Annotated in this window: 44 protein-coding genes, 1 pseudogene and 1 riboswitch (1 of these 46 only partly in view); of the genes and pseudogenes, 27 read left to right on the top strand and 18 right to left on the bottom strand. The window is 68.5% G+C overall.

Annotated features, from left to right (window positions below; genetic code table 11):
• Positions 1-540, bottom strand: partial view of a winged helix DNA-binding domain-containing protein gene (locus MED01_RS09435; protein WP_238668132.1) — the 5' portion only. 564 nt of this gene lie to the left of the window's left edge; the window shows 540 of its 1,104 coding nt (coding positions 1-540); its start codon is at positions 538-540; its stop codon lies off the left edge, out of view.
• A 565-nt stretch (positions 541-1,105) separates the two neighbouring features.
• Between MED01_RS09435 and MED01_RS09430 the strand changes: the two genes are divergently transcribed.
• Together MED01_RS09430 and MED01_RS09425 are read left to right on the top strand one after the other, a co-directional pair.
• Positions 1,106-1,564 (top strand): nuclear transport factor 2 family protein, encoded by a 459-nt coding sequence (locus MED01_RS09430; protein ID WP_238668130.1) that lies wholly within the window; start codon positions 1,106-1,108, stop codon positions 1,562-1,564.
• A gap of 24 nt (positions 1,565-1,588) precedes the next feature.
• Complete coding sequence (locus MED01_RS09425; protein ID WP_238668128.1) at positions 1,589-2,806, top strand: epoxide hydrolase family protein; 1,218 nt, start codon at positions 1,589-1,591, stop codon at positions 2,804-2,806.
• 651 nt (positions 2,807-3,457) lie between these two features.
• Here MED01_RS09425 and MED01_RS09420 read toward each other — a convergent pair.
• From MED01_RS09420 to MED01_RS09395, 6 genes and pseudogenes are all read right to left on the bottom strand, one after another.
• On the bottom strand, positions 3,458-4,372 hold the full coding sequence (locus MED01_RS09420; RefSeq protein WP_238668127.1) for a protease inhibitor I9 family protein: 915 nt from the start codon (positions 4,370-4,372) through the stop codon (positions 3,458-3,460).
• A gap of 233 nt (positions 4,373-4,605) precedes the next feature.
• The gene (locus MED01_RS09415) at positions 4,606-5,124 is read right to left on the bottom strand and encodes a GNAT family N-acetyltransferase (RefSeq protein WP_238668126.1); all 519 of its coding nucleotides are present in this window, start codon (positions 5,122-5,124) and stop codon (positions 4,606-4,608) included.
• A gap of 234 nt (positions 5,125-5,358) precedes the next feature.
• A pseudogene (locus MED01_RS09410) lies at positions 5,359-5,457 on the bottom strand (IS5/IS1182 family transposase); the annotation flags it as partial.
• A gap of 144 nt (positions 5,458-5,601) precedes the next feature.
• On the bottom strand, positions 5,602-6,255 hold the full coding sequence (locus MED01_RS09405) for a hypothetical protein (RefSeq protein ID WP_238668125.1): 654 nt from the start codon (positions 6,253-6,255) through the stop codon (positions 5,602-5,604).
• 118 nt (positions 6,256-6,373) lie between these two features.
• Positions 6,374-7,747, bottom strand: a complete 1,374-nt coding sequence (locus MED01_RS09400; protein ID WP_238668124.1) for a serine hydrolase domain-containing protein — start codon at positions 7,745-7,747, stop codon at positions 6,374-6,376.
• A 182-nt stretch (positions 7,748-7,929) separates the two neighbouring features.
• A complete protein-coding gene (locus MED01_RS09395) occupies positions 7,930-8,568 on the bottom strand; it encodes a class I SAM-dependent methyltransferase family protein (protein ID WP_238668123.1) in 639 nt (212 codons plus the stop codon).
• 159 nt (positions 8,569-8,727) lie between these two features.
• Here MED01_RS09395 and MED01_RS09390 point away from each other — a divergent pair, with 159 nt between their 5' ends.
• A complete protein-coding gene (locus MED01_RS09390) occupies positions 8,728-9,051 on the top strand; it encodes a PadR family transcriptional regulator (RefSeq protein ID WP_238668122.1) in 324 nt (107 codons plus the stop codon).
• Positions 9,052-9,054: 3 nt separating this feature from the next.
• The gene (locus MED01_RS09385; RefSeq protein ID WP_238668121.1) at positions 9,055-9,582 is read left to right on the top strand and encodes a PspC domain-containing protein; all 528 of its coding nucleotides are present in this window, start codon (positions 9,055-9,057) and stop codon (positions 9,580-9,582) included.
• Between the two features lie 308 nt (positions 9,583-9,890).
• Here the strand turns inward: MED01_RS09385 and bluB are convergent, their stop codons facing one another.
• Entirely contained in the window at positions 9,891-10,520 is a 630-nt protein-coding gene (gene bluB / locus MED01_RS09380) for a 5,6-dimethylbenzimidazole synthase (RefSeq protein WP_238668120.1), read from the bottom strand.
• Between the two features lie 29 nt (positions 10,521-10,549).
• A riboswitch (cobalamin riboswitch) is annotated at positions 10,550-10,749 on the bottom strand.
• 264 nt (positions 10,750-11,013) lie between these two features.
• Here bluB and metH point away from each other — a divergent pair.
• Positions 11,014-14,628 (top strand): methionine synthase, encoded by a 3,615-nt coding sequence (gene metH, locus MED01_RS09375; RefSeq protein WP_308193442.1) that lies wholly within the window; start codon positions 11,014-11,016, stop codon positions 14,626-14,628.
• A gap of 465 nt (positions 14,629-15,093) precedes the next feature.
• Complete coding sequence (locus MED01_RS09370; RefSeq protein ID WP_238668119.1) at positions 15,094-15,267, top strand: hypothetical protein; 174 nt, start codon at positions 15,094-15,096, stop codon at positions 15,265-15,267.
• Positions 15,268-15,777: 510 nt separating this feature from the next.
• Here MED01_RS09370 and MED01_RS09365 read toward each other — a convergent pair.
• Complete coding sequence (locus tag MED01_RS09365; protein ID WP_238668118.1) at positions 15,778-18,768, bottom strand: ricin-type beta-trefoil lectin domain protein; 2,991 nt, start codon at positions 18,766-18,768, stop codon at positions 15,778-15,780.
• A gap of 271 nt (positions 18,769-19,039) precedes the next feature.
• Positions 19,040-19,972 (bottom strand): AEC family transporter, encoded by a 933-nt coding sequence (locus tag MED01_RS09360; RefSeq protein ID WP_238668117.1) that lies wholly within the window; start codon positions 19,970-19,972, stop codon positions 19,040-19,042.
• Between the two features lie 336 nt (positions 19,973-20,308).
• Between MED01_RS09360 and MED01_RS09355 the strand changes: the two genes are divergently transcribed.
• The gene (locus tag MED01_RS09355; protein WP_238668116.1) at positions 20,309-20,701 is read left to right on the top strand and encodes a nuclear transport factor 2 family protein; all 393 of its coding nucleotides are present in this window, start codon (positions 20,309-20,311) and stop codon (positions 20,699-20,701) included.
• Between the two features lie 179 nt (positions 20,702-20,880).
• Here MED01_RS09355 and MED01_RS09350 read toward each other — a convergent pair whose 3' ends face one another.
• On the bottom strand, positions 20,881-21,528 hold the full coding sequence (locus MED01_RS09350) for a response regulator transcription factor (protein WP_238668115.1): 648 nt from the start codon (positions 21,526-21,528) through the stop codon (positions 20,881-20,883).
• On the bottom strand, positions 21,525-22,952 hold the full coding sequence (locus MED01_RS09345; RefSeq protein ID WP_238668114.1) for a sensor histidine kinase: 1,428 nt from the start codon (positions 22,950-22,952) through the stop codon (positions 21,525-21,527). Before MED01_RS09345 ends, MED01_RS09350 begins: the two co-directional genes overlap by 4 nt.
• A gap of 279 nt (positions 22,953-23,231) precedes the next feature.
• On the opposite strand from MED01_RS09345, the gene MED01_RS09340 reads away from it, so the two are divergent.
• The 5 genes from MED01_RS09340 (at position 23,232) to MED01_RS09320 (ending at position 29,704) form a co-directional block, all read left to right on the top strand.
• Positions 23,232-24,356: a serine hydrolase domain-containing protein gene (locus MED01_RS09340; RefSeq protein WP_238668113.1), complete on the top strand. Its 1,125-nt coding sequence runs from the start codon at positions 23,232-23,234 to the stop codon at positions 24,354-24,356.
• Positions 24,357-24,509: 153 nt separating this feature from the next.
• Positions 24,510-25,805 carry a low temperature requirement protein A gene (locus tag MED01_RS09335; RefSeq protein WP_238668112.1) on the top strand — a complete coding sequence of 432 codons (1,296 nt, stop codon included), beginning with the start codon at positions 24,510-24,512 and terminating at the stop codon, positions 25,803-25,805.
• Between the two features lie 202 nt (positions 25,806-26,007).
• Positions 26,008-26,172 (top strand): hypothetical protein, encoded by a 165-nt coding sequence (locus MED01_RS09330; protein WP_238668111.1) that lies wholly within the window; start codon positions 26,008-26,010, stop codon positions 26,170-26,172.
• Complete coding sequence (locus MED01_RS09325) at positions 26,169-26,732, top strand: hypothetical protein (protein ID WP_238668110.1); 564 nt, start codon at positions 26,169-26,171, stop codon at positions 26,730-26,732. The genes MED01_RS09330 and MED01_RS09325 overlap by 4 nt, the downstream gene beginning before the upstream one ends.
• A gap of 122 nt (positions 26,733-26,854) precedes the next feature.
• Entirely contained in the window at positions 26,855-29,704 is a 2,850-nt protein-coding gene (locus MED01_RS09320; protein WP_238668109.1) for a M48 family metalloprotease, read from the top strand.
• Between the two features lie 89 nt (positions 29,705-29,793).
• Here MED01_RS09320 and MED01_RS09315 read toward each other — a convergent pair whose 3' ends face one another.
• From MED01_RS09315 to MED01_RS09305, 3 genes are all read right to left on the bottom strand, one after another.
• Positions 29,794-30,330, bottom strand: coding sequence for an ATP-binding protein (locus tag MED01_RS09315; protein WP_238668108.1), 537 nt, complete (start codon positions 30,328-30,330; stop codon positions 29,794-29,796).
• 184 nt (positions 30,331-30,514) lie between these two features.
• Positions 30,515-31,087, bottom strand: coding sequence for a pantetheine-phosphate adenylyltransferase (coaD, locus tag MED01_RS09310; RefSeq protein WP_238668107.1), 573 nt, complete (start codon positions 31,085-31,087; stop codon positions 30,515-30,517).
• A 63-nt stretch (positions 31,088-31,150) separates the two neighbouring features.
• Positions 31,151-31,870 (bottom strand): DUF8817 family protein, encoded by a 720-nt coding sequence (locus MED01_RS09305; RefSeq protein WP_238668106.1) that lies wholly within the window; start codon positions 31,868-31,870, stop codon positions 31,151-31,153.
• Positions 31,871-32,220: 350 nt separating this feature from the next.
• Here MED01_RS09305 and MED01_RS09300 point away from each other — a divergent pair, with 350 nt between their 5' ends.
• From MED01_RS09300 to MED01_RS09280, 5 genes are read left to right on the top strand one after another with little or no spacing between them, the layout of a single operon-like run.
• Positions 32,221-32,670 carry a YbaB/EbfC family nucleoid-associated protein gene (locus tag MED01_RS09300; protein WP_238668105.1) on the top strand — a complete coding sequence of 150 codons (450 nt, stop codon included), beginning with the start codon at positions 32,221-32,223 and terminating at the stop codon, positions 32,668-32,670.
• Positions 32,667-32,993 carry a type VII secretion target gene (locus tag MED01_RS09295; protein ID WP_238668104.1) on the top strand — a complete coding sequence of 109 codons (327 nt, stop codon included), beginning with the start codon at positions 32,667-32,669 and terminating at the stop codon, positions 32,991-32,993. Before MED01_RS09300 ends, MED01_RS09295 begins: the two co-directional genes overlap by 4 nt.
• Positions 32,990-33,691 carry a WXG100 family type VII secretion target gene (locus tag MED01_RS09290; protein ID WP_238668103.1) on the top strand — a complete coding sequence of 234 codons (702 nt, stop codon included), beginning with the start codon at positions 32,990-32,992 and terminating at the stop codon, positions 33,689-33,691. The genes MED01_RS09295 and MED01_RS09290 overlap by 4 nt, the downstream gene beginning before the upstream one ends.
• Positions 33,692-33,701: 10 nt before the next feature.
• A complete protein-coding gene (locus MED01_RS09285) occupies positions 33,702-34,511 on the top strand; it encodes a hypothetical protein (RefSeq protein ID WP_238668102.1) in 810 nt (269 codons plus the stop codon).
• Between the two features lie 33 nt (positions 34,512-34,544).
• Entirely contained in the window at positions 34,545-35,234 is a 690-nt protein-coding gene (locus MED01_RS09280) for a hypothetical protein (protein WP_238668101.1), read from the top strand.
• 61 nt (positions 35,235-35,295) lie between these two features.
• On the opposite strand, the gene MED01_RS09275 is transcribed toward MED01_RS09280, so the two are convergent.
• Complete coding sequence (locus MED01_RS09275; protein WP_238668100.1) at positions 35,296-36,186, bottom strand: hypothetical protein; 891 nt, start codon at positions 36,184-36,186, stop codon at positions 35,296-35,298.
• 431 nt (positions 36,187-36,617) lie between these two features.
• On the opposite strand from MED01_RS09275, the gene MED01_RS09270 reads away from it, so the two are divergent.
• From MED01_RS09270 to MED01_RS09255, 4 genes are all read left to right on the top strand, one after another.
• The gene (locus tag MED01_RS09270) at positions 36,618-37,409 is read left to right on the top strand and encodes an SCO2525 family SAM-dependent methyltransferase (RefSeq protein ID WP_238668099.1); all 792 of its coding nucleotides are present in this window, start codon (positions 36,618-36,620) and stop codon (positions 37,407-37,409) included.
• Positions 37,410-37,640: 231 nt separating this feature from the next.
• Complete coding sequence (locus tag MED01_RS09265; RefSeq protein ID WP_238668098.1) at positions 37,641-39,482, top strand: SCO2524 family protein; 1,842 nt, start codon at positions 37,641-37,643, stop codon at positions 39,480-39,482.
• The gene (locus tag MED01_RS09260) at positions 39,483-40,412 is read left to right on the top strand and encodes an SCO2523 family variant P-loop protein (RefSeq protein WP_203120842.1); all 930 of its coding nucleotides are present in this window, start codon (positions 39,483-39,485) and stop codon (positions 40,410-40,412) included.
• Entirely contained in the window at positions 40,397-41,374 is a 978-nt protein-coding gene (locus MED01_RS09255; protein ID WP_274525405.1) for an SCO2522 family protein, read from the top strand. Before MED01_RS09260 ends, MED01_RS09255 begins: the two co-directional genes overlap by 16 nt.
• Before the next feature lie 6 nt (positions 41,375-41,380).
• Here MED01_RS09255 and MED01_RS09250 read toward each other — a convergent pair whose 3' ends face one another.
• Positions 41,381-42,337: an SCO2521 family protein gene (locus MED01_RS09250; protein WP_238668096.1), complete on the bottom strand. Its 957-nt coding sequence runs from the start codon at positions 42,335-42,337 to the stop codon at positions 41,381-41,383.
• A 298-nt stretch (positions 42,338-42,635) separates the two neighbouring features.
• On the opposite strand from MED01_RS09250, the gene MED01_RS09245 reads away from it, so the two are divergent.
• From MED01_RS09245 to MED01_RS09220, 6 genes are all read left to right on the top strand, one after another.
• On the top strand, positions 42,636-46,847 hold the full coding sequence (locus tag MED01_RS09245; RefSeq protein WP_238668095.1) for a HEAT repeat domain-containing protein: 4,212 nt from the start codon (positions 42,636-42,638) through the stop codon (positions 46,845-46,847).
• A 66-nt stretch (positions 46,848-46,913) separates the two neighbouring features.
• Positions 46,914-48,713: a RyR domain-containing protein gene (locus MED01_RS09240; protein ID WP_238668094.1), complete on the top strand. Its 1,800-nt coding sequence runs from the start codon at positions 46,914-46,916 to the stop codon at positions 48,711-48,713.
• Positions 48,703-49,215, top strand: a complete 513-nt coding sequence (locus MED01_RS09235) for a hypothetical protein (protein WP_238668093.1) — start codon at positions 48,703-48,705, stop codon at positions 49,213-49,215. Before MED01_RS09240 ends, MED01_RS09235 begins: the two co-directional genes overlap by 11 nt.
• A gap of 217 nt (positions 49,216-49,432) precedes the next feature.
• The gene (locus MED01_RS09230) at positions 49,433-49,792 is read left to right on the top strand and encodes a hypothetical protein (protein WP_238668092.1); all 360 of its coding nucleotides are present in this window, start codon (positions 49,433-49,435) and stop codon (positions 49,790-49,792) included.
• 211 nt (positions 49,793-50,003) lie between these two features.
• Positions 50,004-53,447, top strand: a complete 3,444-nt coding sequence (locus tag MED01_RS09225; RefSeq protein WP_238668091.1) for a P-loop NTPase family protein — start codon at positions 50,004-50,006, stop codon at positions 53,445-53,447.
• 71 nt (positions 53,448-53,518) lie between these two features.
• Complete coding sequence (locus MED01_RS09220; RefSeq protein WP_238668090.1) at positions 53,519-57,028, top strand: tetratricopeptide repeat protein; 3,510 nt, start codon at positions 53,519-53,521, stop codon at positions 57,026-57,028.
• A 179-nt stretch (positions 57,029-57,207) separates the two neighbouring features.
• Here MED01_RS09220 and cspE read toward each other — a convergent pair whose 3' ends face one another.
• The gene (gene cspE / locus MED01_RS09215; protein WP_043326981.1) at positions 57,208-57,411 is read right to left on the bottom strand and encodes a transcription antiterminator/RNA stability regulator CspE; all 204 of its coding nucleotides are present in this window, start codon (positions 57,409-57,411) and stop codon (positions 57,208-57,210) included.
• Positions 57,412-57,671 lie beyond the last annotated feature (260 nt).

Genomic DNA, 57,671 nt, shown 5'->3' with positions numbered 1-57,671 from the left:
GGGTTGGCCACTGGCGCCCCACACGCCGCGCGGCGGGGTTTGCACGACCGGCAGCAGGTTGCGAACCGCGTAGGCGAGGCTCGCGGGGTTCCGATCTGGCCACCGCTGGGCCAGCAACCGGCCCAGTTCGCCCGGGGTACGCGGCTGCTCGTCGAGGAGTCCCCGGCCTGCAGCGACGAGCTCCGCAGTGTCCAGGCCGCGCATGGACCGGCCGTGTGTGTGGTTGGTGAACAGGTCGCGGTCCAACGCCGGCTGCACGAGCGGGCGTAGCGCCAGCGCGTCGGACGCGCTGACGAAATGGATCGTCGAGCGCATGAGCGCGATCCGCACTGCCCGTCGTTCGGTGAGCAGCGCCCCGATGTCCTCGGGTCGGCACTCGGTGAGCCGGGTCCACAGCCCCACGTACCAGGTGTGCGGGGTCTGAGCCTGCAGGCCGACGAGGTGCTCGATGGCCTGCAACGGGGTGAGGTCGGCGCGGCGCAGGAGCAACTGCCGCTCAAGGGTGGCGCGGTTGAGGGCGCGGCGGGTCAGGGTTTGCACGGGTGGCCTTCCCGGAGGGTCGAGATCAGGGGTACGCGCGGCGGGCGTACCTGCTGGGGTGTGGGTCAGGGGAGTTGGCGGAAGAAGCGACGGATGCTGCTCACCAGCAGGTCGGGGGGCCTTGTCGTACACGTGCCAGGACACGATGTTCTTGTGGTCGTTTCGACATCCTGCTCCTGGTCACCCGCGTTTCCGGCGTACCCACCAGCAGAATCACGGTCCACGATCGCGTCCCGGTCCGGTACCTGGATCCGATCCTTCCAGAGGCCTACTCCGGCAACTCCTCCGGCCATGGGCCTGAGCTGGGGCGAAAGGCAAGGTGGCCTTGCCCTGACTGCATCACGAGGCGGCCCGCGCGGTCGCTCATGACCGGGCGCGAACGGGCCGTGGTCCTGCGTGACCGGCGTTGGCTTCTACGCCGGTCGTCAGCAGCCAGACCGAGCCGAGATGGCAGGCGAACCTCGCTTTCGCATGTGACATCCGGCACTCAGTTTGGACTGTTCGGTCCATTTTCAGCGACCTGCCGTGGCCCTGCCAGGCAGAACAAGGAAAGAAAGGGAGTCTCATGGACGACATTGAGCGCCTCGGCATCGTCGAGGACATCCGCCGCGTCATGGCCCGGTACGTCCGCTACGCCGACCATCACCGTTGGCTGGACCTCGCCGGGCTCTTCACACCGAACGGCACCTTCACGCCCCAGAAGCCGGACGGCACCGTCTGGCTGCGGCTGGAAGGTCGCGAGCAGATTGCGGCGACCATCGGCGGCAGCAACACCCCTGGCGACACCCTCATCCACCATCTCTTCTCCGACGAGATCGACGTCGACGCGGCCGACGACGCCCGAGGCGTCTTCGCCATGGAGGACATCATCATCCGCCCGGACGACGCCCCGGTCTCCGACGACTTCCCGTTCAAGGGCATGCACGGCTACGGCCACTATCACGCGCGTTTCAGGCGGGTCGACGGCTCCTGGCAGATCTCCGAGCTCGTGCAGACCCGGCTGCGCCTCGACTTCACTTACTGATCCCCGAACTGGAAAGGCACTCACATGGAACTCGAGCGTTTCACCATCAACGTCCCGCAAGAGGCTCTCGACGACCTCAAGCGCCGCCTGAAGGCGACCCGGTTCGCCCAGGATCTCGACAACGAGGACGAGTACTACGGCCTCAGCACCGCGCGCCTCAAGCCGCTGATCGAATACTGGGCCGACGGCTACGACTGGCGCCAGGCCGAGAAAGAGCTGAATACCTACACCCGGCACCGCATCGAGGTCGGCGGCACCCCCATTCAGTTCATCCGCGAACCAGGCAAGGGCCCCAAGCCCATCCCGCTGCTGCTTCTGCACGGCTGGCCATGGCCGTCGACCTCGTACAACAAAATCATCCACCCGCTGACCGACCCGGCCGCGCACGGCGGCGATCCCGGCGACGCCTTCGACGTCATCGTGCCGGACCTGCCGGGCTTCGGCTTCTCCACGCCCCTCGGACGCGGCGACCTCAACTACTGGAAGATGGCCGACATCTTCCACGAGTTGATGACTGGCGTCCTCGGCTACGAGAAATTTGCCGTCGGCGGCTCTGACTACGGTGCCCTCATCCAAGCTCAGCTGGGCCACAAATACGCCAAGGACCTCTACGGTCTGCATACCGGTGTGGAAATGGTGCCGGGCATCTTCAGCGGCGACCGCTTCTGGGACCTGACCGGTGGCACCAACCTTCCGCCGGACGCCCCCGAGTTGCTCCGAGCCGACATGCGCAAGTTCATCGAGACCTACGCCGCACACGTCACGGTTCACATGCTTGACGGCCAGACCGTCACCCACGGCTGGAACGACTCTCCGGCTGGCATGCTCGCATGGCTGCTGCGCAAGTGGCAGACGTGGAGCGACCGCTGGACCGACGACTTCCACCAGGTCTTCCCCCGCGACTTCATCCTCACCGCGGCCACCATCTTCTGGGTCAATCAAGCGATCGGATCATCGTTGCGTGTCTACCGCAACGCGGAACGCTATCCATGGACGCCGTCGCACGACCGCAAACCGCAGATCGAGGCGCCGGCGGGCTTCACACTGCTGCTCGGCGACGTCAACCCGATCGGCGTCCGCACACCAGAGGAACGCATCGCAGCCTTCGAGAACGGTCCTACCCGCGATTGGTACAACCCCGTCAACGTCAAGGCGCACCGTAAGGGCGGCCACTTCGGAGCCCTCGAGAACCCCGAGGCATGGATTGCCGACCTCCGCGACACCTTCCGCGAACTGCGCTGACCATGTCGGCTCCGCCCCGGCCCGGGGCGGAGCCAGGGTCGTTGAAACTCCATGCCTCGCACTGCAACCGTCGCGCCGCTCCGCCCTCTACCGTCACTCCCGATCGTCATCTGGGCGGACGCCCATCACTCAGAGTGGACGGAAGCACCGAGGACGCCTCGATTCCCTTGCGACCGCACCGCGACGGCTGGTCGTGCAGCTCGGCACCGGGGGAGCGGGCGCGTGCAGTGCTCTTGGCTACGAGGACTTCGGTGAGCCGTCGCTCGACGGCGCAAACCTGCGTGGACGACGCAGCGCTTTCCTCTAGCCTTGGCTGGTCACGGGGAAAGGTCAGAACGTGCGCTGGTGGGAACGACGACAGGCTGGGCTGTCGGCCCGTCGGAGTCTGCCGACGAGGATGTCGTGCTGCTTCCGCTGATGCCGCAGCTCCAGCCGACACAGCACGACCGCGTACGCCCTGCGGCTGACGCCGCCTCGCAGACCCGGACGTCCGCAACATCGCACTGACCGGGTGCTACCCGAAGAAGTCGGCCGGTTTGCTCGCGGTCGTCGGTTCAGCGGCGTCCGCTCATGCCGAGAACAGTGCATCGTCGGCTGCAAACGCATTCCGCACATCGTCGTGGCGGAGTCAGACGTCAGCCAGCCGCACGATCAGCAGTCCAGCTCGACAGTCGCATTGTCCTCGATCTGCACCACGTCGGGGTCCCGGCGCAGAGCTTGAACCTGAGCGTCAGTCATGTCAGCGGAGAAGCTGTTGATGAAGTCGAACACTCTGCTCGGGGAGACCCCGGCTCGCGCGGCGACGGTAAGCGGATCACCGCTGCAACGAACGGAGACTATGTACCCACCATCGACACGCCGTTCCTGTGGGGCACGGAAATGCGGTGCAAGCCGATCGGGGTCGGGCTCGATGCGATCGATGTCCGAGTCTCCGGAAAGTGCCGCGACCCCGGCCCTCGGCGACTGTTCCAACTGCAGGCCGGTCAGCCTGGCGCCGAATCCCCAAGAGCCGACGATGCGGTACAAGTCGTTGGGCGAAAGCTGGTGCCGACTGAGTATTTGATAGGGATCGATTCCCGGTTTGACGATGACGAGGTAGTCGTTCTCAGCGGAGCGCCTCGCATACAGCGCCTCCAACGAGTGCGGCTCGGGTTTTGACTCTTTCTCGATGGCGTTCAGCATGGCGGTGGGGTCGTAGCCGCGCTCGCGTGCCTTGATGACGAGGTGCGCCGGTGGGCGGCGGCGCAGCTGCGCGTACGCGGGCGTCCCACTCAACTTGTGCATGTCTTCGAGGCTCAGTTCGTCGAGCGGGTGCCAGGGCTGATAGGCGTTGGGATATTCGGCCCGCAACGAGTCGTGGTCTGCCGGCAGATCCTGCACCGCGACCCTGATTGAACGCACCGAGCGCGTCGGAAGACTCGCCGACCCGCCAGCCGGATCACGGACGAAGACGAAGTCCGGTGTCATCGTCACGAAATGGGCCGGGTACGACCGAACCTCGCCATCTTCCTGCTCGATCTCCACGATGTACGGCAGATACACCGTCGGATCCGGCCACTCCGTCATCAGTGCCTCCCCTGTGAACCCCGTTGCGACCGGTTGGCGGTGGTGGTCACCGACCGCTCCGCTTCACCAGGAAGCCCATCACGGCGGATTTCGAGCGAATTTTTCAGCGGTCTGCCGCACGGACTTACCCGATAACGTGATCATGCCACGCAGGCGCTCTCATGCCGCGGATCGCGCGACTCGCGCCGCGTTCGGCGCGGTCGTTCAGGTAGGCGCCGAAGTGGCGTTTGGGCTCAGACTCGGATCCGGATGCTCAGCTGGGCGCCAAGCTGACGGAAGCCCAGGGCTAGCGCTACTTGGCGCGATGGGTACGGTCGAGCCCGCCACTGCGGCAGCAGACGGTCTGCCAAAGCGTCTGCGACTGCTGCGGAGGCAACGGCAGGCGCCAGCCCGCGTCCACGATGATTCGGCTCAGTGAGTACGCACAGGTGGGCGACAAGCCCCGGCCAGCGTCGGTAGCCAGCTGCGGCGACAACGCGATTCCCGCGGCGCACCACGAACGCGTCGGAGGTGATGTCGGCCAACCCGCATTCGTCGGCGTCGTCCGTTGCGACAGAGGCCAGAAGCCCGGCGAGATCGGCATGTTCGCCAGGGACCACATCCACGGAATCGAGTCCGGCCGGCTGGAAGTCGCACTCATCGAGATAGGCCAGGCTCGCCGGACCCAGCACCTCGGCGATCGGCAGGACGGCACGCAGCCGGTCAGCGTCGGTCAAAACCCCGACGGGTAACTCGTGCAGCACCGTACGCACGATCCCAGCCCACCTACCCGTCGGCACGGTGACGACGGCGGCGTCGCCCAACCCGACGATCCCGACCCAGCCCGGTGGACAGAGCCGGGACCTGGCCGAGACGGCTACCTCAACGCCACCGCCAACGGGGAAGTCCATCGAAACGCCAGCCATCTTGAGCCAAACCCTCCGAGCCCGAGCAAGCAACGGATCATGCGTCATGGACGCATCCTCACGCCTGGTCCATTGCTCACACCACCGAGTTCGCAGCCGTCCGGGTCGGCAACCTCTTCTGAGGCCGGCGAGGTGGTTCAGGGTTCGGGTGGACAGCGGAATCGCGGCAGGGTGAGACAGCGCAGCGAGGCTCCCGGTTGGGGCATCGGATCTTGCTCGACTGCTTTCCTACCGGGAGCCTCGCCCCATGTCCACATCAGGCCGTCAGACCGACCGTACCTGCACGTTCTGCGACCAACCTATCTGTCCCGGCCGGGGCCGGCCTCAGTCACCGGAGATCCAGAGATATCCGCGCGCCCGGGTCGCCTCCTCGATGAGCGCCCCCAGCGCCTGCACGTCGACCCGGAGCTCGGGGTTGCGGCTCGCGATCTCGTCCAGCTCCGCGGTCAGCTGCGGCAGCTGGATCAGGTTGATCATGGTGTCGCCGTAGGAATCGATCCTCGACACCAGGTGGTGCCGCTCCCGGTCGCTCGCCGCCACCAGGCGTTGCAGCGAGGAGCCTGCTTCCACGCCGGCATAGCGTTGCTCGTGCACCTGGTTCTCGATATACACATCGAGCCCCACCGCCGCGCCCCCTTCACGAAATGGCCGGCCAGGGCATTGCACACCCCGGCCGGCCAACCTTAAGGTCGTCAGTCCTTGCAGGGAATCGGGTACCTCGTTCGCACGCCGCCCCACCTGTCCTGAACCAACCATGTAACAACTCGTGATCTGTGCGCCACTGTCCTTCGACGTCCGGCCGACCGGCTTGTCGGCCTTCGCGTCACACTCGTAGTCGCCGTCCTTGTTCGGTCCGTTGCACGGGCACTTGTTGGCCTCGTCGACGAGATCGCCGAGATCCACCGTGTCGTCGAAGACGCCCTTTGCTGTCTTCGATCTTCGACCGTGACCTCCACTGTCACGATGAAAATGGCTCACTGACCAGCCCCTCCAGGTTGGTGAGCTCTTCGGCGAGTCCGAGGGTGTCAGCCAAGGTGCTCCCGGGCATCGGCCGGGCGATGTCCGCTAACTAGCCGCGATCCGATCGTTCGTGAGGTCAGCCGGTCCGCCAACCGGCCGGGTCGGTACCGCCGGGCACTGGCGCCGCGGGGTCGTAGGGCTGCCGGGTGAAGATGAAAGTGCCAAGATCGAGGTGGCTGACGGCGCCAGTCGCGTCGTGTTGCACCCGCAGCCGTTCGCCGGCGAAGTAGCCGTTGATCCCCTCCCAGCCGCCGTCGTCGGTGGGGCGCAGCCGGGTGCCGCGCCCGCCGGACAGCGGGGCCAACTCCACGAAGCCATCAGCCTGCGGGCGCAGCACATAGGGGGCCGGCCCCCAGTACCACGGGCCGGCGAGATCCAGTAGCTGTGGATCAACTGAGGGCAGCGGTCGCCACGGCGCAGGGATCCGCGGCTCCCGCTCGGCGACCGTCTGCAGCAGATCAGCGGCGAGAGCACCGGCGGACAGGCCGGCGGTCACGTTACCCATGACGACCGCGCCCAGAGCGTCATCGGGGTCGACCCACACGGTCGCGACAAAGCCCGGCATCGAGCCGGTGTGCCCGGCCAACAGCCGGCCGTCGCGGCGCAGCAGCTGCATGCCAAGCCCATAGCTCCTGTCCCAGTCCGTCGCCTCCGGCGGGCTCGCCGGGGTGCGCATCTGCGCGACGGTGTCCGGATGCAACACCCGGTCGTCGCCGTCGATGAGGAACGCAGAGAACCTCGCCAGGTCCGTCGCGGTCGACCACAGCTGCCCGGCAGGCGCCATCAGACCGGTGTCCACGGCCGGCTCCGCCAGAAGCACATCGGCCCAGGGGTGCACCGCCCAGCCCGTGGCGTGTGGCGCGACGGGCAGCAGGGTCGTGCGGGTCATCGCGAGCGGCTCCAGCACCTCGCGCCGCAGCACCTCGCCCCAGGCCTGCCCCCGAACTCGCTGCACCAGCGCGCCGAGCAGCGCATAGCCGGGGTTGGAATAGTGGTGGCGCTGTCCGGCGGGATGCACCTGCGGATCGCTGCCCAGCACGTCGGCCAAGTCGGGCCGTAGCGTGCCCGGGGTTCGCTCCCACCACGGGCCGGGCGCCTCAGCGATCAGCCCAGCGGTGTGCGCCAGCAGCGCACCGACCGTGGCCTGGCCCGCCGCCGTGCCCGGCAGGTGCTCGGCCAGTGGATCGGTGAGCGCGAGTCGCCCCTCGTCGCGCAGGCGCAGCACCAGCACCGCCAGGAAAGTCTTGGTGATCGAGCCGATCCGGTATTGGAGGTTGCCATCCGGCACCCTGCCGTCCACAGTTCCCCACCCGTCCACCCACACAGGACGGCCATCACGCACCACGGCAGCGACGACCGAAGGCGCCCGGCCCGCTACCTGACCAGTGGCCAGCCGGTGAACCAGCGCGCGCCGGGTTTCGGGTAGCAGCGGCGTCGGGATCGGTGACATGCGGGCAAACCTACCGGTGGCCCGCACGGCCCGTACCGATCCGACGCGTCCGGATCTGCCGCTGATGAGCGTGGCGTCCGTGACGGCGGACAGTGAGGCCGTGCCCGTGGGAACAGGTCGGGCACGCCGGGCAGGGCACTGTGATCACCTCGCGGCGACATATAGCCATCGCGATCGGCCACTCACGCGGTGAAGGTGAAGATTCTGCCGGTGGGTCGCGCCTGCTGAGGTTGTCCGTGGAACCGATGAGCGCCGACAGAGAACAGCACGTCAGGTGGTGCGTGGAATGCCTCCTCGGCGAAGCCGGCGTCGGTGAACCAGCCGCGTATCGCCGGGGTGAGGTCGGGACTGCGGCGCGTCCTGGTCCAGATCACGGTTGCGTCGGCTGCGCACAGCCGCGGCAAGGCGTTGATCGTTGCTCGCACGTCGCCGTCGCTGATATTGCCCAGCACCCCGGCGAGAACGACCAAATCGGCAGGGGCGGCCCTGCGGTACGCGGCGAAGTCGCCAGCATCGGCTTGGGTGGCGGTGATCCCGTTGAGACCAGCGGCGGCGATGCCCATCCGGGCGGCGGCCACGTTGCGAGGGTCGTACTCGATCAGCTCTGCGCATACCCGGTCGGCGTCCGACCGCGACGCAAGGGCGCCGATGAGGTCATGCCCTTGTCCCGCGCACACGCTGACGATCCGGAGCGAGGAGTCCGGCCGGTGGTCAAGCCATTCGCTGATGTGCTGCTGAACGAGCCGAAGCCTCCGCGACAACGGCGATGTGTCGTCGTCGTAGGGCAGGTGCCAGTCGTGCCAGTCGATAGCGGCAGTCACCGAAGCCATGCTGCCACGACCGGCGGAGGCGGTAGGGCGGCGTCGGCTCCTGCCGAAGAGCCCCTGCCGATCCCGGCCAGAACTCACCCGCACAGCGCGGACCGGAGCCCGCAGGTGCTCCATCTTGCAACAGGTACCTTGCTCTGGCAAGGTAGCATCATGCAGACCGATCCAAAGCTCGTAGCCTTGCGGCGCGGCCTGCTCGAACCACTCGTACTGGCTGCGGTCGAGTCCCAGCAGCGGTACGCGGCGGAAATCCTCGCCGCGCTGCAGGAGGCAGGCTTCCCCGCGCAGGAAGGCACGCTGTACCCGCTGCTGAGCAAACTCCGGCGAGACGGGCTTGTGCACCACGAGTGGCGTGAGTCGCCGTCAGGACCGCCCCGGAAGTACTTCTCCTTGACGGATGCCGGCAGAGGCCAGCTTGCCGCGTTCCGCGAGTACTGGAACGAGCTGACCCGCGTCATTGACTCGATTGGACGATGACCCATGACTGAGCCGATATCCATTCGCCTCACCGGGCATGTCGCGGCCTTCCCGGCCACCAGCGAAGCACGCGACGCCCTGCGGCGGTACCTCGACGATGCGCGGAGCGCGCTGCGCTCCGACCCAGACGCTGACGAGATCGTCCGAGATCTCGAGTGCGCGATCGGCGACCGGTTGAGCGCTTTCACAGGCTTGGGCGACGCTTCGGTGACCGGTGCCCAGATGACAGTGATCCTGGCTGAGCTCGGGCCGGTGAGCCCCGCACGCCCCTCGCCGCCTTCACCCGAGGGGAGGTCGCGTGGCCGGTTCTGGTGCCGGATCGATGAAGGCAAATGGTTTGGCGGCCTCTGCCTCGGGATCGCGGCGTACGGCGGGTTCCGCGTCGACTGGGTACGAACCGTCGTGCTGCTGTTGACCGTGCTTACCGGTGGACTACTGGCAGTGCCGTACCTGGTCCTGCTGCTCGTCCTGCCCGCCGTCCCGACGGTCGCCGACTATGAGCGTCAACGTGACGCACCGCGATACGCCTGAACCGAGCGAACGGAAAAGAGGGAGTCCGAAGCGCGCTGTTGTCGCTCAGCAATCCACCGTGCCACAGCCCGACCAGGCCCCCGCCGGATCCCACCACCTTCCGAACATGCGCGATCAACTGAGCTCTTCTGCCGCCGCTGACAAGGCGCGGCGATCGGGGGCGTGCTCCCCGATCGACCGCTGCCGGTGCCGCGTGGCGAGATGGTGCCGTGCCCCGGGTTATGGCTCACGGGTTGACTGGTGGCGTGGGTCCGCCTCGAACATGCACGCCGGTTGCCTGGCGCGGGAGCGCCGCCACAACCACTCGGTCACTCCGTCGTCCAACGATCGTGGTGGATCACCGATGACACCGGGCTTCGCTGGCGCCAGCCGTGCCGCTCCAGGTCCGGCGTCTGCTCCAGATGGGTGACCGGGCCGAGGCAGAGCCACGCCACCGGGCGGACGGTGGCCGGGATGCCGAGCAGGTCGCGTAGGAACGGCTCCCGGTAGAACGAGACCCAGCCGACCCCGAGTTGCTCGGCGGTTGCGGCCAGCCACAGGTTCTGGATCGCCAGACAGACCGAGTAGAGGCCGGCGTCGGCGATCGCGTGACGGCCGAGCACGGCCGGCCCGCCCCGCTCGGGGTCGTACGTGACGACGACTGACATCGTCGACTCCCGTACGCCATCGATCTTGATCCGGTTGAAGCGTTCCGCCGCCGCACCCTCGAGAGTGGCCGCGAAGGTGTCCCGTTCCCGCTCCACGTGCCGGTGGAACTCCTGCCGCAGCTCGGGATCGCGGACCAGGATGAAGTCCCAGGGCTGGGAGAGGCCGACGCTCGGCGCGGCGTGCGCCGCCGTGAGGACCCGGTTCAACGTCTCGTCGGGGATCGGCGCCCCGGTGAACTGGGCACGTACGTCCCGGCGGCGGTGGATGGTCTCGTAGAGGCCGGTGTCCAAGGCAGGCTCCCGCTGCGCTCGTGCCCCTGAGGGGGCGATGACGCGAGGCCGGTCTTCGGACTCCCGGATCTACGCTGGTCACCCGCCTTCCCAACCCCGCAGGGTCAGTGGCTGCGTCTGGTACGCGTGGGTGGCAGCTCCCCGGTCACCGCGGCGGGCCCGTGCCGGACTCACACCGGCTTCCCGATTCTCCCCACTCGCGCAGGGCACCTCGCAACGTTTGTGCCACCGCACACGATAACGGTCCCGACGAACATGGGAGGCCCCGGCGCCGCATCGCCAGTGATGGGCGTGGGCTCGTCACGATCGGGCATGGCGCGTGACCGTGGCGGCCAGACGCCGACGCCGTACGGGGACCTCCAGGCGGACGGGTCGGGTAGCATCTGCCTGTCGGGTCGAGAGGCGCTGCGACGGGCGGAGCCCGCCACGCTCGGCCCCCATCTCTTCGACAAGGGCGCCTCCGAGCTTCGGAGGCGACCGCTTGAGCGCGTTATTGAGCCAGAAAGACACCGCATCGTCGCTGCGGCAGCTGATGTCCCAGCGCGTTCTGGTGTTGGACGGCGCCTGGGGAACGATGTTGCAGGGCGCGCAGCTCACCGCCGCGGACTATCGGGGCGACCTGATTGTCGACCATCCGCAGGACGTCAGCGGTGATCCCGACCTGCTCAACCTCACCCGACCGGACGTCATTCTGGACGTACACCGGCGGTATCTGGCCGCCGGCGCCGACATCACCACCACCAATACGTTCACGGCGACGAGCATCGGCCAGGCCGACTACGGGCTCCAGTCACTGGTTCGTGAGATGAACGTTCAGGGCGCGCGGCTGGCCCGGCAGGCGGCGGACGAGTTCGGTGGCCGGTTCGTGGCCGGCTCGGTCGGGCCGCTGAACGTGACGCTGTCGCTGTCGCCGCGGGTGGAGGACCCGGCGTATCGTGCCGTCGACTTCGACGCAGTGCGCGCGGCGTACGCGGAGCAGATCTCGGCCCTGGCCGAGGGCGGTGTCGACCTGCTTCTGATCGAGACGATCTTCGACACGTTGAACGCGAAAGCCGCAATCGCCGCGGCCCGTGAGGTCGCGCCGCAGCTGCCGCTGTGGATCTCCGTGACCATCGTCGACCTGAGCGGCCGGACCCTGTCGGGGCAGACCGTGGAGGCTTTCTGGCGCTCGATAGAGCGGGCCGATCCGCTGGTCGTCGGCGTGAACTGCTCGCTGGGCGCGGCCGAGATGCGCCCGCACGTCGAGGAGCTTTCCAAGATCGCCGGCACCTACGTGGCGTGTCACCCCAACGCCGGTCTGCCGAACGCTTTTGGCGGCTACGACCAGACGCCGGAGGAGACCGCCGGCCTGCTCGGCGAGTTTGCCGCGTCCGGCTTGCTCAACATCGCCGGCGGTTGCTGCGGCACCTCACCGGAGCACATCGCCCGGATCGTCGCCGCCGTGGCCGGCACACCGCCACGGACGGTCGCCGCCCTGCCGCAGACCACCCGGTTCAGTGGGTTGGAACCGTTCGCGATCGGACCCGACACCGGGTTCGTGATGATCGGTGAGCGCACCAACGTCACCGGCTCGGCCAAGTTCCGCCGGCTCGTCGAGTCGGACAACTATCAGGGCGCGGTCGACGTGGCCCTGGAGCAGGTCCGCGGTGGCGCCAACCTGCTCGACGTCAACATGGACGCGGACCTGCTCGACAGCGAGCGCGCCATGACGACCTTCCTCAACCTCATCGCCACCGAGCCTGAGGTCGCCCGGATCCCAGTGATGATCGATAGTTCGAAGTGGACGGTCCTCGAGGCCGGCCTCAAGTGCGTGCAGGGCAAGGGCGTGGTCAACTCGATCAGCCTCAAGGAGGGCACTGAGGCATTCCTGGCTCAGGCCCGCCGAATTCACGACTACGGCGCCGGCGTGGTGGTGATGGCCTTCGACGAACAGGGCCAGGCCGACACCACCGAACGCAAGGTGTCCATCTGCGGCCGGGCCTACGATCTGCTCGTCGAGCAGGTCGGGTTCGCGCCGGAGGACATCATCTTCGACCCGAACGTCCTCGCGGTCGCCACCGGGATCGCCGAGCACAACGGATACGCGAAGGCCTTCATCGACGCCCTCCCGCTGATCAAGGCGCGCTGCCCGGGTGCCCGCACCAGCGGAGGCATCTCCAACCTGTCATTCTCCTTCCGCGGCAACGACGTGGTTCGCGAGGCCATGCATTCCGCGTTCCTGTTGCACGCTGTCCGCGCCGGGTTGGACATGGGCATCGTCAACGCCGGCCAGCTCGCCGTGTACGCCGATATCCCCGCCGACCTCGTCGAACTCGTCGAGGACGTGATCTTCGACCGGCGCCCGGACGCCACCGACCGCCTGGTCGCCTTCGCGTCGACCGTTACCGGTTCCGGCACGAAGCGTGCGGTCGACCTGTCCTGGCGCGAGGCGCCGGTGCACGAGCGGCTGTCGTACGCGCTGGTCCACGGCATCGTCGACTTCATCGAACAGGACACGGAGGAGGCCCGACAGGGCCTCGCCCGACCCCTCGATGTCATCGAGGGTCCGCTGATGAACGGAATGAAGATCGTCGGCGACCTGTTCGGCGCCGGCAAGATGTTCCTGCCGCAGGTCGTCAAGAGCGCCCGGGTGATGAAGCGCTCAGTGGCCTACCTCGAACCGTTCATGGAAGCCGAGAAGGAGCAGGCCCGCCTCGAGGGCCGGATCGACCCGGGCCGCGGGCAGGGCAAGGTCGTGCTGGCGACCGTGAAGGGCGATGTGCACGACATCGGCAAGAACATCGTCGGCGTGGTCCTGGGCTGCAACAGCTACGAGGTCATCGACCTGGGCGTGATGGTTCCGGCCGGCCGGATTCTGGACACGGCCGTCGCCGAGGGAGCTGACGCCATCGGCCTGTCCGGCCTGATCACGCCATCGCTCGACGAGATGGTCGCAGTCGGCGCCGAGATGCAGCGCCGCGGCCTCAAGATGCCCCTGCTGATCGGCGGGGCCACGACATCGCGTCAACACACCGCCGTGCGCATCGCCCCCGCGTACGACGGCACAACAGTGCACGTGCTCGACGCGTCCCGGGTCGTCGGCGTGGTGTCCGACCTGCTCGACGATGGCCGGGCCCGCGAACTGGACCGCGCCAACCGCGTCGAGCAGGAGCAGTTGCGCGAGGCGCATGCCAACCGGCGCTCCCAGCCGATGCTCGCCCTGACTGAGGCTCGCGCCAACCGCGAGGAGGTCGACTTCACCGACCTGCCGACCCCGGACTTCACCGGCCGGCGGACGGTCCAGCCCACCCTTCCCGAGCTGCGCGAGATGATCGACTGGCAGTTCCTCTTTCTGGCCTGGGAACTCAAGGGCAAGTTCCCGGCGATCCTGGACCAGCCGGTCGCCCGCGAGCTCTACGACGACGCCAACACACTGTTGGACAAGATCACGAAGGACGACTCCTTCCAGGCCCGAGGCGTCTACGGCTTCTGGCCCGCGCGCTCCGAGGGCGACGACATCGTCCTCGGCAACGGGGTGCGCCTGCCGATGCTACGCCAGCAGACGGTCAAACCGGCCGGCCGCGACAACCGCTGCCTGGCCGACTACGTGGCCCCCGACGGCGACCACCTGGGCGGCTTCGCCGTGACCATCCACGGCGCCGACTCCCTGGCCGCCTACTACGAGGCCCAGCACGACGACTACCGCGCAATCATGGTCAAGGCGCTGGCCGACAGGCTCGCCGAAGCCTTCGCCGAGTACATCCACCTGAAGGCCCGCCGCGACTGGTTCGAACCAGACGCCATGCCGGACCTCGCCGACCTGCACGCCGAACGCTTCCGGGGCATCCGACCGGCGCTCGGCTATCCCGCAAGCCCAGACCACAGCGAGAAGCGGGAACTGTTCGACCTGCTGAAGGCCGACGAGCTCGGGATCAGCCTGACGGAGTCCTTCGCGATGACGCCGGCAGCCAGCGTCAGTGGGCTGATCTTCGCCAACCCGGCGGCGAAATACTTCACTGTGGGCCGCATCGGCAAGGACCAGATCGAAGACTACGCCGCCCGCCGCGCCACCAGCGTCGCCGACGTCGAACGATGGCTGCGACCCAATCTGGCCTATGAACCGTCCTGACTGGTGTGCCGGCTGGGAGGGAGCGCCCTGCCGTGCTGCGTGGCGGCGCCGCCGCGGCCTTACCCCGGCTCCCTCCCGCCGCCGCACACCGGCGGCCCGGACATCGTTCAGGCGGCCAGGCGATGAGGTTGCTACCACGAGACCGGCCGCCACTGTCGACTACCGCGCATTCGAGCAATGCGCAGGTCACCGGAGCCGGGTGCGGCTGGAAGCGTTCAGGTGACGAGTCGGCTGGTAGGTCTCAAGCGCGAGAGCAAGGCATTCATCGCGAATGGCAACCCACTGGGCCCGAAGCTCGGCAGGAAGGGGAACTGCCGCTGGTCCACGAACATGGGCAACCATGATGCACCAACGTCGGATGGTGTGGACCACCAGACGCCGCGCGGTCATGCTCGCCGCCCGGCCAGCGACCGGGTGACGCGGGCCCGACGAGCGGCAGACCCGAAGACGACGGATACTCGCCTGATGACTGGACCGGATCTCGACCCCGAACAGTATCCGCCCATCGACCCGCGTGAGCCGGTGCCCGACGACGCGAGCGTCCTCCTGCCCGGCACGCCGGACGAACTGCCAGAAGCCCCGGCCGAACCAATGCCGGACGATGGAGGCAACGCCGGCGGCGTACGCGAGCCGGCGTAGGCCCTCGACGGACGAGCGCGACCCCCCCGCCGCCGTGCTGACGGCGGTGCCGATGTCCACCGCACTGACCGGGACGGCCCTGCGCGAGCGGGGCCTGCGCGTCGAATCCCTACCCCTGCCTCAGGACGTCGATGAGTGGGCCGACCCGCTGGCGGTAGCCGCGTCGACGCCCGATGATGCATCGGGATGCTCGTCCCGAGGGATTGCCACCGGTTGTTCCGGGGTGGGCCGCGCCGGGCTTGCCCGGCCAGCCCGAGGGCCAGGAACCCGCCCATCTGGAGGCCCGCCCACCCGGGCAGGGGTTGTCCGCCGGGGCCTCCGGGTTCGGATCTTCACCGACCAGAGGATCCGCCGCGGTACCCACAAGTCCGTGCAGTCCCTCGCAGCCGACATCCGGTCGTGGATCGCTGACTGGAACAGCGACCCACGACCGTTCATCTGGACCAGGACCGCCGAAGAGATCCTCAAGTCACTCGCACAATTTTGTGGGCGAGCTTCCCGCACGAGGCACTAGCTCCGCTGACTCCACTGCTGGTTGCTGCCACCATGGCAGGTCCACAGGTGGATGAGGGTGCCGTTGACGGTGCCGGAGGCACTAGCGTCCAGGCACAGCCCCGACTGCACCCCGGTGATGGTGCCGTTGGAGTTCAGGTTCCACTGCTGGTTGGCCTGACCATTGCAGTCCCAGATGATTGCCTTCACGCCGTTGCTGGTACCTCCGCCACTGGCGTCCAGGCACTTGTTGCCGTAGACCATCAACTGCTTGCCCGAGGTGTAGGTCCAGCGCTGGTTGCCGCCCCCGTTGCAGTCCCACAGTCGTACCTGCGTGCCGTTGGTCGTGCTCGTACCAGGCGCGTCGACACATCGACCCGACGGACCGCCGACGATCTGGACGGTCGGCACATTCTGCGATCCGGAGATGCGCAGGTCGCTGACGACGTTGATGGCCCGCTGCGTGCGGTCGTGCGACGTGGTGAAAGTGCCGCCGTCCTGCGTGGCGCTGGCACCGGTCAGCGTTACGGATGAACCGATCTGGATGAAGTTGGCACCGTCGTAGGAGTAGTAGGCAGTGGCCTGGTTCCCACTTCGGGTGAGCTTGACCCAGACCGGGCGGTACGTGTCGACGCTCGCCTTGGATTCGCTGTCGACGTACCCATCGCCGTTGGAATCCCACTCGAAGAGGACCCCGTTCGTCCTCGTGACCGCGACCAGCGCATAGCCGTTGGAGGATCCCGGCCTCGTCATGTCGTTGCGGATCATCACGCCGGTCTTGGCGTAGGCATGGGAATCGTTCAGCGAGTCGACCTTGGCGCTCACGCTCGTGCCCGAGGTGACGGAGTTGTCCTGATAGATCGCCCCGAACTCGTCACCCGCGCCGCTCCAGACATCAGCGCCGGCGGCAGAGAGGGCGAAACGCGAACCTGACTGGGCGAAGAACGAACTGGCAGCGGATGTCGCAGTAGTGAGATAGGGGGCAGCAACGGGCGAACCAGTCTGACCGCAGGTGCCGTTGGGCGCGAACAGGTTCGCGTTGAGCTCCGTTCGGCGCTGCGCCGCGACGCCCGCCTCACAGATCACGGCCTGCGCGCCGGTCGGCCACGCCGTGCCGGAGACCTGAATGTTGCCGGTGACCTGATTGTTGTGCATGGCCGCGTCCGGAATCTGGGCACCACCGGAGTTGTACCAGTTACCGGTAATCATGTTGTCGCTTGTGTTGTGCGCCGTCCCGTAGGAGTTTGTGAACACCCATGGGCTGGAGCCCTGGAGGACGTTGTTCCGATAGTTTGTGTAACGCGTGCCCTCGTCGAGGTAGAGCCCGACGCCGGACACGTTGTAGAGGTAGTTCTCCTCAAGGACCGTGCCGGGACTGGCGGACAGGTTGTACACCGAGCCGCCGTCGTGGAACCTGGCCTTCGTGTTGTGCACCAGGTTGTTCGCTACGTAGTTGTCGCGCAACGTCGTTGGAGTCGTGTAACGCGTGCTGTAGTTGTAGTAACCGCGGTTGGCATACTCGTTCGAGCCACCGGGGTCATGGCTGCCCCATCCATACCCGGTGTCGATCGCGTCGTAGGCAACGTTCGCGACCTCGTTACGGACGATGCGCGCGTTGGTGACGTAGGTACTCAAGATGCCCGAGTTGTCCTTGTAATCGACGGCCACCCGATTGACGGTGTTGTCCTCGATGCGGACGTTCTTGTTGACCATGCGCTGATCGCTGGGGTGGTGAGCGTCGGGCTGGATTCCGCCGACGGCGATACCGTGACCGGAGACCTCCGTGAACTTGTTACCGATCACGTCGATGTCGCTCGCGCCCAGGCCGACCCCCGACACCATCGCGTTCGCGTCCTGACCGATACCGAGCGCCGACTGACCGAGGTTGGCAAAGGTGTTGTCGGTGAAGGCGATGTGGTTGGCCGCCGACACCTGAACGGCGGCGGGCTCCTGAAGCCACGTGTTCCTTGCCCGCTCGAACATCGTGCAGCCGCGTGCGCAGCTGGTGAAGGCGTCGCTCGGCCGATAGCTGTACGTACCCTTGAGGAAGGTGCCGTTCTGCTGGTTGGCGTAACCTTCTACTGAGGAGGGCCCCAGCCAGGACGTCCCCGAGAACTTGATACCCCGGAACGCGAGGTTCGAGACCGGGTTGCTGTAGGTGCCGCCGATGCTCAGCAGGCTCTGCAGGCGGGGCAACTCGATGTCAAGTTGGTCGGGATGGACCCCGGGCGCAGGCTTGTAGTACAGCCTCCCCGCAGCGGGATCGATGTACCACTGCCCGACAGTGGTCAGGAAGCGCAGAGAATTCCCGAGGAAGTAGGTTGGCCCTCCGATCAGGGAACTCTGCACGGTGTCGTAGCCCCAGGTGTTGTTGTTCCATCCCGGCTGGGCCATCGTGATCACGTTTCCGCTGATGCTGGCGACCTGGGCATAGCGATTCGTGAATGCGGCGATGCTCTCGAACTCGATGCGGTTCTGCTGAGGCAGGGTGCTCAGGTAGTTCAGAGCTGAGTTGTTGACCCTCATCCCGGTCGCCGTCAACGTGATGTCGGAGTTGTTGAGCTTGATTGCCGCGCGGGATGCGTTGACGCCGTTCACGTACAGCTGCCGCGTTTCGAGACCCACCGGGACGTTCGCGACGTAGATGTTCGACGCGGCGTCATGCAGCGACCATCCGGAGACGTCGAGCGCGCCGGTGATCAGCGGGTTGGCGCCGGGGGCTGCGGTCCACAGGACCGTCCCGCCGCGACCGCCATCCTCTGCGCGGAACTGGAGTGGGCTGGAGATCCGGTACGTCCCTGCGGCGAGCTGCACCGTGACGTCGCCAGCCGGCGCCGATCGAACCTGGGCCTGCGCTTGCCCGATGCTGCACGGCGCCGACGCCGAGCAGGCCGTTCCGGAGCCCGCTGGCGCCGCGTAGATAGCTGTCGCTGCGTACGCCGGCTGCGCCACGACGACTGCTGCAGTAGTCGCGACCGCTGTCGCAATCACGCCGGTCACGATCTTCACAATCTTGGGAGACGGTGTAGATCTTCGCGAAGTGCGGTTGAAAGCTGGAGCCACCGTGGTTCCTTCCATCCGAGATGGACGACGGGCAGGGGTGCAGCGGCGTTGGACCGTCATGCGGCGGAAACGCACGCGAAACTCATGACCAGGATCACATCACACGTATGACGTCCTAGCAATACTGGTCGTCTGGGCACCCGGCGGTACCCGACCTCAAGCCGCACATCGGCCAGCTCGCACTGACGTCGCTCGGGGTGCGTTACAGCTGACGGACCTACCCGAGCAGCGCCGCCGCCGCGGCCACTGTGGCCAGCGACAGCGTCGTGGTCACCAGCACCGCCCGGTTGGCCACCGTCTCGCCGACGCCGTACTCCTGGCCGTAGATGAACGTGTTCTGCGCTGTCGGCAGGCCCGCGCACACCACCACGGCGAGCAACTGCGGCGCGGACAGGTGCAAGGCCAGCCCGGCCGCGTACGCGATGACCGGCTGTGCGACGAGCTTCAGCGCGCTGATCACGGCCAGCTCGGCCAGCCTGGGCCGCTCTGCCGGCTCTGCCCGTGACGGCGCGGTGAAGTGCAGCGACGCGCCGAGCGCGACCAGGGCGGTCGGAACCGCGGCGCCCGACAGCAGGGTGAGCGACGCGGCGGCCGCCGACGGCAACTGCAGGCCGGCAGCCGAGCACGCGACACCGAGCAGCGACGCCAGGATCACAGGGTTGCGGACCGGCAGAGAGGCGATACGGCGGACCCGTACCCGCCCGGCCGGGTCGCTGTGCCGGTCCAGGGCGACCAGGATCACGGGCGTCACCACCAGCACCTGCAGCAGCACCACCTCCGCCAGGAACGACACGTTGCCGAGAACCTGCGTTGCGATCGGGATGCCGAGGTTCGCCGAGTTCACGTACCCGGCGGCCATGCCCCAGATCGGCCGTTCGCCGGGCCCGCGACCGAACAGCCGGCTCGCGGCGACCCACCCGAACCCGACGACCGCGGCGGTGCTCACTCCAAAGGCGAGCAGCGAGCGGCCGGCGAACCCGGAGAGCGGCATTCGGGACAGCGTCAGGAACAGGGCGGACGGCATCGCAAGATGGAAGACGAACCGGCCGAGCACCGACGCCACCGCCTCGCCCAGCAGACCCCAACGACAGGCCGCGTAGCCGACCGCGGTAAGGAACCAGATCGGTACGAACGCCGACACCAGGCTCATCCGGGCGTCACCGGCGGGCGTCGCGTCGGCTCAGGGACTGGCGGGCGCCAGTGACGTACGAGTCTCGAAACCCGGCGACAATCTCCACCTGGGCGAGGATGCCGCCGGTCTGCCGCACTGGGAGCTCGGTTCCGTGACCCTCCACAGCGCTTTCGCCGGACTTCAGATACACCGACGCGTCCACGGTGGGTACCAAGCCGTCGGGCAGCCGAGACCTGTCCACGTGCACGTCGATCGGGAAGCCACGCGTTCAGCCTCCCATCCCGTTCGGAACGACCCACAGGACGGCCAAGCGCCGATCGACCGGCGGCCAGGAAAACCTCGTACGCTGACACAATGATCGACTTTCGCGCGGCGGTTGAAGCACGCGATGCGGACGCCATGGCGGCGGCCCTGGCCGACGATGTGGTCTTCCGCAGCCCGGTGGCGTTCAAGCCGTATCCGGGCAAGGCAATCACCGCGGCGATCCTGCGCGGTGTGCTGCGGGTGTTCGAGGACTTCCGGTACGTCAGCGAGCTGAGCGGTGACGGCGATCGCGATCACGCGCTGGTATTCGAGGCGCGGATAGGCGACGTCGCCGTCGAAGGTTGCGACTTCCTTCACCTGGACGAGAGCGGCCTGATCGATGAGCTCACGGTCATGATTCGCCCGCTGTCCGCCGCGCAGGCCCTGGCCGCCGCGATGGCCGCCCAGTTCGAGCAGATCCAGCGCGAGGCCATCGCCGGCTAGCACGTCCACAGCGCAGCTGGACCTGCGTGAGCCTGAGCGTTGCGCCACGCCTCATCGGTCGTGAGGCACCGGGTCGCGTCGCCTCGCGGACACCGACAATCCTCCCAGGGTGCGCGCTGAGATCGACCCTGTTGCGCTCCGTTCGCGTACCGGGCCGGTGATTTCCCCGGAGTGCCTGGTCAATTGAGGTAGCGCAGGACCGCGTGGACGCGACGGTTGTCGGCGTCCCCGGCGGGGAGGCCCAGCTTGCCAAAGATGCTGGTGACGTGTTTCTCCACGGTTCCGTCGCTCACCAGGAGCGTGCCGGCGATGCCTGCGTTCGACCGCCCCTCCGCCATGAGCGCGAGCACGTGGCGTTCGCGTGCGGTAAGTGTCGCTACGCCGTCGGCGCGGCGGCTGGCCCGCAGCAGTCGGCCGACGATCTCAGGGTCCAGCGCCGTGCCGCCCGTGGCGACCCGCTCCAGCGCGTCGGCGAACTCGGCGACGTCGGCCACCCGTTCCTTCAGCAGGTAGCCGGCACCTGCCGCATTGCCCTCCAACAGCCGGGAGGTGTACTTGGTCTCGATGTACTGCGACAGCATCAGCACACCGGTGCGGGGATGCTGGTGGCGGATCTCGAGCGCGGCGCGAACTCCCTCGTCGGTGTGCGTTGGTGGCATCCGGATGTCGACCACCACCACGTCGGGCTGATGCTCGGCCACGGCGGCCAGCAGCGCGTCGCCGTCGCCCACGGCAGCGCACACCTGGTGGCCGCGGTCCTCGATCAGCCGAGTGAGCCCCGCCCGGAACAAAGCCGCATCCTCGGCGATGACGACCCGCGCATTCATGCGCGGAACGGTAGCTCGACGGCGATCCTCGTTGGGCCGCCAGGTGGGCTCGTGATGGTGAGCCGGCCATCCACCACGGCGACCCGAGATGTCAGCCCGCGCAGGCCACTGCCCCGGCCCGAGTCGACACCACCCGTGCCGTCGTCGGTCACGCTGAGCAGCAGCACGTCCCGATGTTCGACGACCCGGACGTCGATCGCGTTGGCGAGGCTGTGTTTCGCCGCGTTGGCCAGCAGTTCGGCAGCGCAGAAATACGCGATGGTCTCGATCGCAGGAGCGGGCCGGACCGGGAGGTCGACCTGCAGCTCGACAGGAATCGCGCTGTCGGCGGCCAACGACGCGAGGGCGTCCGCCAGCCCGTTGTCGAGCACCGGCGGGTGGATCCCGCGGACCAGGCCGCGCAGCTCGCCGAGCGCGTCCTTGGCGCCCCGGATGGCGGCGTCGACCAGTTCGCGGGCAGCTGCGGCGTCGGGAACCTCGCCGCCGTCGCCGAGCTTCTCCCGGGCCATACCGAGGTTCATGGCCAAGGTGGCCAGCCTGATCTGCGCGCCGTCGTGCAGGTCCCGCTCGAGCCGCCGCAGCATCGCGGCGGAGTCGTCCACGGCCAGCGCCCGGGTCAGCTCCAGGTCGTGGACCCGCTGCGCCAGCCGCCCAGGCCCGAGCAAGCCTCGGATCAGCCAGGCGTCGACGGACGTGACGGCCCTGGTAACCCACGGGGCGACCAGCAGCATCGCCGCTCCCGCCGCGGCGGCGGCGAACGTGCCGGGGAAGGTCGCGACGCGGAACGTGCCGTCGCCGAACAACCCGAACGGCGTGAACACCGGCACCGGACTCAGCTGGACTCCCGGCGGATGGTTACGGAACGCCCCCCACAAGAGCGGGTAACTCAGGTTGACCAGCCCGCCGACCCAGAAGAACACGGCGTACAGCTCGACCAGGCCGACCGGCAGCTTGGCCAGCTGATAGGCCATGACCCGCCAGCCTGCCACGTCCCCGGGGCCCGGCCCGGACCAGGCCCGACCGCCGGGGCGCCGCCGCACCGGCGGCGGCTCCCCGACTCGCGTCCCGAGCAGCCGGGTCGCGAGCAGGCGCTGCAGTGAGCCGAGCCTCCGGGCCGCCGTTGTCGACACGAGCAGCACGAGCAGCAGTACCTGGCAGGCACAGGCGATGGCCATCTCGCCCGCCGACGGGTTACCCCGCGCGCCGTCGACCACGAACCAGATGATGTCCACGGTGAGAACGAAGAGCACCAGTGGATTGATGAGCGTGAACGGCAGCCCGGCCAGGCAGAATGACAGCTCGCGAAGCTGTCGTTGGGTGAACGGCGCTCCGACCGCCGCGCGGGCCACCGCCCACGGCCTCCTGCCCCGACCCTGGCCGCCGGACGATGCGTCCGCTGTCGGTGGCGTCACCGGAGGGCCCATGCCGCCATTGTCCTACCCTGCCCGGCCCTCATTCTGCTCACGAATCCCACCTGCCAGGCCCGGTGGTCCCGCCCAGACCCAGACCGAGCAGCCCGACCAGGCGGTGACCATCCCCGGTCACCACGACCGCGCGCAGCACGCCGGGCCGGCTGCGCGAGGGCCGGAGTGGGGGAAACCCCCCAGTAAAAGACGGCTGTCAGCCGGGTCCCGCCCGGGCGGTCGCCTGCCTAGCGTGATCTTCGGTAAAAACCGACGGGCGGAATTGCTCAAGGAGGCCGAATGAAGCGTGTGCTCCGGTCCATGACGATCGCGACGACAGTGCTGGCGGTGATTGCCGTCCCGGCCGCTGCCACTGCCGTGCCAGCGGAGAGGGATCGCGTCGAACTGCAGCGTCGGCTGAACGACGTCGTAGCCGCTGGCACTGTGGGCGCGCTGGCGGAGGTGCGTGACCAGCACGGCATCTGGCAGGGCGCCAGCGGTGTGGCCGAACTGGGTACCACGAGGGCGGTCCCGGTTGACGGTCGAGTCCGGGTGGGCAGCATCACGAAGACGTTCATCGCCACCGTCGTCCTCCAGCTTGTCGGTGAGGGTCGGCTGCGGCTCGACGACACTGTCGAATCGCGGCTGCCCGGAGTCGTTCCCGACGGTCACCGCATTACCGTGCGCCATCTGCTCAACCACAGCAGCGGGTTGTTCGACTACGTCCAGACACTGCCGATGCCGCCCGAGCCTGAGTTCCTGAGCAACCGATGGCGGACCTGGACCCCGGCCGAACTCATTGGGCGGGCGGTGTCCAACCCTCCGACGTCTGACCAGCCGGGTGCGGCCTACGCGTACTCGAACACCAACTATCTTCTGCTCGGCCAGATCATCGAGAAGGTGACCGGCCGGCCATACCGCGAAGAGGTCGAACACCGGATCATCCAGCCGTTGCGGTTGCGCGACACCGCAGTGCCAGGGACGTCGCCGCAGATCCGCGGACCGCATCCACACGGCTACCTGCCGACACAGCAGGACGGCGAAATGGAGCTTCTCGACTACACCCGGATGAATCCGTCGGTGTTCGGCGCAGCTGGCGAGATGATCTCCACAACCACTGATCTGAACCGATTCTTCGCCGCACTGCTGGGCGGGCGTCTTCTGCCGCGTCGCCTCCTCGCCGAGATGAAGACACCCGCTGTCAAGGGCGGTAGTTACGGGCTCGGACTGTCGTGGCGAGACACCACGTGCGGAATCCGGGTGTACGGCAACGACGGCGGCACCCTGACGTACCAATCCTGGTCATTTTCTAATGAGGACGGGCGCCACCAGGTGACCGTCGCGCTGACGCCCAACTTCCGCGGTGAGTACGCCGACGTCTTCGCCGCGGTCGACGCGCTCCTGAATGAGGCTCTCTGCGCCTGACCAGTCAGCATCTCTCGGCGAGACGACTCCCCGGGTCGATACGGTCGGCGGCCAGCCGCTGCCCGACGACCCGGGGAATCGAGCCGGCACGGCCCCCACCACGCCGCTATCCGCAAAGATGAAGCAATTTTCCGAGTTGGAGCCTCCTGGTCGTTGAGTGGGCATCTCATCCGTGAGCGGCGCGGTGACGTGGTACGACTGCTTCAGAAACAAGCCGACGAAGCGGGCGGACGGGTGACGACGAATAGAGTGGCCAGTCTGCTGCGCAGACGTGAGAGTCCGCAGCGGCCGACCTTTTTGGAACTGTTCTTCGACCTCGTGTTCGTCTTCGCCCTCACCCGGATCGTGCACGAGTTGGTGTTGGACTACACCAGGGGCCACGTCGCGGAGAGGCTGACCACGTCCCTCGCGGAGAACGGCGAGACGCTGCTGCTGTTCCTGGCGGTGTGGTGGATCTGGACCCAGACGGCATGGGTGACGAGCAGATTCGATCCGTTCCAGCCGGCAATCCAGTTCGTCGTCCTCGCGACGATGTACGGGAGCCTGCTCCTGGCGGTCGCGATTTCAGGGGCTCTCGCCGATACCGGCCTGCTCTTCGCGAGCACCTACGGCGCGATCCAGGTGGGCCGCACCCTCTTCTTCGCGCTCATTGTGCGGGGTCACAACCTTCGCCGCGTCAACACGCTGGCGCTCGTCTGGTTCGGCACGTCGGCCGTGCCGTGGCTCACCGGAGCTTTCGCGCCGGAGGCGACGCGCAATTCGCTGTGGACGCTGGCTTTGGCGATCGACTACCTCGGGGCCAGAATCGGCTGGCCGGTCCCGAGGCTTGGTCGCTCACGGGCGTCCCCGTGGTCCGGCGCAGGCGAGCACCTGGCCGAACGATACTGGCAGCTCGTCATCGTCGCGCTCGGGGAGACGATCCTGACCTCCGGATCGAGCCTTCTACGCGGCCCGATCGTGCCCGAACGGACAATGGCCCTCACCGTGTCGTTCCTCATCACGGTGTTGCTGTGGCGGATCTACTTCTACCGAGCCGGTCAGATCCTGGGCGAGGCCATCGCGGCATCCGCCGACCCCGGCCGGGTCGGCCGGTTGGCCGAGCTCGCCCACCTGCTCATGGTGGCGGGCATCCTCGCTGCCTCAGCCGGCTCCGAACTCACCCTCATAGATCCCACCGGAGACGCCAAGCCCGCCTGGGTCGGGGCCATCCTCGGCGGTCCCGCGCTCTTCCTCGCCGGGCGCTCACTGTTCGAGTACGTGGCCTTCGCCCGGGTGTCCCGGCCACGGCCGATCGGGATCTTCGTCCTCGTGGCCATGGCACCGGTGATGGTCGGCCGGCCGCCCCTCGTCGTCGCGCTGGCAGCTGTCGCCGTCCTGCTCGGCGTCGCCGTCTCGGACACGATCCGCGCTCACGGACGCCCCCTGGAGCAGCCCTCGCCGCCACGCTGACCTGTTCCCGTTGCCTCACCAATCAGAGTCGACGTAGACGAACAAATACCTCTGACGGCTCTGTTGCACTGCCGGCCCCATCGGATTGTTGGCAGATGCCCCCCAGGTCATCGAAATGGGGATTGTCGGTGGGGTTGGCCACCGCGGGTTCATGATCACCGGCTGCCGTGCAGCCACGTCAATAAGACGACAGTGACTTTGAGTGACGATCGCGCGTCTCACCGTGCATCATCGTGGCGTGATGCAGCAGGACATGCAGGTTCTGGTTATACGCCGGGCGATCGATCGGCCGGCGATCCGAGTACGTTACGTGTTCACCACGGGAGCCGGTGTCCAATTCGACGGCATCGCCGGTGATGCCGCGTGAGGACCACCCCAGCCGTTGACGAACAGATGGTGGCCGAGCTGGCTCGGATCATGCTGCAACGCGCCGCATCGGTCCGACCTGCTCAGGTCGCTGCGGAGCGGCGGGTCTTCGACCTGCTGCGTGACGCGTACATCGCTGATCCGAAACGCGCTCTTGCTGGTGGTGACCCGCGCAGCGGGCAACTCAAGTTGGGCCTGCCGGAAGTCGAGTACCTCCTCACCCCGGTGCTGCTGGACGCGTCGGCGCAGGTGCTGTCGTACGTCGTCAGCCTGGGTGTGGTGACTGCGGCCGTGTCGTCGACAAGGAGCGTCCGCCGGTTGCTGGGCCTGACACCGGTGACACACCAGGATGCCGACGGAGCCGATCACGGCGAGCCGGTGGCGGATGGGCCAGGAGTCGGCATGCCGGTGCTGACCTCGCAACAGTGGGCCGAGGTACGGGCACTCGTCGCCCGGTCCCTGATCCAGCACGGCCGGATGCCGACCCAGGAGGCCGACCTGCTGGCCGCCGCGATCGTGGGCGACTGGATCAGCCAGCCACGAACGGAACCACCGCAGTGACGGCTCGGGACGAGGGGGCCGAGCCGTTCCGACCCGTACCCGATCAACATGCTCTGCCACCCCCGGCGGACTCGTTGAGAGCGGCGCTGCGGGCCAGTACCGATATCCGTTTCGTGATGCTGGTGGCCGCCGTCCTGGCATCCAGCGTCGTCGCGTTCGGCTCGGTGTATAGCGCATCGCCCGGGGCCGGGCCGGTCAGCACCGCGCTGGACCAGTGCCTGGTCGACGTTCAGGAGGCGATCGCCTACACGCCACCGGATGACGCGGCCATCCACGGGGCCGCCCTGATGCGGCTCTGCATGCGTCCGTTCCTTCGGGAGCAGGCACTATGGGTTGGGGCGGGAATCCTGGGAGAGCTGCTTGTCGCCGTACTGCTGTATCTGCTGCATCCGTGGTGGCTGTACCGGCGTCGGCGGATGCGCCCGATAGCAAGCGGCGCGGACGCCGAACTGCTGGATGAACTAGCCGATCTGTCCCGGCAGGCGGGGCTGCGTCGGCCGCCGACGTGGCTCGTCGCGCCCTACTCGACCACGCACGGCGGCCAGGCGTTCGGGCTGCCGGGTAGGCGGCGGATCTGCCTCGACGTCGGTCTGCTGGTGCGTTACGACCTCGACCGGGCCGGCTTCCGTGCCGTGTTGCGGCACGAGTTGGCGCATCTGCACAACGGTGACGTCGACCGCACCTACCTCAGCATCGCGACCTGGTGGGCGTTTGTCGCCGTTGCCGTCGTCCCGTTCGTAGCCGTGTCACTGAAGCCCGATCTCTTTCGGGCCCGTGAGGCCTCGGACAGCGCGCACCCGGTAGCCGAAGTGTTGTTCCCGATCGTCGCGCTCGGGGTGCTGACCGCGGTCGTGTACCTCGCGCGCAACGCGATCCTCCGGGCCCGCGAGCTGCACGCGGATATCACCGCCGCTGGCTGGGACACGCCGGGCGGCGCACTCGGCAGGGTGGTGAACGCATTGCCCTGGCCGCCCGTGCGGACCGGACGGATCGGCCTGGGCGGCAGGTCGAGAGAGCTTCTGGCCCGGCTCGGTAGCCATCCGTCGCCGACACGTCGGGCACTGGCTGTTGCCGATCCAGGCGCGACGTTGCAGCCCGGTCTCGCCGAGACCGCCGGCTACGGCATCGTCCTCGGATTGGTGCTCTACAACGTCAGCCTCACCGTGGGCGGTCTGCTGGAGGAGTATCTCGTCGTCGGTTTGGCACTGATGTCACTCGGTGTCGGAGCGCTCCTGCTCCGCCTGCTCGCCCGCGCGGTGTTCCGAACCGGCACCGCCGACGTAGCCGGGGCACGACGCCGGCAGTTGCTGCTGCCCGTCGTCGCGGCGCTGGGATTCGCGCTCAGCGGTCCGTTGTCTCTGACGTACGCGGAGAACTTTGACCTGGGCGGAGCCGGACTCCTGCGCGTGACCGAGTTGCCCGTGGCGGCGGTGATCCTCGTCGCGGGTCTTTTCCTCTTCACCGTCTGGGTGCGATCCGTGGACACCGTGCTCGTCGAGTCCACCGGCCGGTCCGACAGGCGGCGGCGCCTCTGCGCCGCGACCGCGATCACGGTCGGGGCCCCGTTGTTCGCGATCTGGTACGCCACCGCCTTCGGCGGCAGCATCCTGCAGGGCGTCCAGTGGCACTCCACCCAGTCGGGGTGGGGGATCGGCTGGTACGTCCAGATGGCCGGCTGGACCAGCCTCGTCCACAGCTACTATCCGCGAGTCCTCGTCCAGTTCACTCCGCTCGCCACCGCCGGGCTCGTGCTGCTGTGGGCGGTGCCGGCGCTGCTGTTGGGCTGGTTCCGGCGCACTGGGCACCGCCCACCGGGGGTACGACGGGCGCTCCGCATCGGTGCCGTGGCCGGGCTCGGCGTGATCGCCGTCGGGCTGGCCCTGCCGTTCGCGGCCGACGCGGCGCTGCCCGCCGACGTCCGTCACCTTCCGGCGGACTTCAACGTGCAGGAGCTCACCGGCGGCGAGCCACTCTACTTCTACCTGGTGTACGGCAATACCTACGTGGCCGTAGCTGCCCTGCTGCAAGCCGCGGGTGCCGCTGTCGTCGCGGCCCGCTCGACGCGGCTGCGACCGGTACTGGTACCGCTTGCGGTGACCACCACCGTGGCGGTGGCCACGCTCGGCTTCTACCTGAGCCGGGGTATCTCAGACTGCCTGCGGCTCACCGGCCCCGGAGGACGCGGCTGTGAACTGCCGAGCTTCCTGCCCGACAGCTACATCACCTTCCACTTGGCGTTGATCGCGACAACTGGGGTACTGATTGCGGTGCCGGTCGCGCTGCTCGCGGCGGCGGCCGGAGGACTCTGGCGCCGCCGCACCCATATCTCCCGAACGCACGCGGGGGTCATCCCGACCGCCGTATCTACCGGCAGAGCGGACGCCACGCGGGGATCAGCCCGTCCAGTCCTGGCTGGCGGGCTCGCCGGACTGGCGCTGTTGGTACTGGCCGGTGCGGCCGTGGAGGTGCCGGGGAACTACGCATTCTTGAAACCGGATCCCGTGCCCATCGGCACACATCCCGTGCCACCGCCCGAGAGGGTCGAAGCGGTGGGGGATCCCTGCCTCGTGGGCACCTGGCGCGAGGTGTCACGGGAGTTCGACCTGGAACTGGCCGGCCGGACTCACCGGATCATCACCACCGGCACCACCCAGACCTTCCGGCCCGACGGCGTCGTCGTCGTGGACTACGGCAACGAAACCCGCTTCACGACCACAATCGAGCGCCAGCGCATCGACATCATCTGGTCCGGGCAGGCCGACGCCCGCTACGAGGTGCAAGACGGCGTGATCCGCTACGACGCCGAACGTTCCCAGGAGTCGTCGACCACCGTGCTCATCGACGGCAAGGTGCGGGCGAGGCTCCTCAGCGCCTCCTGGACGCCCGACCGATACAACTGCACCACCGACACCCTGATCGAGACCCCCACAGACGCGGGAGCCTGGTACCGGATCGAACTACGCCGAAGCTGACCTCGCTGATCCGTCGGTCGATGTCTACGGGACGTGCCGGGCGACAGCGACAACGCGACCTCGTCGACCTCCGACACGGGGGGCCGGCGTCAGGAGACCGACGGTGGCCAGCGGTGTGTGCGCCACTCGTTCCAGGTCGCGAAACCAGCCGGTGGGTCATCGATGGGTTCGGTGCCGTCGAGTTCGCCTGGGGTCGGGACGCTGATGGTGGCAGCCCACTCGGCGAGTTCCTCGTCGGACATCGGCCACGTCGTGTGCGGCGCTTCGGCCTGGCGCCGATCGAGTCGCCGACGCTGTTCGGCCGGGGTGAGCTCGAAGTAGCGCATCTCCACCAGCGCGCCGAGGTCTCCTGCTGCCTGTCGCAGAGCGGAGCGCTCGTCTCGACTCCAGAGGCCGTAGTCGATCACAACATTGTTGCCGAGTTCCAGGGCGCGCAGCCCGATCTCGATGAGCCGCCCTTCGATGACGTCCTGAGCCGATGGCGGATTCTCGTGCCCGTAGAGGGCCTTCACCCATTCGTCCTTCGTCAGACGAAGCGCTCTCCACTCGATTTCGATACGCCGAGCAGCAGTGGTCTTCCCGGTGCACGGGAGGCCGACCGTCAGGAACAGTGTTGGTCGCGTCATCAACATCCGCTTCCGATGGAACGCCCATCATGTGCCGGCCTTCGCGGCCAATCGGGCCCACGCTCCGGCTTCCTGCGGCGCTGTTGGGCGTCCGGCCACCCGCACGCCGTCCTGGCGCTGGCCGAGGCCGCCCACCTGGCCGTGCCACATCGTCGTGTTGCCACCGTTTCGGTTGCCCCGCGCGTCACTCTCGGCCCCCCGGGAGCGGCGGGGCGGACTTCGCCATGCGGTATGCGCGTATGGCAGTGGACGAGGTGGCCGCCAGGTGCGGACGGGGCGGCAACCAGACGGTCTGCATGCCGAGTTGCTCGTTCATCGCAGCGAGTTGGTACTCGTAGCGAAAGTCCGCTGCCGTGCGCACGCCGCGGACGATGACCGTGGCCCCCCGGCGCGCGCAGTAGGCAGTGGTCAGGCCGGTCCAGGTGTCCACCTCGACATTGCTCCAGGCGGCCGGCATGGCCTCGCGCACGCGTACGGCCCTGGCTGTGGCTTCGGCTGTTGGTTGCTTGTCGGCGCTCACCGCCAGCAACACGATGACCCGGTCGAACATCACCCGAGCACGGGCCACCAGGTCGCGGTGCCCGAGGGTGAACGGATCGAACGTACCCGGATAGACCGCCAGCGAACCGTGTGCCGGCAGCACTCCACGATTCGACGTATCCGTCACCGCCACTCCAACCGCATGGCCACGATCATCCAAGCCGGACAGGTGCCGACCCAACTGGTCGGTGTCGTCGCCGCCTGCCACCGTCGACATCCGGGTCTGCCGCTGACAGGCGCGGCTATCGCCCGGTTGCCAGTCAGGCGTTGGTACGGTGATTCACCGTAGTGCTGCTGCGAGTTCCGCGGCGTTGTCGAACGCGGTTGCCGCCCTTTCGGATTCGTCTTCCGTGAGCGTGACGGTCTGGGCGCGGGCCAGCATCTCGGCTGCGGTCTTTGGGTCGTGCAGCACCATCGCGAGTTCGGCGCGGTATACCAGGACCTCCACCTGCTCGACCGGGTCGTCGTCGGCTTGCGGGCGGGCCAACGCGCTGTCGAGGATCCGAACGGCCTGTTCGACGTTTCCCCTGGAATCGGCCTGCACGACGGCATTCGCCAGGGCCTTGGCCAGCCGCCCGGCAGGTGTGACGGCCGGCGTGGGCGCGGTGGCGGCGTGCCGAAAGACGCGGATCCAGTTGCCGCCCGGGTCGATGACGCTGAATCCGCCCAACCCGTCGGCGTTCTTCCGCGCCCTGGGCCGGGTCATCCGCGGCGTTCCGGACACCAGTACCTTGCCGTACGCGGCGCGCATGCCGGCTGCGAATGCCCGATGGAGTCCCTCGATGTCCGCGGTGAGTACGAGGCAGGAGCCGTAGGACTGTTCCGGGTCGAATCCGGGGATCTCGAAGAACTGCAGCTGCAGGTCTTCACGCTGCACCCCTACACACGCGTTGGGCTTGCGCTGCTTGTACGTGGTGCGGAAACCGAGAACTCCGTAGAAGGTTTCGATGTCGTCGATGGATGCGCACGGCAGCAGTGGAACGGTCACCTCGTTGGTCATGCCTCCTTCCTAAGCGGCGCGCGGTGTCCATCGCACATGGAAATAGCCGATCATCGCCTCTGATCATCCGATCGGCTGATGACCCAGGACGCAACGCGGCCTAGTCGAGCCTGCGGATGCCGTGCCTGGGCGACGCTGCCGCGAACAGACCCATCGCCTCGTGCGGTCTCCTCGGCGACGCACCGATCAGTATCGACGTGGGACAGCGAATCCATTGACACCGTCACGCCAGTCACGGCCCGGACAGCGGGTCAGTCAGATCGTGAAAATGCTCTACAATCGACCCTGGCCTTAAGGGCGTGGGACGTTCGGCAATATCCCGCCGGATCCCGGGCTATTCGGGGAGGCGCATGGAAATCGGGGCTGTGGGCGGGGGCGGTGTCCTTGACCCGGATGGCGCGATGGATCAGCTACGGGCCTGGCACGGCCGCATCGACAAGCTCGCCACCGACACGAAGGTGATGAGTGATCGGCTGCGGGAGCTGCAGGTCACGGTCGCGGACGACAACGGCCTGGCCGAGGTCACTGTGGACTCCACGGGCGCACTGCTGGGCTTGCGCCTGGGTCGGCAGACTCAGCGGGTCTCGCCCGAGGTGGTGGCCCAGGCGGTCATGAACGCGCTCCGGCGGGCGAAGGAGCAGCTGGCCGAGCGGTCGCAGCAGATCATCGCGGAGACCGTCGGTACCGAGTCGACTGCCGCGCGGGCGATCGCCGATCGGGTGGGCAGGCAACTGCGACCCGATCCGGAACCCGGGTGGGGCGAGCCGGGCTCCCACGACGGCCAGGGCTGGCGACGATGAACAGCGCAGCAGGGTGGACGGCCGACACCGCGCAGATCCGCGCGCACAGCGCGTCGATCGAGGCGTTGCGCTCCCGGTTGGAGGCAGTCCGCGGCGCGAGCGCCCACATCGCGCAGAACGACCAGGCGTACGGGCTGCTCTGCGGCTGGATCTCGGCCATCCTGGAGGGCCGGCACACCCGCCAGGACGAGCTGGTCGCGTCCCTCGACGAGAACCTACGGTTGGTCGCGGACGGCCTGCGTCGCACCGCCGGCAGCTACGACGGCGTAGACAGCGACGGGGCGGCCTCGATGAGCGCGATCAGCAGACGGCTGAGCGCATGACCGACGTGTCGCTGGTTGCGGGCGTCCAGTCGACCCGTGAGGTGTGGACCGGCTCGTCGCTGGCCGACGGGGTCGAAGGCCTGGTGGACGCGATCCGCAGTGAGGGCTGGGTGGATGACCTGCTCGCCGGGGTGTCCCTCGGGCTGGACGTGGCCGCGACGGTGCTGGACCCGTTCAGCGCGTTGCTGGCCAACGGCCTCGGTTGGGCAATGGAGTACTTCGAACCGTTGCGGGAGGTGCTCGACTGGTTGACCGGCATGCCCGACGTGGTCGCGTCGCACGCCGCGACCTGGGACAACATGGCTGGCCATCTGCAGCAGATGGCAGTCGATCTACAGGCGCACCTGTCCGGGGACCTGCCGGACTGGCAGGGCCACGCCGCCGACGCGTACCAGTCGCTGATGAAGAACAACCTCGACGCTGTCGCGGGTCTGGGGGGTGCTGCCGCGGCGATGGCGGCCGCCACCCAGGCTGCGGGAGACCTGGTCTCCATGACCCGAGACATCGTCCGCGACCTCATCACGGACCTGGTCGCTCGCGTGATCGTCTGGGCAGTCGAGGCGATCTTCGTGGTCACCATCCCAGTGATCGCCGTGCAGATCACCGCCGCGGTGCTCAAGTGGGCGGGGCGGATCGTGGGCTACACCACCGCGCTCGTCAGCAGCCTTACCAACCTGTCAAAGCTCATCAACGGCTGACGGGGGGATCGTGGCGAAACCCAAAGGACCACACGGCCGCCCCGGTGATGGCAGCGAAGGCGGGGAGGACGGCGGCGACAACGGTGTGCCGCGGCAGCGCGGCGACGCCCCACATGGCAGACCCACCACCGTCGCCGAGACCCACCAGGCAGTCGCCGCAGCAATCGACCGTGGCCGCCCGGGCGGACCGGCCTCCGAGAACGGCAAGCCCGCCGGATCGAAGAGCGACGACCCGAAGAACAACCCGGAGCTGGACAAGCACGACCCGGAGACCCTAAAGGAAATCGCCAAGGCCCGTGATGCGGTCGCCGACAAACTCCAGAAAATGGCCGACGACGCGTGGGACCACGTCGACCAGAACCGGGATGAGATTCTTCAGCGGGAGGGATACCAGCGGCAGCGAGAGAAGCTCGTGGAGAGCGGCAAGCACGAGGACGTAGCGGACCTGATCGTGGAACGCACGGCGCTGGGCATTGAATCCCACCGCCACCTGACCGACGCGATCAACGCCGGAGACGGCACCATCATCGACCCTGCGACGGGCTTCCGGCTACGCCCCGAGATCGGCTACGACGCCCAGGGCATCGAGAGACGGAAGATAACGGACCAGGCATTCCGTCCGGATGTCATCCTCGAGCGGCAGCATAGGGACTCCGGCACCGGCAAGCTCGACTGGGAAGCCGTGCACGCCTACGACCTCAAGACCGGCCTGAAGACCGGCATCGCGCCGGGCTGGGCCGACACGGTGAAACAAGTGCTCGACCTGCCCGCCAAACCCGAGGAGCTACGGCCGACGCAGCGACCGCTGAGCGTAGACTGACCGGGCCCTGGCAACGATCTGCGGAAGGTGCGTATGTCCTCTGCTGACAAGGCCCGGCGGTGGCGGCAGATCCTGTCCGAGCTGCGCCCCGCACTGCCGGGAGAGTGGCGCCTGCGCGGCGTCGGCGTCGGTAGTGTGCTGGCACGCGAGCCGCTGGGCTGGTCCCTGGCCTGGATCGGATACTCCGGTTCGCCCACCCGGCCCGTGGGCTGGGTCGCCGCTGGCGTGCAGCCGCTCGTAACGCCCTACGCGAGTTGGATTATGACCTATGGCGTGCGGATGGACGAGGTGCAATCAGCGCCGCCGACGGTGGACCTGATGTCCGATGCGGCAGCCGGCCAGACCCGGCAGTTCGTGCTTGATACCGGCCTGAAGGAAATCGACAACTGGCCTCCTGCGCGCCTCGCCGACGTGGCCGAGCGGGACTTCGCCCACGACCCGCGCCAGCGCCGCACACACTGGCACCAGCTACCGGGTTGGCGGGTGGTCAACGGCACCGCTTCGCCAGTCGAGCCCGCGACACAACTCGCTCAGCTGTGCCGCGACCGGGCCGCCGGGATGTCCGGCAAGGCCGCCCGGCAACTGGCGGAGCAGGCCACGTTCTACGAACGGCTCATCCAGGCATGGCACGACGGAGAACGCGAGCAGGCTCTCCAGTTCCTGACCTCGCAACGGGACCAGGCGCTGGCCGCCCAGAAACTGGACAAGACGCTCACCCCGTAAGTCTCGCCTACCACCCGGTTCGCCCAGGGACACGATTGCGTTCTGGTCGGACCTGGCCCCCTCAGTGACCGCGGTCCAGCCTCTCCACCACCGGGGCCAACACTTCGGGCAACCGAACCTGCACGGTCCCTGCGGACTGCTCCACCACGATACGCACCGGGTGGAATTCCCCGCCGTGCCACCAGAAGATCTGGTCGGTGCAGGGATCAGTGGCCGCCACGAACATCGAGTTGGCCAAGCGGTGCAGCGCCACCGCGCTGTCGTGCAGGCGGCCCGACACGCTATGCAGCATCACCGCGCTGTACTGCGGCGCCGCGACCAGCGCGCCGTTGTCAGCGCCTTCGGGCAGGAACCGCTTGACGGACATGAGGGCGGTCGTGACGAACGGATTGCCGTCCGAGGCGAGCAGACGAACCGAACCGCCGGTGGGCAGCTCATGATCCCGCACGTCGAGAGAGACCAGTTCACGCTCCACGGTCTGCCGCACGGCAGTGCGAACCAGCCCTTCGGGATCGGGGCCCAGTCGCGCCGCCTGAGCGAGGGTCAGCAGGTCCAGACGGCCGGGCCGGTTCACCACCACCACCGCAGTGAAATGCTCACCAAACGGCATGGCCAGATAGTTGTCCGACTCGGGGGTCTCGGCCGCCGGGATGAGCCGCAGCCGCAGTTGCTCGAGGTCGGCCGGCCCAAGGTCGGCGGAGACCTGGTCCGGCATCTCCCGGCGTATCGCTGCGACCCAGTCGGCCACCAGCTCGGGCCACGCCTGGTGGGGCTGATCCAGGCAGAGACGGAGCAACGGACCCAGGGACACCCGGGCCCGACCACCCGGCATGGCGATGATGACCTCATCGCTTTCCGCCGCGACGCGTGCGCCCGGCAGGGAGGCCGGTAACGCGTCTTCGACCAAGGCTCGGACGGTGCCCATCAGGTCTGGGTTCTGCGACGACGACACGCTGCATTCATACCATTGACCACCCGCGACAGCGAATCTTATCGGCGGGGTAACAGCAGCAGCGAAGTCTCAACCCCGTGCTGCGTCGACGCCTGGTGTGAGATCGACCGAATGGACGTGGTCCTCAAGGTGGAAGTGGCCTCCGCCCTGGTCAGGGTGAGCGGGATGATCGGGGCGATGCTCATGACGGAGAACCCACCGTCCGAGGGGCCCGGCGCGGCCAGGACCGGGGTGAGCGTGGACTGGGCCGGTCATCGGATGCGAACTGGTCGGGTTGTCGGCATCCGGCCGGCGTCCTGTCGTTGTCATTCCCGGCGCGTGGTGAAGTTCCTGCACTTGTGAGCGAACACCACCGTCGATACATAATGGGCAGTGCACTGAGCGCCGCTTCAGCGACCAATGTGATCCGCCGACCCGATGGAGGCCCGTCCATGGCGTTGACCCCGGCGACTGGGGGCGGTTGCGGCGAGTCGACGCCACGCTCGCCGATTCAGTCGCCGAGGCCCGTCAATTCCGACGTCGAGTGGGACAGCTTCGACCCGCAGGCATATGTCCGGCACAACTACGCGGATCTGCGGTCCGACGATCGGGAGATCCTCTGCCGCATCCGAGACTTCTTCGCCGAGGCGAAGCTCTCCGACGCGCGGTGCGTCGACGTGGGGTCGGGAGCGAACCTGTACCCGGCGCTGTCGCTTCTGCCGTTCGCAAAGGCCGTCGACCTGTGTGAATGGTCGACGGCGAACGTCAACTGGCTGCGCACGCAGGTCGACAGCTACGACGAGCTCTGGGACCCGTACTGGCAGGTGTGCGTGGAGCACCCCGCGTACGCCGCACTGGCGGACCCGCGCCGGCGCCTGGCGCAGGTGGGCCGGGTGGTGAGGGCCAGCGTCTTCACCCTTCCGAGGCACACCTGGAGCGCCGGCACGATGTTCTTCGTGGCCTGCTCCATCTCGGCCGACCGGGCCGAGGCCGAGCACGCGATCGGTCGGTTTCTGGACGCGCTGCGGCCCGGGTCGCCCTTCGCCGTGACGGTCATGCTCGGGTCCCTCGGCTACAGCGTCGGTCGGCGGATGTTCCCGGCTGTGGCACTGCAGCGCGCCGACGTGGTGGCCACTATCGCGGCGGGCGCGTACGACCTGGACGTCCACGAGGTGCGGCCCAAGCCGCCGCTGCGCGACGGGTATTTGAGCATGCTGCTGGCCACCGGCCGTACCCGCGGATAGCGCCGATGCGTGCCTGCGGGATGCGTCGACGCCATGCCTGTCGACGCAGCGTGGGGGCGTGGCATTGCATAGCGCGCCCGATTGGCCGGAGTGCCGACACGCGGCCATCGAAGCCTTTCAGGTGGCACTCGACTGGCCCGCTACGATGATGCTGAACGGCATAGTGGACCATCGTGGGCACGGCAATACCAGAGGTTTCGAGTCGACGACTACAACAGACGGCGGTGGGTCATGCGGATGCAGCCGCGCCAGGAGATCCTCGACATCTGGCGGGCTACGGTTCGCAGTTGCTGGGCGAACGGTGAATGGCACTGGGGTAGCCGAAGTGGTAGCAACTCGATCAGCGACGCCGAGCAACTGCTGACCCTGTTGCTCCCTGCGGCCAAGGTCCCCGTGTTGTCACTGGACGACCCGGACCGCGCCGACGAAGAGGTGATCGAGGCGCTCAGCCCGATCGGCGGCGCGATCGAGATTCCCCGCCGCCTGGTCAGCGTGATGATCGACTATTTCCGGCGGTACACCGACGACGCCGGTGCGCCGATCTTCGGCGGGGGCAGTTACCTCACCCCGCTGGAGGGCGGTCCGGAGCTCACCGACGAGCAGCGTTCCCTGGACATCGTCGACTCGTTCGCGGTGTCGGTCACACTCACACTGGCGACGATCGGTTTCGTCAAGGTCTACCGAGGCTCCACCCAGCGGCGCGACCTGTTGGCGCAACTGGACGAACTGGACGCGATGGCGGGCGCGCGCCTCACGGCGGCGATGGTCGGCCTGCTCCGCAGCTTCAGCACCTTCGTCTTCACCTCCACCGACGAGTACGGCATTCGTCTGTGCGACATGGTCAACCAGGACGAGCTGCCGCGCCGTGAGTTGGTGGCGGCGCTGCGCGAGCAGTTGCGGGACACGATGGCGAGCCTGCGTAGCGTGATCATCGGGTCGGGTCGGGTGACCGAGGACCTGGACAACAGCGAGATGCTGTTCGAGTGCGGCTGGTCGTGGGGGATCATCTCCGGTGCCGAGGAGGTCCCGACCACCGAGCCGATCGGCGCGCAACGTGAGGGCTCGGCGGAGAACGCCCCCTACCTGTACTTCACGGTTATCGCGATGGACGCCATCGAGGACCTGAACTCCGAACGCACCCGGCTGCTCGGGTTGCTCAACGAGGAGCAGCAGCGGCTGTCCCGGGCGCTGCAACTGCGCTGGGAGCTCACCCGGACGTACTGGGCGACGGTGGCGACCTTCGGCAACCGACGGCGGTGGCCCATCGAGGACATCCCCTGGCGGACGACCGACGGTGACCGGACCGACTACTACACCCTCCAGGCCACGTCGCTGGCGGTGAAGGGCCTGATCGCCGTCGGGCGCGGCGGTGACGAGGAGCTCGGGCGGATCGCCTCGGTGCTGGTGGAGCTGGCGCAGCGGGCGCGGATCACCCGGCGGGCGTCGCCCGGCGAGCCGGCGCTGTTCGTGCACGCGCCAGGCAAGCGGGTGACGCTGAACGACGACACGTCAAAGCCGATCATGACGTGGAACGTCAACGAGTTCTCCACGGTGCTGTTACAGCGGGCGACCACCGTCGCCGGTCTGCTGAGCAACGCCCGACGGCGCAGTGAACTGCTCGAGCTGGCCGACGAGGTGTGGGACCACCTGCTGCTGCGGCGCATCCCGGACGGCCGGCACCAGGGGCTGTGGGACCACGCCGGTGGTGCCTTTCCCGGCCTGGCGCCGAAGCCTGACGCACCCTCCTGGTATCTGACCGAGCGGGTGGTGCAGGCCCTGGTCACCTCCGGTCAACTGCTGTGGGAGCGGCCGTTCCCACGAGCCGGCCGGCTGGCCGACTACGCGCAGGATCTCATCGACGAGGCCGAATACCTGTTCGACCGGGAGTTGATGCGCGGCACCTTCGACGGTGAGGCGATGCAGCGCAGCATGCGCAGCATCAGAGCCAGCCTGGGCCGGGCGCAGCTGCTGGTCGACGAGCGTCCCGGCACGGCGGCCGCTCTGGTGAACACTCTCCTGTTGCTGCTCAACGACGTCGCCACCGGGCAGCAGAAGGCCAGCGAGGGGATCTGAATGCTGGTCTTCGTCACGTCGCACAAGGGCGGCACCGGGCGGTCGGTGACCGCGGCGAACATCGCCTACCGCAGCGCGTTGTCCGGTCGCCCCACCTGCTACCTGGATTACGACTTCGGCTCGCCGACCGCCGGCATCACGTTCCAGATTCCGCAGGCCGTCAATGGCGTGGAGGGCGCCGGGCCCAACGGTGGTGGCCTGCACCGATATTTGCGCGGGGAGATCCCGTCTCCGGAGCAGTTGGACGTGTGGGGCACCTCCGAACGTGCCAGCCTGCGGCAGAGGCCCATCGGGTCCGGTCCGCTGGTGCTCCTGCCGGGGCAACGCAACGGCAGCGAGTTCGGTTTCACAAACGACATCGCCAAGCGCTGCGCCGAACTCTTCCTCAGGCTGGAGGAGGAGTTCGACCTGACCCTTGTGGACCTCAGTGCCGGCCGGTCGTACGCCAGTCAGATCGCGCTGGCCGCCACCGCGACCTCGACCCTGCGCAAGGTCGCCGTGCGCTGGCTGGTCTTCCACCGGTGGACTCCCCAGCACGTCACCGCAGCGGCGGACCTGGCCTTCGAGGCGGGTGGGATCGTGGCCATGGGCAAGGAGTACGGCCACGAGCCGGACCGGCTACGGGAGTCGCTGCGCTTCATCCGTACGGCGGTGATCGACTCACGTGGCCCGGAGGTCGGCCACCTCGGCCTCGCCCAGCAGGCCTTCCTGCGCAAGTGCGACGCGGAGCTGTCGGAGCTGGCTCGACGACGCGGTGTCGGGCGGACGACGCTGCTCGGCGTGGTGCCGCTGGATCCTCTGCTGCAGTGGCGGGAGCAGCTGATCTCCGATCACGACGTGCAATCCAAAATTGCCAACGTCAAGACGGTGGACGCCTTCGTTGACCTGACCGAGAAGCTTTTCGACGAGACGGCATGGGACACCGCGTGATCGGCATGGATGTCAGGTTCCAGGAGGCAGCTGCGGTGCGTCGTACAGAGAGCGTGGCGTACTCGCATCTGTCGGTGGAGCTGGGGCACTTCTACGCGGAGGACTTCGGCGACGGGTGTGAGGAGCTGAGGCGCAAGTTCGAGCGGATCGCGGACTGGTCGGCCGCTATCCCGGCTCTGGCCCGACGAGGGCTGCCTGCACACCGGGAGCCGCGGATCAGCACCTGCTTCATGTTGGACGACTACTTCCACCGCTTCGGCACCCCCCGCGAGGTGATCCCGCAGGTGCAGAGCGCCGCGGCGGAGCACGGACTGGTCTTGGACTACGTGGCCCGGGAGTCCAGCTTCGCCCGGCACGACGGTGCCGAGCTGGCCCGGTTGGTGGTCGACACACTGGTGGTGGAACCCCCTCGGCACACCACCGGGAGTCGTCCACCGTTGAGCGAGTCGGGCTGGCTGTCCAACGGTAAGCGGTCACCCGGGCACGTCGACGCGCCGGCCATGACCCTGCCACGTCCGTGGTCTCCGCCGTTGCAGTCCGGCGATCCCCGGCACTCCATCTTCGTCGACATCGAGCTGTGGTCCGACGAGCCGGACGCCCGGGTATGGGCCTGCGCCCTGCTCGCCTCGGTCTGGCAGATGACCCGACTCGGCGTGCTACGGCATCGGGGCGAGACGATGACGCAGCCGTGCCGGCTCGCCGGCGAGCTGCCGACGGACTGGGACGAACTCCCGGCGATCGTGCAGCTGAACCCGGCGGCCGCGCCGTTCTGCGCGTATCGCACGCTGACTCTGATGGGCACCCAGTACCTGCCGGTGGAGCTGGCCGTACGGACCATCCTCGGCCAGGTGGCGGTGCCGCCGGCGGTCGCGCAGCAGGTCGCCAAGCGGGCCGGCGGCGAGGGCCTGCACCTGCCCAGCGAGCTGGTCGACCGGCTGAGCTACGTGTTCATCAGCGACTGAGCGTGCTCAGCGCCCGCACGGCTCGTCGATGGTCACCCGGCCGGCCAGGTCGCGCAGCAGGGCCATGTTGCTCACGCTGATCTGATCCCGGATCCAGTTGACCGACGAGTTCCACTGACGGCTGAACCCGGGTACCTGCTCCAACTGGTCCCAGATCGGCCGCAGCCGGGGGTGCACCCGCGCGCCGGGCAGCCACAGGTGCAGCAGGTGCTCCAGCACCGGCCGCAGCCGCTCGACGTGCTCCTGCCCGGAGGCCGATCGGGTGACAGCGGACTCCACCAGCGAGGACAGCACTGTCAGCAGCCAGTCGTGCAACGCGAGATCTTCGCAGAGCCCGGCCATGGCGGCCGGCACGTCCTGCGGGTCGAGCACGAGTTCGACCGTACGCAGGGTGGGCGAGTCCACGGTGACCACTGCCGAGACCCCCCGGTTCGGGCGCTTGTCGGTCTGCGCGGTCCAGCGCAGCCGTGTGCGGGCGGTGCGCAGTGGTGGGCGCCTGTCCAGCAGGTCGGACATCTGCACACCGTCGAGCACCCGGCCGGTGATCGCCTCCAGGTTCAGCACGTCGGCGTCGTTGCCGTGCAGGAAGCCCGCACTCAGGTCGGCGACGTCCAGCTTGCCGACCGTCTCCAGGACGCCGGGGTTGGCCAGATAGTGCGACCACGGCTGGCGGCGCTCGCCGGCGACGACGTGGATGACCGAGGATGCCTGCACGATCCGGCCGCCGGTGATGATGGCCCGGGTGACGACGGCTCCCACCCCACGTAACTGGCGCTTTCTGGCGCTCGGGAGCCAGCAGTCGACACCGGTGCGGACATCGGGTGACACCGCGTACAGCGATGGACGCCGGGAGGTCAGCACGGCCTCGCCCTCGATCAGGCTGAGCACTTCGGCGCTCTGCTCCTGGGCCAGCGCCGTGCGGTGCTGCAGAAGGCTGGTGTGCACCTCACCGACAGTGAGCATGGCTTCCTCCGCAACGCTGCCACCGACCACCGCGCTCGTCGCGCGGTATGCGGCTCATGCTGATTGACGTACACCCCTCGCGACCGGCACTGACACGCATCCGCGTCGGACAACCGAAACTCCACGAGTACGAGATTCGACCGCCCGGATGCGTATCTGTTGATGGCCATCATAGGCCCGGGGTGGACGGGAATCCCATGTACGGCGGGCGTTCGGAGTGTTCGCGGTCGGACGGACGTGACAGCGACTGATATTTTCAATGGTGCGGTCGCCAGCCACCCCCTGGAGTTTGCCGTTCATGAAGGTCTACATTTCGGCCACACAAAAGGACCTGCTGGAATACCGCGCTGCCGTGCACGCAGTGGCTCGCCGCCTGGAGATCGACGACGTGGCCATGGAGGCGTACGGCGCCGACATCCGGCCGCCGCTGGAACGCTGCCTCGCCGACGTGCGCCGGTGCGACCTCTACGTGGGGCTGTTCGCCTGGCGGTACGGGTTCCGGCCGCCCGGCCAGGAGTCCTCCATCACCGAGTTGGAATACCGGGAGGCGCTCGCGGCGGGAAAGCCCTGTCTGGTCTTCCTGCTCGCCGAGGACACGCCCTGGCCGGTCGACATGATCGACCGGGATGCCGACTGGCAGCAGATCGTCGCATTACGCCGCGAGCTCAAGGAACGCCACCTCTGCGCCTTCTTCTCCGGCGTGGACGACCTCACCGCCAAGGTGACCGCCGCGCTGGCCGACGTGCGCAGTGGCAGGTCCCCGGCCCGCGAGCCCGCCGACCCGGACACCCACCTGCCGGCGGCCGTCCGCAACCAGTACTACAAGCAGTTGTCGCTGAGATACCAGGCCGTCTCGGTGGACGCGGTCTCACCGCGTCCCACCATCGGCTATCTCACCGTCGGGCTGCCCAAGGTGTTCGTGGAGCCCCGCGTCCACGAGGACGCGCGACCGGAGATGCCGCTGGCGTGGTGGCGTTGGGCCGGGTCCACGCCGGGTGACGACGTCGGCGGGCTGCCCGGGGTGGTCAACCCGGAGGAGGTGGAGCGGCTCTGGGAGGAGTACGCGGCCAAGGACGAGCTGTCGTTGTTCGACGTGGTGTCCGACCCGGGCCGGCGCACGATGGTGCTGCTCGGCGACCCCGGCTCGGGCAAGTCCGCGGCCGCGCGGTACCTGGCGCTGACGCTGGCCGAGGTCTGCGTCGAGCCTCGACTGAGTGCGCTGGACCGGTACCTGCCCGTCCTGATCGAGCTGCGCTCCTACGCCACCCATCACGGGGACGGCCGGTGCGACGGCCTGCTCGACTACGTCGGCCACCGCCACCAGCAGGGGCTGGCCGGTGTCGACCAGGAGGTGCTGGAGGCGTACCTGCGCCAGGGCGGCCAGGCGCTGTTCCTGTTCGACGGCCTGGACGAGGTGTTCGACCCGGCGCAGCGGGAAGAGGTGGCCGCGCAGATCGCCACGTTCGCCAACGAGTACCCGGGGGTGTTGACAGTGGTCACCTCGCGGGCGGCCGGCTATCAACGGCACACCTTTGCCAACGCAGGCTTCGACCACTTCACACTGGAGGATCTCGACGACGAGCAGATCGCGAGATTTCTCGGCAACTGGTACCGCTACGTGATGCCCACGCCGGCTGCGGAGGCAGAGCGGCAGCGGCGGCAGATCCTCGACGTGGTGGGCAGTTCCCGGGCGATGCGCGAGATCGCCGGCAACCCCCTGCTGCTGATGCTCATGGCGATCGTCGGCCGGGGTCACCCGCTGCCCCGCAACCGACGCCGGCTGTACGCGCACGTGACCGACGTACTGATCTCCGAGTGGGATGTGACCAAGCAACTGCGCGAAAGCCACGGCGACGTGCCGTCGCTGGACCTGCAGGCGAAGCGCCGGCTGCTGCGTCACCTGGCGTACTGGATGCAGTTCCGCGAGTCCGGCCCCGCCGGCAACTACATTGAATCCGACGAATTGGCGCGCATCTTCCGGGACCACCTCGTCGCGTTCTACGGTTTTGAGAATGAGCGGGCGCTCGCCATGGCCTACTCGATGATCGACAAATTGCGGCAGCGAAGCTTCATCCTGGAACGTTACGGACTGCGACTGTTCGGGTTTGTGCACCGCGCGTTCCTGGAATTCTTCTGTGCCGAAGAGATCGTGGACAGGTGCGAGCACGACCCGACCTGGGGCATCGATCGTCTGCGTTCGCTGTTTCGCGATCACTGGGCCGATCCGTCGTGGCGGGAGGTGCTCCGACTGGTCGCCAGCGCCCTGCCCGCCCAGACCGCCAACGAGCTGGTCACCCTGCTCGCCACCGAGGCCACCCAACAGTGGCCGCCGCTGAACCTGACCGGGCCGCCGTGGAACCTGGTGCTGGCGGCGCAGTGCGTGGCCGAGGCGCCGCAGCCCGCCGAACTGGCCGGCGCGGGCGACGCCGTGCTGCGCCAGGTCGTGCGTCTCATCGAGCATGGCATCTCCGCCGACGACCCGAACCTGGTGGATCTCACCGAGCAGGAGCTGCTGTCCTCGATCCGGGCGCTCGGCCCGAGTTGGCCCGGCCGGGAGATCTTCCTGCACTGGTACCGCCGCCGTGGGGTCCGGACCAGTTGGCGATCCGGCTCTGCCTTCGCCACCCGGATCGCTGCGGTGCTGTCCACCGCCGAGGAGCAGATGGAGGACCTGCTCGTGCGGGAGCTGGGGCAGGGCCGTGAGCGGCAGGCCCACCTCACCCTGGTCGCCGGGCTGGCCGAGGCAGCCGGCCGGCTGGAGGCCACCGGTTGCAGCAGTCGCCAATGCCGGGACATCCTGCTCGCCCAGGCGCACGCCGAGGTCTCCACAGCGGTGCGGCAGGCCGCCGTACGCGCACTGGTCGCCCACTTCGGCACCGACCTCGACCTCGTGGACGTGCTGCGCGACCTCGCCAGCTCCCCCGACCTCGCGGTGCGGGCGTTGGCCGTGCAGTCCCTCGGCACCCGGTCCGAACTCTCCGACGACGTCCGTCAGGTGTTGGCCAGGGCCACCGGAGACACCGCCGTCGCGGTGCGGCGAGCCGCCGCCGGAGTGCTCACCGCGCGTTGCGCCGACCTGCCGGACGCACCCGAGACGATGCAGCGACTGCTGGCCACCGACGCCGACCCCGGTGTGGTGCAGTGCGCGCTGAAGGGTCTGCTGGTCCTGCCGGAGTACGCCGAGACCGCACGAACCACGGCGTTGCGGCGGGTCACCGGCGATTCCCCGGACGAGGTCCGACGCTGCATTCTGACCGAGCTGCTGCGCGAGCGACCCAGCCCGGAAAGCATCGAGCTGTTGCTGAAGCTGGCCTGCTCGGACACGTCCGCGCGGGTCCGCGCGGTCGCCGTGCAGCGGTTGGCGCTCGTACCCGACCCGGAGGGGCGCTGCCGGGCCCGGCTGATCGATCAGATCGAGCAGGACGAGGACTCCTCCGTGCGAGCCGCCGCGGTCACCGCTCTGATCGACCGGGACCGCGCCGACGACATCAGCTGGACAGTGGTGGCCCGCTCGGCTCACGTCGACGAGGACGCGACGGTACGCCTCGCCGCGGTGCGCGCGCTGGCCGAGGCCTACCCCGACCACCGCACCGGGGAACTGCTGCTGGAGAGCGCTCGACGCGATCCGACAGCGAGCGTCCGGCTCGCCGCCGTCGACCTGCTCACCGGGCGACCGCTGTTCGGCCACGCGACCCGCGATCTGCTCATCAGCCGCGCCTCCCAGGAGCGGGACCCGATCGTCCGGCTGCGGGTCACCCGTAGCCTGGCCCGTCTCGCCGACCCACCGGACCTTGAGGTGCGGGAGTGCCTTGCCGAGCAGGTCAGTCGGGACCCCGACCCGAACGTGCTGTGCGCCGCCGCCCAGGCGCTCGCCCGCCACGGCGACGCCCCGGGCCTGATGGAGACACTGTGCCGGCGGGCACGCCGAGACAGCTACGTCGGCATCCGGTTGGCCGCCGTACAGACCCTCTGCGCGTACGGGAGTCCGGAACTGGTGACCGACGTGCTGCTGGAATGCGTCGAGTCCGACACCGACCCGACCGTGTTCGATGCGGCAGTGCGTTGTCTGACCAAGCAGGGCTCGGCGTCCATGGCGGTGACGCTGCGGCTCATGCGCCGCCTGTCGGACCAGGACCCGGCGATCCGCGCCCGCATCGCCGCCGCGCTCGGCGAGCACTTCGGCGCCGACCCGGAGGTTCAGGTGCTGCTGGTCGGGCTGGTCCGCGACGATCCGGCCCTGGAGGTTCGCCGCCGGGCCGTGGAGCAGCTGGGCGCAAGCCTGGCCGGCCGCACGGGAGTACGGGACCTGCTGCTGCGGCTGGCTGACGACGACGACTGGGAGATCCGCCGGACCGCGCTGCTCGCGTTGACCCGTCGCTACGACACTGACACCCGGACCCGGGAGGTGCTCGTGCGGCTCGCGCATCAGGAGGATGACGGCGCGGTGCGGCGGCTGGCCGGGCAACTACTGGCCACGCTGCCCGACACCCGACCCGACGACTTTCCGTGATCGATCCGGAGCCGTCGGTGCGCGTCGAGCCACGATCCGATCGACCTCGTCAAATACCATGAGCTCATGACGGATCCGGTCGCCGGCTCGTCCCGCCCGGCCGGCTGGAGTCTGCGAGTCCTTTTCGGAGTGATCGGGCTGGCCGCTCTCGTCCTCGGCTATGTCGGCTTCGAGCGCCTGCTCCAGGCCCGGCCGGACGTCGCCTACGATTCGTACGACGTGCTCTACTACGACCTGCAACTCTTCGTCTTCGGCGCCGAACCCTTCCAGAACGCCGGCCCGTACCCGTGGCAACTGCAGGTGGCCCGGTTCGCCGCCCCGCTGTTCACGCTCCTCGCCGTGGCCGAGGCCAGCCGGCTGCTGCTGGCCGCCGAGAGTCGCCGCCTGCGCGCCCGGCGGGCCCGTGGTCACGTCCTGGTCTGCGGCGACTCCCAGTTCGCCCACATGCTCGCCGACCGGCTCTTCGCCGACGGTGAACGTGTGGTGGTGGTGCGTTCCGAACCGTTCGGGCCGCTGGAGTACCGGTGGCGCCGGTACCTCGGCGTGGTCGGCGACCCGACCAGCCCCGAGGTGTTGCGCGGCGCCGGCCTGTCCCGAGCCCACACCATCTACGCCTGCAGCGAGGACGACGACCGAAACCACGCGATCGCCAACACCGCCAACCGGCTCATCCAGGACCGACGGCAACCACCGCGGGTCTACATCCTGGTCCACGACTCGGAGATGTGTCTGTCCCTGCAGGCCCGACGACTCGGTGCCGCCGGGTCGAGCCGGCTGCGGCTGGACTACTTCCACGTCGACGACGTCGCCGCACGCGCCCTGCACCGGCACCACCCGCTGCCCAGCGGGGGAGACCAACCGACCAGGATCCTCATCGCGGGCAGCGGCGCCTTCCGCCGGGCACTCCTGGTGGAGACCGCCCGGCACTGGCGCGCATCCCGAGCCGACACCCCCGGGGGCCACGCCGTGCCGCCCCTGCGGGTGGACGTCGTGGCACCGGATGCCGGCACCGAGATCGCTCTAGCGTCGTCGCGTTACCCGTTCCTGGCCAGCGTCTGCCAGCTGACCGCGTACGACCTGGACCTCGACGGTGTCGTCGGTCTGGGCCGCGACCGCTACGACCGCATCTACGTCTGCGCACCGGACGAGATCAGCGGCCTGCAGTTCGTGCTGGACACGCCCGCCCTGTGGCAGGGCGCCGAGAGTGCCGTGTTCGTGCCGGTCTACCGGCAGGCGGCGCTCGCCGCGGCCTTTCACGGCGACTCCCGTCACGACCTGCTCGACGAGGTGCACGGCAAGCTCCGCCTCTATCCGGTGCTCACCCACGCCTGCGACGCCCGACTGATCGGCGAGGACCTCACCGAGCGGCTGGCCCGGCTGATTCACGAGCGGTACCTCCAGGCCCAGCAGCGCGCCGGGGTACGACTCGGCGGCGCCCCGGCGATGGTGGACTGGTCACTGCTACCCGAGTCGTTGCGGCGGGCCAACCGGGCCCACGTGCAGGACATCGCCGCCAAGCTGCTGGATCTCGGTTGCGTCGTGGCGCCCCGGCACGGTGGCACCGGTGACGCCTCGGCCGCCAGGCAGGCCATCGACGACCGGATCGAGGAACTCGCCCGACTGGAGCACGACCGGTGGTGCCGGGAACGGCGCGGGGACGGCTGGACGTACGGCGACCCGCGTGATGACGTCCAGCGGCGGCATCCCGCCCTGCGGCCGTGGGAGGAGCTGCCGTCCGACGTGCAGGAGCAGAATCGCGAGGAGATCCGAGCACTGCCCGACGTGCTGTCCGACAGCGGGTTCGAGCTGATCCGGCTGACACCCCCGGTGCCCGCGCAGCGGAGAGGCCCGAGGGATGCCGCCTGACCTCGGCCCGGTGCGCGTCGGCGTGACCGGGCACATCAACCTGACCCGCGACACCGAGCTGCTCGTCGCCGACGCTCTGCGCGTCGAGTTGGGCCGGATCAGCGACCGGCCCGTGCACGGCGTGACCTGCCTGGCGTCCGGCGCGGACCAGGTCTTCGCGCGCACGATCCTCGATCTGGGTGGCACCTACGAGGTGATCCTGCCGGCCCGCGACTACCGGGTCGCGGTGATCAGGCCGGAGAATCGGCTGGCCTTCGACGAGCTGCTCGACCAGGCGACAGCGGTCGTCCACACCGGTTACGACCGTTCGGACACCGCGGCCTACGTGGTTGCCAACCGGGAGCTGGTCCGACGGGTGCAGCGACTCGTGGCGGTGTGGGACGGCAAACCTGGCCGTCACCCCGCGTCGACGGACCGGACCATCGACTGGGCACGGCACCACGGCGTCCCGACCACGATCCTCTGGCCCGTCGGTGCCCGCCGAACGTCCGTAGAGGGCTGACGGGCCGGGCCTGCTGCCGGTGGCGAAGCACCGGCGAGAACACCTGATGGCGTAGTCGGTCGGCTGATTTCCTCGGTCGGCGTGGGCCCTCGGCTGGTGGCGTGGTCGTGTGCGGTGAAGCGGCAGGTGCCGTGGGTGCAAAAGGGCGGCCGGTACAGGCCGAAGGACGGACCGTTAAGTCCTCCCGATGTGCGGGGGCTGCCGTGATGATGAAGGGATGAACACACGGCGGATCGTGCTGGCGCTGACCTGTTTCGCGGTAGCCGGCCTGGGCGCAGCCTTCCTCCTGCTCCGGGGAGACAAGGCGAGTCAGGTGGCCACTGTGGTGTCGGCGCTCGTGGCGGTGGCGGCGCTCGGCGTCGCCGTCTGGGCGGCTCTGCCCAGGCAGCGTCCACGTGGGCTGCGGGTGGCGGATACCGGTGACGCACGGGCCGGAGCCGGAGGTACCGCCGTTTCCGGTCTCACCGCTCCGGGCGCCGCAACGGGAGATGACCGGGGAACGGTCGAGGTGGAACGCACCGGCCCGGCCGATGCAACCGACGGCGGAGATGCCACCAGCGGTATCCGACTGACCTGACCGGTGCCCGACTGAGACGTCGTGTTCGGCCCATGGTGGCTGAGCGCGGAGCGCTGGGATGGTCCGGCCAGGAAGGACGCACCTACGTGGGACTAACGGAGCCCTGGTGACGGCGCGCGGATGGCGACAACCGCTGGCCGCCGTCACCAGCAGTGGGCAGGCGCACGCCGCGACTGGCGGGGTGGCGGTCAGCGGCGTCGTACGCGGTGACGTGGCAGTGCACGCGGCACCTGCTGCCCGCAGCGGGTACCGGCAGCAGGTTCTGCGCATTGCGCCCCCCGAACTAGTCGGTCGCCAGGCCGAACTGGACGAGCTGGCGGCGTTCTGCACCGCACCGGACCGGGGGCCCTACGTGTGGTGGCAGGCGCCCGCCTGGGCCGGGAAGACCGCGCTGATGTCCTGGTTCGCGCTCAACCCCCCGCAGTCAGCGAAGATCCTGCCCTTCTTCATCACCGCGCGCTTCGCCGGGCAGAGCGACCGTGCGGCCTTCACGGAGGTCGTCGCCGAACAGCTCGCCGCATCGCTGGGGCAGCCGGTACCGGCCCACCTCACCGAAGCCACCCGTGAAGGCCATCTGCTCACCATGCTGGAGGACGCGGCTCACCAATGTCAGCGGCGGGGCGAGCGTCTGGTGCTGCTGGTCGACGGTCTGGACGAGGACCGCGGCGTGACCACCGGACCGGACGCCTACAGTATCGCCGCACTTCTGCCCGCCCGACCGCCTGCCGGGCTGCGGGTGATAGTGGCCGGCAGACCCCATCCACCAATACCTGCGGACGTACCGGCACACCACCCCCTGCGCGACCCCGACATCGTTCGCCCCCTGGACGGATCCCCGCACGCTGCGGCGGTCCGGGCCGACATGGAACGGGAATTGGTGCGGCTGCTGCGCGGCACGGCGGAGGAACGGGACCTGCTGGGTCTGGTGGCCGCGGCAGGGGGCGGCTTGAGCAGGTCTGATCTGGCCGAACTGACCGGCATCAATGCCTGGGAGGTTGCCCAGCACCTGCGAGCGGTCACCGGCCGGACGTTTGCCACCCGCACCGCCCGTAGGCAGCGAACGGCCGGGCCCGGAGAGGACGCCTGCGAGGTATACGTCCTGGCCCACGAGGAACTCCAGAAGACGGCACTCACGATGATCGGCCTGGACAGGTTGTCCAGGTACCGCGAGCGGCTGCACACCTGGGCGGAGATCTACCGCGATCAGGGCTGGCCGTTGGCCACCCCGGAGTATCTGCTGCGTGGCTATGCCCGGATGCTACGCGCGACCGCTGACCTGCCCCGTGCCGTCGCCTGCGCCACCGATTCCGCCCGCCACGACCGAATGCGCGAGCTGACCGGAGGGGACGCCGCGGCGCTCAACGAGATCGACGCCGCGGAAGCCCTGATGCTGGCATGCGAGGTGCCTGACCTGGTGTCGACGGCCCTGATCGCCGTCCATCGACGACGGCTTCTGGAACGCAACACCTATCCATGGAGTTTGCCGGTCGTGTGGGCCGCCGCCGGGCAGCCGGACCGCGCCGAGGCACTGGCCCGCGGAATGGACGACCCCGACGCGGTGGGTGCCGCGCTGGCGAAGATCGCCAAGGTGGCGGGTCTCGGGGGCGACCGGGCGCGAGCGGCCCAACTGGCCGACACCATCGAAGGTCTCGACGGTTCCGACTCGGCCTGCTGGCGGGCGCGCCGAATGGCCGCCGTGGCGGAGGCGGCGGGTGCCGCTGGCGATCACGACCGCGCCGCTGCTCTGGAACGCGCCATGGATGCCGTCCTAGCCGATGCCACCGACGGCGAAAAGGCCGATGTGTTGGCGGCGGGTGCACGGGCGGCCGCCGCGAGCGGAAATCGCAGGCGGGCCGGCGAACTCGCTGATGCCATCGAAGAGTGGGCCCGGCGCAATACCCATTCCTGGTGGCGAAGCGATGTCGAGTGGGCCGCTGATTCAAAGGAGCCGGAGCGTGTGACCATTGCGCTGCGACATCTGGGAGTCCTCGCCGGTACGGTGCGTTCCGCCGAACGGCGGGCCGAGATCGAGGCGAGACTGGCGGTGGCTGCCGCTGCTGGCATCGGCCAACACGGCGTGGCGCTGCGCGAGGCGGCCGCGGAGTTGAGCCGGTGGGCCGAACCTCCCCTGTGGTTGTTGGAGGTCATTGAGCCGCTCACCCAGGCAGTGGCCGCCTCGGGCGACGCGCCGCGCGCCGCACGGCTGGTGGACCTGCTCACGGAGGCGGCTGCGGTTCCTGCTCATCCATGCTGGCAGGACTCAGCGTCGAGCCGGTCCTTGGCCCGGGCGGCGGTAGAAGCGTTGACCACGTGCGCCGACCGGGAACGTGCGGCAGTGCTGTCCCAGTCGATGGAGACCGTGGCCCGCGCCCCGGTGGTTGAGGACAAGGGCATGCTGTTGGTAGCCGCGGCGGGAGCGGCGGCGTTGGCGGGCCAGGACGCACGCGCCGGGGCCCTGGCTGCTGCGATCACCGACCCGGAAGAACAATCCGAGGCGTTGGCCTTGCTGGCGACGGTATCGCTTGGCCGTGGGGATCATCATCGGGCAACTGCGCTCGTCACGGACGCCGAGCGCGTCTGCCGCGACAACGTCCGGCCCGTTCCCAGGGCCCGAGCGCTGGCCGCACTCGCCGGAGTGACAGACGCCGCTGGCAACGGGGAGAGAACCGGACGCCTGGCCGATGCCCTCGCCGCTCTCGCCGATGCCACCGCCTCGCCTTACTGGAAAGCAGAGGTGCAGGTGGAGCAGGTGGGTGTACTGGCGTTGATGGGTCAGACCGATCGGGCCGAGGCGCTCGCACGCACTGTCACCCCGCTGTGGATGAGGAAGTATGTCGGCGCCCGACTGGTACGGACGCTTGCCGTCCAGAGGGAGTTCGACAGGGCCGAAGCCTTCATCCTCGGCCTCGTGGACCATGAGGAACTGTCCGAGGCCAGCGCGGCGCTGACGCAGGCGGCGATCAGGCACGGCGCGCTCGACCGGGCCGCGCGGCTGCTTGACGTGTTCCCGGGTTCGCCGAGAGATCAGGCCCAGCTGCTGGCCTCCTTCGCCCGGTCGGCTGCCGTCGGCGGGGCCCGGCACCGCGCCTCCGTACTCGCCGTCTCTCTGCAGGACCTCGCCCGCCGCTGTGCGGGCACCGAGTACCGAGAATCAGTGGCGTGCTACGCGGTGGAAGCCCTGGCCTGGAGCCGCTGCTTCGACGCGGCAGAGGAGCTTGCTCGCGGCATCACCGATCCATACTGGCGAGCGGCGGCGATGGGGGCCCGGGTGAAGGCGGCGGCGAGGTCGGGTGAGCCGGGACTGGCGGCGGTCTGGGCCCACCGGGCCGAGACGTCGATGCCAACCGATCGGTGGGGACGGTCCATGTGGCTGCATCACCTGGCGGAGGCGGCGACCATGACGGGGGAGATGGGCGCGGCCCTGGACCTGGCTGAGCGTATCCCGCTTCCCGCCTGGCGCGCCGACACCCTGGCGAAGCTGGCGCAGCTCGTCGAGCCCGCCCAGGGACGGCGGCTCATGGCACGCGCGCTCGCCCTGGGCGATTGGAGTGACCTGCTTGAGGGCCTTCTTCACTTCGCCCCTGCGGCGCTCCCGGCGCTCACCGACACACTTCTCGGCTGGGAGGAGACGAGCGACGGCTACGCCGCAGGTTAGCGGGCTACCAAGGTACTGGGCGCTGGCTCGGCGGATGGAGCAACGCCGTGACGCATCACAAGGAGCGAGGCATGCTGCCCCGAGACGAGCAGTCCGCGGCGGGTGGACGAAGAGGCCAGGCGGGGCCCGTGAAAGTGTCCGGCACCGGCGGGGCGCAGGCGCAGACCGGGGCGGTGGCCAACAGCGGCATCGTCTACGGGGACGTACAGGTCGGTATGCAGCCGGTACCGCGTTCCGGGTACGGCGAGCAGATCAGGCGGATCGTCCCGGAGGTGCTGGTCGGCCGCGAGGCGGAACTCAGGGAACTGGCCGCGTTCTGCACCGCCGACGCAGGCGATCCCTACATCTGGTGGCGGGCCGGAGCGTGGGCGGGGAAGACCGCGCTGATGTCCTGGTTCGCTCTGCACCCACCCCCTGGAGTGCGGGTTGTCCCGTTCTTCGTCACGGCCCGGTTTGCCGCACAAAACGACAGGGTCGCCTTCACCGACGTCGTCCTGGAACAGCTTGGCGAACTGCTCCGCGAAGGTCCGGCCCCGTTCCTGACCGCCTCGACCCGCGAAACGCACCTCCTGCGGCTGCTGAACGACGCGGCGCACCGATGTCAGCGGCGGGGCGAGCGTCTGGTGCTGCTGGTCGACGGTCTGGACGAGGACCGCGGCGTGACCACCGGACCGGACGCCTACAGTATCGCCGCACTTCTGCCCGCTCGACCGCCTGCCGGGCTGCGGGTGATAGTGGCCGGCAGACCCCATCCACCAATACCTGCGGACGTACCGGCACACCATCCCCTGCGCGACCCCGACATCGTTCGCCCCCTGGACCGCTCTGCCTTCGCGCAGGTGATCCGGACGGAGGCACAGCGCGAACTGAAGCACCTCTTGGCGAGTTCGGGGCCTGAGCGTGAACTGCTCAGTCTGCTCACCGCCTCGGGCGGCGGCCTCGGCACCGCGGAGCTGGCCGAGCTCACGGACCTGAACCCTTACGAGGTGGAGGAGATACTGCGCAGCAGGGCCGGGCGCACCTTCCGCCCGCGGGAGAGCCACTCCCGGCCGGGCGAACTCCCTGTGGTCTTCGTCCTGGGACACGAGGAACTTCGCGAACACGCGGTCCGGATGCTCGGGCCGAAGATACTGAGCGTCTACCGGGATCGGATCCACACGTGGGCAGACGCATATGCTGCCGCGCGATGGGCGCCGGGAACCCCGGAATACCTCCTGCGTGGCTACTTCTCGCTGTTGCTCTCCACCGGGGATGTGTCCCGGATGGCCGTCCTTGCCGCCGATTCCGCTCGCCATGATCGGATGCGGGACCTGACTGGCGGCGACTCGGCGGCTCTGACCGAGATCCGCTCGGTCCAGCACACCCTGTCCGAGGCGAATACACCGGATCTCACGGCTCTGTTCCGATTGGCCGTACGGCGCGACGCGCTGCACGAACGCAACGAATGCGTCCCGGCCAGTCTGCCGGCGGTGTGGGTTGAGCTGGGGCAGCCTCGGCGGGCCGAGGCACTGGCCCGGAGCCTGTCTCAACCGCGCCAGCGCGCCGAGGCGCTCATTGCAGCGGCGCAGGCGCTGGCCGGTACTGGCGCACAGGAAGATGCCGAGGCTGTGCTCGCGGAAGCGGCCGAGAACGCACGTGCTGAACGCGACCCGCAGGATCGCGTTCGGGGCCTTGTCGACGTGGGACGGGCCTGGTGGCCGGTCGGACACCAGGGAGCTGAAGCCGCACTGCGGGAGGCGGAGGCCCAGGCGGCCGCCCTGGTCGTCCCCTCCGAACAGTCGGAGGCGCTGGTGACCGTGGCCGAGGGATGGCAGGAGACCGGCAACCTGGACCGAGCGGGGACGGCAGTGTGGGCGGCCATCGAGCTGGCCCGCAACGAGCTGTCGTTTGCCGAGGAATGGCGACGAGTCGACGTCCTCGCCCGCGCGGAACGGGTGCTCCACGCGCTGAAGGACACAGAGCACGCCCATCCGGGGTGGCCACAGACCCAGACCCGGACGTTGGTCGGGGACGGAGAGCTTCTCTCTGAGTCAGCCTTTCCTCTCCACGTCGCCTGGGTCCTGCGGGACCGCCCGGAGCAACGCGGACGAGTCGGCGACCTGCTCGCCAAAGCCGAAGCCGTCGCACGGTCGGCGGCGGCAGAGGAAGAGAGTGAGCCGGACTCCACCCTGCTGCGGATAGGGATTGTCCTGTCTGCCGCCGGTTTCACCGAGCGGGCCGAGGACATCGCCCGCGACATCAGAGAGAAGGACCAGCTACTCGCCTTCGTCAGTAAGGATCTAGCAAGACTCGGCAAGACAGCGCAAGCTGAAGCATTGGCCCGTTCCATCGGCGACGCCTACCACCGGGTGGCTGCTCTCGGCTCGGTGGCAAAGGCGCTGACCGTCGAAGGGCGACACCCCGAAGCGTTTTCCCTGGCCGTTGAGATTGAGGCGCTGGCGCACGACACGGTCGATCCGCTGCGCGATGCCTGGCAGCTGATCGACCTGGCAGACGCCCTGGCAAAGGCCGGACGGCGAGACCGGGCCCTTTCATTGCTCGGTCAGGCCGAAGTCCTCATTGGGGCACAGATTGCTAATCCTCACGCGGAACGAGCAGGGCACCGACTGGGCGGAGCACTGGTCAGCGCAGGGGCGCCGGGCCGAGCCGAGGCCGTGGCCCGCGGGCTGACCGATCCGCTGTGGCGCGTCCGGATTCTCACGGCAGTAGGGCAATCGGCGGCCACCGGCACCGACCGGTCACGCGCTCTTCCGGTCCTGCAGGAGGCGGCGGAGATAGCCGCCGCGCTCACCGACCCAACCCACCGCGCATACGAGCTCAACGACATCGCCGTCGCGCTGGCAACCGCTGGCGCGGGGAAGCAGGCCGAGTCGCTGGCACTGTCGATTGAGTTTCCGGGAGAGTACGGCAATCCAGCGCTCGACCGGGTGGGCAGGGAACTAGGCACCCAAGGGCAGCACACGCGTGGAACGTCCATCCTCGTCCAGTGCGAGACGGAGGCCCGGGGACTGAAGGACATCGGTCGCCGCGCCTGGCGACTGACGCTCGTCGCTGAGGGTTTCGCGGCCTGCGGGCACCCGGAACGGGCTGCCCTGCTGCTCGTCGAGGCCGAAGCCGAAGGCCGAAGGCTCTCCGACCCGACGGATCGCGTCGACTGCCTCATTGAGGTCGGCGAGGCCTTCATGGCCTGCGGGGACCGCTCTCGGGCGCGCCTCCTTCTCACCGAGGCTGCGGAGTCGGGCCGTGCCCTACCAAGCCGTCACAGTCGCAGTAGGGCACTCTTCCTGGCCGGAATGGCCTCGGTTTCCGCCGGTGCGCATCGGGAGGCCGAGGAACTGGTACCCGAGATCGACGGCCCCGCCCTCCAAGGGCGGGTGCTCACCGCACTGGCACAGGCGGTGCCTCCACAGTGGGCGCGTCGGCTGGTCGCGCAATGCCTGAGCTCCTCCCCGTGGCGACACGCGTTGGACGGCCTCGCCGCGACCAGCCCGTCAGCACTGGCAGCGGTAGCGGATGAGACATACGGAAGAGCAGAAGGCGACGCCGCGACACCAGAGGCGGGAAGGAAGGCTGGTGAGTAGCCGATCCATTTCGGCCACCGGCAGCGTCGGGGCCGCGGCGCTCGTTTGCGCCACCCACTCGCTACACCGGGATGGCCGGACGCCTGCCGATCAGCGATTCTGAGATGACGTGGCGAGCGCATGAAACGCCGGACGGCGGCCCAGCTGAATCAGCCGGGCCGCCGTTCGCGGAGCGTGGATCAGAGCGGGCGGATGTTCTCCGCCTGCGGGCCCTTCTGGCCCTGGGTGACGTCGAACTCCACCTTCTGGTTCTCGTCAAGGCTGCGGAAGCCGCTCGCCGAGATCGCGGAGAAGTGGGCGAAGACGTCGGCGCCGCCGTCGTCCGGGCTGATGAAGCCGAAGCCCTTGTCGGCGTTGAACCACTTCACGGTACCTGTAGTCATGTCTGCTCCTCGCAGGCTGTTGGAGACCGCACTGTGCGGACCCTCACGCCGCCGCGTTGATCACCCGCGTCGAAACGACACGAAAAACGAAAAGCGCCTGGGTGGGTTTCGGATACCCATCAGGCGCTGGAAAACGTCTACGGAAATCAAAACTGCAACCCGGATACCGTAGCAGATGATCCGTCGTCCGTCCCTGCGGGGGAGTGGGGACCTGGTCACTGACTTGGTGCGCCTGCCTGCGGTCTTCGGCCTCGACGCCA

Origin of the sequence: Micromonospora alfalfae, from assembly GCF_022230925.1 — a bacterium.
In the GTDB taxonomy this organism is placed as follows: domain Bacteria; phylum Actinomycetota; class Actinomycetes; order Mycobacteriales; family Micromonosporaceae; genus Micromonospora; species Micromonospora alfalfae.
This window is presented reverse-complemented; position numbering and strand designations above follow the sequence as displayed.

Excerpts from the sequence above, each read along its gene's own strand:
- MED01_RS09400 (WP_238668124.1), bottom strand. The coding sequence starts at position 7,747 with ATGTCACCGATCCCGACGCCGCTGCTACCCGAAACCCGGCGCGCGCTG.
- MED01_RS09290 (WP_238668103.1), top strand. The coding sequence starts at position 32,990 with ATGACCGACGTGTCGCTGGTTGCGGGCGTCCAGTCGACCCGTGAGGTG.
- MED01_RS09390 (WP_238668122.1), top strand. The coding sequence starts at position 8,728 with ATGCAGACCGATCCAAAGCTCGTAGCCTTGCGGCGCGGCCTGCTCGAA.
- MED01_RS09300 (WP_238668105.1), top strand. The coding sequence starts at position 32,221 with ATGGAAATCGGGGCTGTGGGCGGGGGCGGTGTCCTTGACCCGGATGGC.
- cspE (WP_043326981.1), bottom strand. The coding sequence starts at position 57,411 with ATGACTACAGGTACCGTGAAGTGGTTCAACGCCGACAAGGGCTTCGGC.
- MED01_RS09360 (WP_238668117.1), bottom strand. The coding sequence starts at position 19,972 with ATGAGCCTGGTGTCGGCGTTCGTACCGATCTGGTTCCTTACCGCGGTC.
- MED01_RS09425 (WP_238668128.1), top strand. The coding sequence starts at position 1,589 with ATGGAACTCGAGCGTTTCACCATCAACGTCCCGCAAGAGGCTCTCGAC.
- MED01_RS09370 (WP_238668119.1), top strand. The coding sequence starts at position 15,094 with ATGACTGGACCGGATCTCGACCCCGAACAGTATCCGCCCATCGACCCG.
- MED01_RS09340 (WP_238668113.1), top strand. The coding sequence starts at position 23,232 with ATGAAGCGTGTGCTCCGGTCCATGACGATCGCGACGACAGTGCTGGCG.
- MED01_RS09230 (WP_238668092.1), top strand. The coding sequence starts at position 49,433 with ATGAACACACGGCGGATCGTGCTGGCGCTGACCTGTTTCGCGGTAGCC.
- MED01_RS09350 (WP_238668115.1), bottom strand. The coding sequence starts at position 21,528 with ATGAATGCGCGGGTCGTCATCGCCGAGGATGCGGCTTTGTTCCGGGCG.
- MED01_RS09255 (WP_274525405.1), top strand. The coding sequence starts at position 40,397 with ATGGGACACCGCGTGATCGGCATGGATGTCAGGTTCCAGGAGGCAGCT.
- MED01_RS09315 (WP_238668108.1), bottom strand. The coding sequence starts at position 30,330 with ATGACGCGACCAACACTGTTCCTGACGGTCGGCCTCCCGTGCACCGGG.
- MED01_RS09245 (WP_238668095.1), top strand. The coding sequence starts at position 42,636 with ATGAAGGTCTACATTTCGGCCACACAAAAGGACCTGCTGGAATACCGC.
- MED01_RS09280 (WP_238668101.1), top strand. The coding sequence starts at position 34,545 with ATGTCCTCTGCTGACAAGGCCCGGCGGTGGCGGCAGATCCTGTCCGAG.
- MED01_RS09250 (WP_238668096.1), bottom strand. The coding sequence starts at position 42,337 with ATGCTCACTGTCGGTGAGGTGCACACCAGCCTTCTGCAGCACCGCACG.
- MED01_RS09305 (WP_238668106.1), bottom strand. The coding sequence starts at position 31,870 with ATGACCAACGAGGTGACCGTTCCACTGCTGCCGTGCGCATCCATCGAC.
- MED01_RS09345 (WP_238668114.1), bottom strand. The coding sequence starts at position 22,952 with ATGGGCCCTCCGGTGACGCCACCGACAGCGGACGCATCGTCCGGCGGC.
- MED01_RS09295 (WP_238668104.1), top strand. The coding sequence starts at position 32,667 with ATGAACAGCGCAGCAGGGTGGACGGCCGACACCGCGCAGATCCGCGCG.
- MED01_RS09240 (WP_238668094.1), top strand. The coding sequence starts at position 46,914 with ATGACGGATCCGGTCGCCGGCTCGTCCCGCCCGGCCGGCTGGAGTCTG.
- MED01_RS09420 (WP_238668127.1), bottom strand. The coding sequence starts at position 4,372 with ATGACGGAGTGGCCGGATCCGACGGTGTATCTGCCGTACATCGTGGAG.
- MED01_RS09270 (WP_238668099.1), top strand. The coding sequence starts at position 36,618 with ATGGCGTTGACCCCGGCGACTGGGGGCGGTTGCGGCGAGTCGACGCCA.
- MED01_RS09355 (WP_238668116.1), top strand. The coding sequence starts at position 20,309 with ATGATCGACTTTCGCGCGGCGGTTGAAGCACGCGATGCGGACGCCATG.
- MED01_RS09220 (WP_238668090.1), top strand. The coding sequence starts at position 53,519 with ATGCTGCCCCGAGACGAGCAGTCCGCGGCGGGTGGACGAAGAGGCCAG.
- MED01_RS09235 (WP_238668093.1), top strand. The coding sequence starts at position 48,703 with ATGCCGCCTGACCTCGGCCCGGTGCGCGTCGGCGTGACCGGGCACATC.
- MED01_RS09430 (WP_238668130.1), top strand. The coding sequence starts at position 1,106 with ATGGACGACATTGAGCGCCTCGGCATCGTCGAGGACATCCGCCGCGTC.
- MED01_RS09260 (WP_203120842.1), top strand. The coding sequence starts at position 39,483 with ATGCTGGTCTTCGTCACGTCGCACAAGGGCGGCACCGGGCGGTCGGTG.
- MED01_RS09265 (WP_238668098.1), top strand. The coding sequence starts at position 37,641 with ATGCGGATGCAGCCGCGCCAGGAGATCCTCGACATCTGGCGGGCTACG.
- coaD (WP_238668107.1), bottom strand. The coding sequence starts at position 31,087 with ATGTCGACGGTGGCAGGCGGCGACGACACCGACCAGTTGGGTCGGCAC.
- MED01_RS09385 (WP_238668121.1), top strand. The coding sequence starts at position 9,055 with ATGACTGAGCCGATATCCATTCGCCTCACCGGGCATGTCGCGGCCTTC.